The organism is Psychrobacillus sp. FSL H8-0510 (assembly GCF_038008345.1).
Lineage (GTDB): Bacteria > Bacillota > Bacilli > Bacillales_A > Planococcaceae > Psychrobacillus > Psychrobacillus psychrotolerans.
In genome coordinates, this window is sequence record NZ_JBBOYZ010000001.1 from 2710559 (window position 1) to 2768229 (window position 57671).

Consider the following 57671-nt stretch of genomic DNA (forward strand, 5'->3'; position numbering starts at 1 on the left):
CCACTGCCTCTTTTTGTAATTCTCCATAATACGGCATGGCCAATACTTGTGTAACTACTTTTTGTGCTACAGGGAGATTTTCTTTTCGTGCAGATTCCAAATGATCGTACCATTGAAAATCGCTACAAAGAGGATAGAAATATTTACGTGTAAACACATTGAATTCTTTTAATTTCTCGTGAAGCCAATCTCTTGATTTACCATATAACTCTTCGTCTATTTGAATGACAAAATACTGATAACTACTGCTTTCGCCTTCTAATTTCGTCAACACGTTAATACCGGGTACGTCTTTCAAGTACGATTCATATGTTCTTTTTATTTCATGCCTCTTATTGCGTTCAGTTTCCACAAGCTTTAATACTTCAAGTCCAATTACTGCCTGAATTTCGTTTAACTTTGCGTTTAGACCTGAAAGAACGACCTCCTCTGGATTTGCTATTCCAAAATTTTTTAGGAGGTTCAGTTTTTCAACTAAACTATTATCTTTAAAAGTCAATGCTCCACCTTCGACAGTATTAAAAAGTTTTGTTGCATGGAAACTGAACATCGTCATATCCCCATACTCGCTAATAGGATTATTATTATAATTTGTCCCAAAAGTATGGGCTCCATCATAAATTACTTTCAGTTTATATTTGTTTGCGATTAATTGAATTTGTTCTACATCACATGGATTTCCAAATGTGTGAACACCAAGGATAGCAGAAGTTTTTCCCGTAATGAGGGGTTCGATTTTTGCTGTGTCTAGGGTAAGTGTTGTGGGATCTATATCACAAAATACAGGGGTTAAATTATTCCAGTCGAGTGCTTGGACTGTTGCGGGAAAAGTAAATGGAGTAGTAATCACTTCTCCGGTTAGGTTTAAAGATTTTAAACCTAAGAGTAAGGCGGATGTGCCATTATTAAATAATGACAAATTTTCTGCATGCAAATAATCTTTTAATACTTTTTCCAAGTTAATCTGTTGAGGACCATTATTAGTTAGCCACTTACTTTCCCACACTTCATTCAATTTTTTATAAACGACTTGAAGATTTGGAAGAAGTGGTCTAGTGATATATATAGGTTCCTTAAACTTACTTTCTATAATGGGATAGCCTCCTCATATTTTTGCATACTACTAACAGGATCTTCACCAATAATTTGGATATCCTTATAGCCAATCACCCCAATTTTCGCTTTCAATATAGCTGGATCTACTTTTTCTTGTTTTAGCCATGATACAATTGCTTTTGGGAGATTTACACCTGCATAGTGACTAAATGGATATCCACCACCGATTCGTGCATTCATTTCCAAAATATAAGAAACTCCATCCACTACGAAAGCATCAACATCTAAGTTTCCGATATGATTGGTAAAAGTTGCTAGACTTTTACCGACAAGCTCTAAAGCTTCATCCTTAGACGTTTCAGCAATATCTGTTTCTCCGGATCTCATTGCATATTTTTTCTTAACGATCGTATTCATGTATTTTCCATTCAAATCATTAATTATATCTAATCCATATTCCTGTCCACTTAATTTTTCTTGAATAAGTACCGAAAGTTGATTTTCCTGATTTGATTCATATAACAGTAACGAATCTTGAATATCTTTTTTAACCTTTTCAAATAATACCTCTAGCTCATTAGAATTATCAGCATCAAAAATAGAAATGGAACCCATGCCCCATCTAGGTTTAATTATTAGTGGAAAATTTATATTGCCTTGTTCAATTGCATTTAGTGCATCTGAAACTTTCAAGAAAGTTTTAGGAGTTTGAAAGTCATTGGTAATAAGAAATTTATATGTTTCCCATTTATCATTGCATATATTAATTATCTCTTTATTAGAAACAATTACATTAACGCCAATATCTTTGAATACTTTTATATTGTTTGTAAGAATTGGAAGATCAATATCGAATAGGGGAATGATTGCTTCAATGTGATTTACCAGGCAATAGTTTTTTAAAAAAGGAATATAGTTTTCATCGTAAATAAGTGGTGTTATGACAGATTTGTCTCCATACATCATTGCAGTGGAATTTACACTATTCGCTACATGTACCTCGCCTCCATCTCCTAGAGCCTCTTTAAAATAGTTAACCAAATAACCTCTTCTGCCCGCAGATGTTAACAGCAAATTCATATATCTTCCCCAATCTATATTTTTGTCTTTTGTAATAGTGAAATTATTAATCCATATATAATCTCTGATTCTTTGATCTTCAAAAGTTTGGGTAGTCCAATTTGTACAATATCCCAATCATTATTGAATTAAAAATGGAGCTATTGCATAAACGTAAATCCCCATGAATAATGAAGATGCATAATATCTTTTAGCAGCTCTAAGCTCGAATAGGAAATCTTTCTTGCTAAGTAATACATATTAAGCAATGAAAGATAAGGGTTCATTACTACTGCGTAAATCCAATGGTTCCTAGCTTAAATTTGAAAGAAAGAACAAAATGTATGGTGAAAAGACTTTGATAAAATTTCTAGTCTTAAAGCATGTCAGATACCTTTGACTTGTAAAATATTTAAGTTGGTAGCGTGAGGTCAATATAGGGGTTTCTGCAAATGCAATTAATTAAGTATAATTATAAGTATCGGTAAAGTATTCTAACGTTAATATTTTCTCCTAATATCAGTCGTTGGTTTCATATCTCTTTCTACTTCACCCATAATACTGATAATAATAATGATCTTTTCCAATTTTATAATTGTTAAGAATAGTTCCTAATATGTTTGCTTTGGAAGCCTGGAGTACTTCTTTTGCTTTAATAGCATTACCTTTTTCTGTAGAACCTGAGCTAATAACTAGAATAGTACCATCACATTTGTCTGTGAGGACTTGTGCATCTGAAACGGACAATATTGGTGGAGCATCAAATATGATGATATCGTATTTCTCTTTTACTTCTGTGATTAACATATCCATGGAAGGCAGTCCTAAAAGCTCTGCTGGGTTGGAGGGTATTGGTCCACTTGTAATGAGATCTAATCCATTTACTCCCGATTCTTTTACTACTTGGTTTAGATTCCAATGACTTGTTAGTAAATTAGTTAGTCCTGGAGTAATTGTTTTAAGAAATGTATAATGCATAGTCGGCTTTCTCAAGTCTGCATCGATGAGGAGTACTTTTTTTCCTTCTTGCGCAAATACAATGGCAACATTCGCTGCTATTGTGGACTTTCCTTCTCCTATAGATGAAGAAGTAAATAGAATTGTTTTAATTTCTCTGTTTGGCATGGAAAATTTTATGTTTGTCCGTACCGTACGAAATTGTTCAGAAATAATTGTTTGTGGATTTGAGCTTGTCACAAGTTTTCGAGCTATCGGTTTAACTTTCTTCCTTCTCTTAAACAAGGTTTTTTGCCCTCTTTCTATGGAGTGACTTAGGTTCTTTTGTTTTCTTTAGGTATTTATTTGAAATAGGACTGATAAGACCTAATATTGGTAGACCTAGTAACTCTCCAATATCCTGCTCGTTTTTTATTGAAGTATCTAAATACTCCATTAGAAAGGTTATTCCAATTCCAATCATTAAGCCTATGACTGCGGCTATCCCTACATTAAGTATTAGATTTGGCTTTATAGGTAGCGTATCCTTAGTGAATACTGCAGGTGATAGAATACTAACGTTATCGACATTCATTAAAGCTATAATTTCTTCTTGAAAAACTTTAGCTGTCATATTTGCAATTTCGACGGCCTCTTGTAAATCAGGATCTTCTACTCTAACGTTTACAATCTGTGAGTTTTGTTCACTAGACACTATTATTTGTTGATTAAGTAACTCTGGCGTTGTTTTTAGATTCAAGTTATCAATAACTTTGGAAAGAATAACTGGGCTTTTAATAATGACATTATAAGTGTTGATTAATTGAAGATTTGTATTAATATCCTGACTACTAAATTGATTTTGATCGAATTCCTTCTGATTTATGAGAATTTGAGTCGATGCTTGAAATATTGGGGTGAGGTAATAGTAACTAAAAGTACCAGCAATCGTCATAGATAAAACTAATATTGTAATAATAAGTGCAAAACGTTTCTTTATAATTTTGAATACTTCTTGTAAGTTAATTGCTTCTTGCGCTATAATGATCCCTCCTTATACCTGTCCATTTAAATTACATCCAATTTGAAGTTATATATAATAATATTTTTTAAAACTAATAGGTAGTAAAGGCTGAATCTCCGTACCATATACGATATGATTTGCGTTTTCACAATAATAACTAGCATGACTTTCGGAGAACTCTCTTTTGACATATTCCAATGCCTCTTTTAATAAGAACGGTCTTTTTAAATAATGGTGAGCATCCGATGAAATAAAGTGCACTAAATTATGTTTGATAAGCTCTTTCGTATACTTTCTTAAACTTCTACCATTATGACCGAGTAAACTAGACGCTGTAATTTGAACAAGAGCTCCTTTACATATGTATTCGTAAAGTAACTGTTTGTTTTTTCGAAGAACTCTATTTCTTTCTGGGTGTACAATGATCGGGATGTATCCTCTTAGCTGTATTTTGTAGATAACATCTAGAGTATCAGCTGGTATATAAGCATTTGGAAATTCAATCAATAAATACCTACCACTATTTGCGAGCGTGAGAAGATCTTTTTCAAGTTCCATCAGTACATTTGTTGATAAATGAATCTCTTGCCCTGGTAGAATTTTCAATTTTATATTTCTTTGTATCAGCTCTCTATATAAACCTGCAACTGCCGCTTTAACTTCTAAGGTAGAATTACGATATTTTCTATCTAAATGATGAGGGGTTGCGATAACATGCGTAATGCCATTAGCAACAGCATTTTCTGCAAGTAATAGAGCTTCTTCGATAGTCCTAGGGCCATCATCCAAACCTGGTAAAATGTGATTATGAATATCAACTAGCACGCCCTACTCCTCCCTCCCTAGATTTATTCACCAAGCTCCTTTTCCCGTAACTACTATAAAAATTGTTTGTATTATGATCTTCAGGTCAAGCAACAGAGAGCAATGCTTGACATAAAATAAATCATGTTTTACCTTTTCTCCATGTGTGATTGCGGAACGACCATTCACCTGCGCATAACCTGTGATACCTGGTTTTACCAATAAGCGTTTCTTTTGGGTAGGAGAATAATGATTAGTAATTTCAATGATTTCTGGCCTAGGACCTATTAAACTCATATCACCTTTTAAGACATTCCAAAGCTGTGGAATTTCATCTAAACTATATTTCCTATAAAATTTCCCCGGCTTTGTAATTATTAAGGTTGGTGGTGTTGTAAAAGCAAAGTTTTGTGGCACTTCATCTTTCCATTCATATTGATGAGAGCTAGACTCAATATCCTCTGTATACATTGTTCGAAATTTCCAAATTATAAAGGATTGATTATGTAATCCTGCCCTAGTTTGCTTGTAAAAAACAGGACTACCTGTGAATATAAATAGAATAATAGTCAAACATATAATAGCTGGAAATAATAAAACGAGTAGCAATGAACTAGCTAACACATCAAATATCCGTTTACCAAATCGTCGATAAAAAACCGGCGTATCCTGTTCAGAAAATGTATGATCCAAACTTTCCAGGGGCTGTTCTCCTTTTAACAATATTTTACTAAGTACTTAGCAAAGTATATTCAATATACCTATTAAAAAAGAACTAACTTTCATATTCTTGGACAAGTTATTCTAACCGTATTTCCAATAAATGAGTTAGAACATATTGTTTATCGGACAATATAGACCAAGAATGTTTCAGAAATTTATTTCGGAAACTTTTATTTTATGAAAAAGTATCGACAGCGAAGGATTATTAGATTTAGTGGGAATTTAAACGGGGTAGTTGGAATTTCGCGCAGTTCAGTTTTAAAAAGATATTATTCCCATAAAAAAAAGCACGACAGGCTATTTCTCCTGTCGTGCATTTATATTCTTGCAAAATGATCGTATACATCTTGTAATGTATCGCAGCCTAGCATTTTAACTTTTTCCAGATAGAGGCTCCAAAGCTTGGCGGTCATTTTTGCATCTTCTAATGCATGGTGCCTTCCTATTACTGGAATGGCATTATGTTTACACAAATCTTCTAAAGAACTTAATTGAATATGGGGTTCTACAATTTTATAAAGAAAAGACGTATCCACTATTCTTTGCTTAAAGGGGGTGTGGAATACTCTATTACTGGTGTATTGCAGAAAATTTCTTTCGTGATTCGCATGATGTGCTACAAGTGTACAGTCTTTTGCAAACTTTAGGAATTCGATTAGTACATCCCCAACATGTCTGGCTTCCTTTAATTTTTCGTTTGTAAGCCCTGTTAAATTAACTACCTCCGTAGAGATTTCTTTACCAGTGTTTATAAGCGAGTAAAAAACAGCATCTTCTTGAATGAAAGAACCACACATTTTTATGGCACCAATGGAGATAATCTCATCGCCTTGTTCGGGTTTAAAGCCAGTCGTTTCAATGTCGAACACGACCACATCCAGCTCATCTAACGGAACTTTTAGAGTATCTTCTTTCTTCTTTTCTTTTTGCAGATTTCTTAGAAAGGCCATTTGTTGCGCGTTCTGAACATCCCCTATACCGACATTTGACCGTTTCCCTTGAATACCTCTTAGTATTTGCATGAATGGTTCAAATGCCATTATGGCCACCCTTTTTCGTCATCGCAATTACTTCTCGATGTAATTTAATACCACCTTTAATAATCCGTTTAATACCTTTCTGTTCGGTCTTGTTCAGTTCTTCAATGTGTAAATAGTGTGTATCAGAATAGCTGTCTACTTGGGATAAGGACAGACGATAGGTTAATAAATCCACAAAATTCCTATCACTATATTTTAGTAAGCTCCTATATTTTTGCATCTTAATTAGTTTATTCATGCGAGCTAAAGTGGAAGTTTCCATTACCCCTTCTTTTATTGATAAAAGTCGAATGGCATTTACATATGGTAAGAATCCCGAATATTTTAAGTTTACACATCCGTGATATAATCCATGCCTTTCCACTAATAGCTGGCCAACTGGACCAATTACATTTTTAACATGTTCTACGTTAGCAGAAAATCGACTTAGTAAAATAGGATGCTGTAGTTGGTATTCATAAATGAATGACTTTAATTGATGCATGAATTCCCCCTTGCCATGCAGTACCCTAGCATCATAAAAAATTTGAAGGTAACGAATCGTTTCCCAACTTTCATCTTTCACCCATTCCTGGAGTTGTGCACACCAATTATCAAATGACTTGCACCACATAGGATTGGAGCTCATCACTTTACCTTCACAATATGGATAACCTACTTCATAGAGACCTTTCGAAATTTCTGCTCCAAACACCTGAAAATACAGATCATTTACAGCATTAGACTTTTCATAAATAACCCCATGATCCTGATCACTGATTAACCCTTGTTCTAACCGTCCTCCACTACCAGTTATAAACCAAGAAAAATCACATGGAGCTGAACCAATTTCCATTTTCTTAGATGCTACTTCCAATACTTTAAGCATCACCCGATCATGAAAATCATTGAGAGAAACGATGTCATCTAGGAAGTTTGTAATATTTAGTTCCTTCCATTCTCGAATAGATTCATACGTTTCCACAAGTTCACGCCCTTTTATATAAAAAGCCCCTAAATAATAGAGGCTTTTTCAATTTAATTTAGTGATTTAGATTCTTCTAAAATCATTTGTTCTGGATAACCATAGTTGCCATGTTCGCTCATATCTAGGCCCATTAGTTCCTCTTCTTCTGTTACACGAATACCACCCATGACTTTTTTCATTATAAAGAGAATAGCATAGGAAACTACGAATGCAAATAACCCACAAGACACCACACCCATAAGCTGAACTCCTAACTGATCGAATCCACCGCCGTAAAATAATCCAGGTTTACCAACAGAGGCAAGCTCTGGTGTTGCAAAAAAACCAGTAGATAATGTGCCCCATACCCCAGCAGCCCCATGAACAGATAATGCGTAAATTGGATCATCCACTTTTCGCTTCTCAAAAAATCTAGCGCTATAGAATACTAATACTCCTGCGATTAAACCAATGACTACAGACGCCCAAACATCTACGAATGCACAAGAAGCTGTAATAGCGACCAATCCTGCTAAAGCACCGTTTAAAATGGTAGGAATATCTGATTTACCTAGTACTACCCATGATATTAATGTGGCAGCCACCGCGCCTGCTCCAGCAGCCAGTGTTGTATTTAATGCAACATATCCAAAGAATGCAGCATCTACAGAAATAGTACTTCCAGCATTAAATCCAAACCAACCAACCCAAAGTATTAGTACTCCCAGTGCTGTATAAACTTGGTTATGTCCTGCAAGATTGTTTGCCGAACCGTCTTTATTGAACTTCCCAATTCTCGGTTTTAGAATCATTGTTGCTGCAAGGGCAGCCATCGCACCAGTTAAATGAACTACAGTGGAGCCGGCAAAATCCTGTTTACCATGTTCAGCCAACCATCCTCCACCCCATACCCAGTGAGCAATTACAGGATAAACGATTATTCCAAAAAGAATGGTGAAAATTACATATGCGGATAATTTTGCACGTTCTGCAAATCCACCTAATGCAATCGTTACCGCGATACCAGCAAATGCTAACTGGAAAACAAAGAATACTGTTGTGGCAAGACCAGCTCCTTCTATAATTTCTCCACTATAGAAAAAGTCTGTCATACCTACGAAGAAGTTCGCATCGCCTCCAAAGATAAATCCGTAACCTACTGCCCAGAACACCATTGATGCTAAACCAAATGTAAATATTGTTTTACCAGCAACGTGGCCAGCATTTTTCATTCTCGTCGAACCAGCTTCCAATAATATGAATCCACCAATCATAAATATAACTAAAATTGCAGCAATCATGGTCCATACGCTGTTCATCAAATACATTACATCTTCCATTTTCATCTCTCCTTTTCTAATGTCAGCTTAACTATCTTATGATGTAAGAAAAGCTAACATAACTTATAATATTCATTTTATTCGTTTTTGATTAGATGTCAACACAATTTTCTGAATATATTTTACTTTCTATTTATCATCACTTTAAAACCTTTGAAATTCCTGCTTTTCTTCTCAAATATTTCTATTCAAATAAAAAAACTGTCATCACTGTTTTTAACAGTGATGACAGTTTACCTATCATATACCTATTTTTTGTTCCATTTATTCGCCGTCACTATCTTCTTCTTCTTTCCCTCGAGAAGGGAGTATACCTAGTTTCACCGCCAACTTTGGAAGATTCATTGCGATGAACATTAAAATAACTGTTATGATCGCTAAATCATATGCACCATAACCAATAGTTAATCCTACACAAGCAGTAATCCAAAGGTTAGCCGCAGTAGTTAGACCCCGCTTTACATTATCCTTATCTACCCATATGACACCTGCTCCAAGAAACCCAATACCACTAATTACTTGTGCGGCTAAACGCATCGGATCCATATATGCTCCTTGGTTTAGAGAAGACAACGCCATTGCTAGAGTGGATCCTAGGCAAACTAGAATATGCGTCCGGATTCCTGCTGGTTTATTTTTTATCGCTCTCTCTAAGCCTATAAAGAAGCCTATAAAAGTGGCTACACCCAAACGAATGTATAGGTCATAATGCGAATTGAACAAAGTAGTAATAAACTCCATAATGCAAATCCTCCTAATAATACTGTTCCGATAACATTCTATAAAACTTTCTAAAATCCTTTAAACGTAATATTATCACATATTGATTAAGTAATTGAAACAATTCATCCAGTTGATCAAATACTGAATATGAAAATGCAACACCTATTAAAAGATCAGCATCAAAAAAGAAGCGAACACTAAGTAGCTTAGCGCTCACCTCTCTATTTAGATTACAATGTAAATTCACCGTTCTGAATCGTTTCACCGAACCAGTGGTAACTATCTTTTTTGGTTCTTTCTAAAGTTTCATAATTCACATGCACAATGCCAAAGCGCATACTATACCCTAAAGCCCATTCAAAGTTATCCATTAGCGACCAATATAAGAATCCTTTTACATTTACACCAGAATCCATACTTCGCTTCAATGCCGTTAAGTGAGTCTTTAAGTAGTCAATTCGTTTATGATCGGCGACTTCCCCGTTTTCAGGCTCCTCATTATAACACGCGCCATTTTCGGTAATATATATTGGAACATTGCCGTAAAGGTCTTTAATTTTGACCAGAACTTTATAAAAACCTTCCGGATAGATAAACCAGTCTATATCTGTTTTGTCATATCCCATATCTATATTTTCTAAATCAAATAACCCTTCATTCTCTTTATAACGCCCTACATTCCCCGTGTAATAGTTTATCCCTAGAAAATCGATTGGTTGTGAAATAATTTCGAGATCGCCATCTAAAATGGTAGGAGTAGCTCCTTTTTCTTTAAACCATTCAACCATGAAGGAAGGATAGCTCCCTTTAAATACAGGATCAAAAAACCACTCTAAATTCCAAGCGTTACCTCGATTGCACGCTTCAATATCTTGTTGTTTCGTGCTATATGGTTCAAACCAAGTAACATTTGGAGCATAACCAATTTCGCCTTCTATATTGCTGTCTCTAAATTGTTTCACCGCACGGCCATGAGCAACCAATAAATGATGCGCTATATCCGTCGCTAATTGGAGGTTCTGATTCCCTGGTGCATGCTCTCCAATATAGTTCGACAGGAACGAGGAACACCAAGGTTCGTTAACCGTAATCCATTTTTTTATCTTGCCATCAAATTCCTTAAACATGAAATCGGCATATTGAACGAAAGCTTCGATTGTTTCGCGGTTATCCCAACCACCCTTGTCCTGTAAGGCTTGTGGTAGATCCCAATGATACAAAGTACACATTGGTTCAATGCCTTTTTCTAACAACGAGTCTACTAATTTATGATAATAGTCGACTCCTTTTTGGTTAACTTCTCCCGTACCATTAGGGAAAATCCTTGGCCAAGCAACAGAAAAGCGATACACATCTGCTCCCAAATCACGTATTAGCTCTACGTCCTCTTCATACCGGTGGTAGCTATCGCACGCTACGTCTCCGGTGTCTCCATTATGTACCTTCCCCGGAGTTTTAGAAAAGGTATCCCATATCGATACCCCTCTACCATCTTCGTTTGTTGCACCTTCAATTTGATAAGAAGCCGTTGCCGCTCCCCATTTAAAGTCTTTTGGAAACTGTATAATTGCCATTTGTTGCCCACCCTTCATTTATCGTTTTTTCGTTACCTCTTCTACGGTACCCGAAGAATTCCTGATTACTAGTTCTGGATCTACGAGTGACGGCCTTAAACCTGTTACTCCATTTATCAAATCGTTTAACTTTATCGCTGCCAATCTACCAATTTTCTGTTTATCCTGCTTAATAGTAGTAAGAGCAGGCTCCATATAACGACAAGCCTCTACATCATCACAACCTAGCACTTGAATATCCTGAGGAATTCGAAGTCCATAGTCTTTAATCGCTCTCATTGCACCTAGAGCCATCATATCGGATGCGGCAATAATTGCTTTTGGCAAAGATTCACCTTGAAGTATTATTTCCATTGCTTCGTATCCACTAGATTCAAAAAAGTTTCCGTGTTTAATCCATTGTGGTTGCGCTGTCATCCCAAATTGACTCATTGTCTGCAAAAATCCTTCTAATCGCTGATTCGATATATCAGAGCTGTCCTTCCCTGCAATATAACCAACATCTCTAATAGAGTTCAAATATAGGTATTCCACTGCAAGCTGTGATACTTTAAAGTTATCTGTCATGACGTAACTAGAATTTTCCCCAGTCAACTCAAGGTCTATCCCTAGACAAGGTATATCACTTTTATCTAACTCTGAAACGGCTTCCTCTACTTCTTCCCCCGCAATTATCAAACAGCCATCTAAACGATAATGCCGCGACCTTGCAAGATAATCTACACTGTCCTTATCGAACATTTCATTGGAAAAAATGATAATATCATAGCCCATCGCACCAAGTGTTTTTTGAAAAGATGAAATTACCTCATTGAAAAAAGGATGGTTAAACTCTACATTTATCTTCCCTGCATAGATCAGTCCGATTAGGCTGGATTTTTTGGTTGCAAGTGATCGTGCAGAAAAAGTAGGTTGATAGCCAGTTTTATCAATAACCTCTAATACTTTACGCTTTGTTAGTTCACTTACACCATCGTAGTTGTTAATCACTTTAGAGACGGTCCCCCTAGAGACGCCCGACATCTGAGCAATATCACGTATAGTTAAAGTCGTCATTTTACATCCCTCATATTCCATGTGCTGACCGCAATTATTTAACCGATCCCTCGGCAATACTAGATATAAATAGTTTATTGAATAACAAGAACACTATTAAAAGTGGTATTGTAGCCCAAAATACGCCAGATAACAACATACCGAAATCTACTTTAAATTGAGTGTTTAATGATGCTAAAGCAACTTGAATTGTATAGGATTCAGGGTCTCGAAGCACCGTAAACTGCCATAAGAACTCTCCCCAAACCGAGGTGAACACAATAATTCCTAGTGTTGCAAAAGCAGGTAAAATGATAGGTAATACAATACTACGGTATATTCTGAAAATCGAACAACCATCTAATCTTGCTGCTTCGATCAATTCATCTGGTACAGATTCGCTCACATATTGTCTCATTAGAAATATTCCTAATGGATTTAGGAAAAATAATACCATCGCTGCAAATAAATTATCCAATAATCCTGCTTTGGCCACTAACAAATACTGTGGTATTAATCCAAGTTGCGGCGGAATGATGATAGTGAACAATATAGCGAAGAATAGAATATTTTTCCCTGGAAATTTCAGCTTAGAAAATGCAAAACCAGCTAGTGAACTTATAAGTAACACGACAATCGTTACCGTAAGACAAACGATTAATGTATTGAACATCGACTGGAAAAATGGAATCATATCTAATACTTTTTGGAAATTTTCCTTTAACTGATCACCTGGAACCATTGCTGGAGGTATCGAATTATATGCAGAGCTATGTCTCGTTGACATAACAAACATCCAGTAAAAAGGGAATAACGAAAAGAGCGATATTACCGTTAAAAACAAGTACATTCCTATACGCCCAATGCCCCACTTTTTAGTACCAACATCACCTTTCATCTATGTTTCCCTCCTATCCCTTCCAAGCCTTTTTGTCAGTAACATATTAATTGCAGATGCAACTACGATGAATAACAACAGAACAATAGCAGCAGCAGATGCTGTCCCGAAGGAAGATAACTTAAAGGCATCTCGATATAAATACATAACAACTGTCATTGCTTCATCCCTTGAAAATGCGGTGTTACCTAAAAACACTGTTGGCTCCGTAAACAATTGCATCGCTCCAACTGTCGAAAAGAAGACAGTCAATATTATAAATGGTTTTAATAACGGAATCGTAATATATCGAAGTTGTTGGAAGATGCTAGCGCCGTCTATTTTAGATGCTTCATACAACTCATTTGGAATACTTTGCATCCCTGCTAAGTAAATAATGGTGTTGTATCCAAGCCAGCGCCAAAAAACCATCGTAGAGATCGCAATTTTCGCACCCCATTCAGAGGTCTTCCAGCTCACTGGATCAAAACCAAATAATCCAATAATATAATTCACTAACGCTGTTTCATTATTACTAAAAAACACACTAAATACTAAAGCAACCGCTACCATAGAAGTGATATATGGCATGAATATTGTGACCCGGAAAAAGGCTTTAAATCGTAAATAAGATAGGTTCAATAAAAATGCTAGTATCAATCCAATTACGAGCTGAGGAGCAGTACCCATCAGTCCAAGGATGACGGTATTATAAACAGATTTCCAAAATAGTGGGTCACTTAGTATTACTTGAAAGTTATTTAACCCGACAAACTCCATTTCCCCCATACCGTTCCATTTCTGAAAAGCGAGGATTAAACTAAAAATTGCCGGATAAAGACCAATTATCGCAAATATGATAAAGAATGGGGATATATATAAATACCCTGAAAGCATCTCTTTCATATCTTGGGATGAAAAACCTTTCCTTCGTTTTTTTTGCTGTTTTTCATCTAAAGAAACCATACACTCGTCCCCCTACCTACATACAGAGTATATCCGGCGGTTATACCCGCCGAATATGTTAAACCTTTTCTGAACTTAGCGATCTAGTTTAGTTTTAATACGTTCGATCGCTTCCGTCCATTCTTTCTCCGGATCAGCACCAGCCTGTGAGTTAACTAAAGCAGCAAGGATTTCATCGTGAACGCTTGTATAATCCTTACCTTTATATACTTTTCCAATCTTTTGTGCAGATTGAGCAAATACTGTTTGTGTGGACTGTCCACCAAAATACTCATCACTTGCTTCTTTAAATTCAGCCATATCATATACAGCAGGAGCAGAAGGGAAAAGACCATTGTTCTTGAATGATTTCAATTGATTTTCAGGTGAAACTAGCCATTTTACAAATTCATATGCTTCTTCTGCATGCTTTGTTTCTTTAGGAATTGAAATGTAAGAACCACCCCAGTTTCCACTGTATTCCGTCGGTAATGTAGCAATACTAAATTTTCCAGCAGCATCAGGCGCATTTGATTCCATCCACCCTTTGAACCAAGCAGCTCCTAATTCAACAGCAAAGTCGCCATTATTCACACCATTTGCCCATTCAGCGGACCACATTGCATAATTTCCGACTAAACCAAGCTCATTCATATCGATCGCTAAGTCATATGCTTCTTTAACGCCGTTGCCGCTTTCATCTATCATTAAATTTCCTTCTGCGTCAAAATAACTTTCCTCTAACGCATCTAGTTGCGCACGGTACATCATTTCCATACTAGCAACCATTGGTTTACCAGTTTTTTCTTTAATTTTTATAGCAGCATCCTTAAAATCTTTTGGAGTTGCGATTAAAGCAGAAACTTCTTCTGGATCTGTAGGTAATCCCGCTTCTTCAAATATATCTAATCTGTAGTAAAGGCCTTTTGGACCAATATCCGTTGGAAGACCCATTAAGAACTCTCCATTATCATTTTCAGCAATTTCCCATTTCCAGTCCAAATACTCTCCTTTAATATCCTTCGCACCCATATCGTATAAATTCACAAAACGATCTTGCGCATCACGGAAACGATCCAATTGGTCAAGCTCAAGTGCTGCTATATCTGGTGCCCCACTACCAGCAGATAGAGCTGTAAATAAGTTATTATGATGATCAGCAGTTTCTGATGTTTTTATTTTAATTTTGATATTTTCATTTTGTTTTTCATATTCTTTTACAAGTTCTTCATAACCAGTAGCACCGAACATCCAAAAGTTAAGTGTGACTTGTTCCTTGCCATCTGCTTTTTTACCTGAATCATCAGTTGATGAATCGGAACATGCTGCAACGAATAACACAAACAATATGGATAATGAAGCGATTAGTAGTTTTTTTAGTTTCATTATGATTTCCCCCTGAATTTTAATAGTTTACTAGTATTCATACAATAAAACCCCTTTACTCCAAACCGCCCTCCCATCTTATATTTAATCCCATCAAGCTCCGCATCTTCGGTGTCATTACAATCATCTTATTTATAGAAACCGGTTTCCATAAAGGTTAAAAAAATAGGAAATAAACCAAATTTCTATATATAAAAGCGCTTTCAATTTCCATTATAATCTAATTTAAAATAAAATCAATTAGTTTTTTGAAAATTCTTATAAACCGGTTTCCATATCATTTAATCTATGTATGGAAGTTTTCAAACATACCTTCTTTTTATCCTTTCTATAAAGTAACTTACTTAGGTTTTACTACACCTCAAGCCCTAGACTAATTTCTATCCAAAGTTCAATGCAGAATCCTACCCCCTTTTATACAATTAACTGGTAATCAAACCAGTCTTAGGAAGGAGCGCACCTGGTAAATCAGTATAAATTGTCTTAAAGCCTTAGATTTTAGCATTTTTCTATTTTGATTCACAGGCAATTAACCTAGGAGGAAACTTTACTATGTCATTATTTACAAAATGGGCTTTCGGGAACAAAGCGGCAGTGGCAGTACTAACTGTATTAATACTAGTTATAGGGGTTGTAAGTTATTTTAGACTGCCTATGGAATTTCTACCAACAGCGGATAATCCTCAAGTAACTATTATTTCCATGAGCCAAGGGATTGATTCTAAAACGATGGAGTCTGAGGTGACCCTCCCAATTGAGAGATCAGTTACAGGATTGAATGGCAAAACGTCAGTCTTTTCAACAACGGGCGATGGATTTTCAAAAGTAGATCTGTTTTTCGAGGCAGGATATGATATGAAGCAGGCAAAGTTAGATGTTCAAGATGCTTTAAATGGGATATCCTTGCCTCCCTATATATCTAAGCCGATTATTTCACAGCTTAACACTTCGATGATTCCAATTGTTAATATTGCCGTTACCTTTGAAGAGGGTTTAACTGAAGAAAATAAGGAGTTTGCACGAAACAAACTACAGTCCATGTATCAAGAGATAAAAGGGGTCTCTAACGTAGATGTATATGGAGTAACCAATTCCGTCATTTCTGTTGTCATTGATGATGAAAAACTGTCCGAAAATCAAATTCCACTTCAGTCCATTGTAGGGATTCTTCAAGGTCAAAATATTTCTGTCACAATCGGTGAAAAAATAATAGACGGAAAAACAAGCAATATTAAAGTAATCGGAGATCTTACAAGTCTAGATGAATTAAAAGCTCTTCCGATTACACCTGAAATAGCTTTGGGAGATATCTCTACTATTGAGGAAACGAATGATTCAAACTTCGTTAGTCGATTTAATGGGATGGATAGCTTAGATATTAGTATTACAAAAGATAGTCAATCCAACGCGGTTACGATTAGCAAGGAGATTGAAAAAGTAACAAAAGAAATAAATGAAAAGTTTGAGCAACAGGAATCAGTTATATATATTTCTTCCTCCGACTTGGTGGAGAATTCTGTTCACACGATGATAAAAGAGGTACTTCTTGGTGCACTTTTTGCAACGATTATAATCATGCTCTTTTTACGAAATATACGCTCTACATTTATTACAATCGTATCGATTCCATTGTCTCTTTGCTTTACATTATTCTTACTATCATGGTCCGGCGTAACATTAAACATCTTAACTCTAGGTGGCGTCGCTGTTGCAGTGGGTCGACTTGTAGATGATAGTATTGTAGTCATTGAAAATATTTTCCGCAAAATGCAATCAGAAAAATTCTCTATACAAATGATTATTGATGCAACTAAGCAAGTAGGAGTCGCAATAACTGCTTCCACATTAACAACAGTAGCGGTTTTCCTGCCAATGAGTTTGTTAAATGGTGGACTTCAAGAATTCCTTTTACCATTTGCTTTAACCGTAACCTATTCATTACTCGCCTCTTTAATCGTTGCATTGACAGTTGTCCCTCTGATGAGTGCGGGATTATTGAAGAACGCTAAGATTCCTGAGCATAAGCCCGCAGTTCGTTTCCCTAAATTGGTTACTTGGTCTTTAAACCATAAATGGATCGTGTTTTCGGTTTCTCTCCTTCTCTTCGTTGGTTCTATTGGAGCTTACTTCGTCATTCCTAAAGGAGCTGTGGATAGTTCTTCCGCTGACTATGTAATTGTCACACTGGCTTACCCAATTGATACACCGATGGAAATAGTGAAGGAAAAAACTTTTGAACTGGAATCCTCTATTCTTGCAAAGGAAGAGGTTCAACACATATTTACTCAAATTGGTTCTCCTCCTGAAGCAGCTCATTATGGTTGGGTCGGTTCTTCCACAGAAGCAACTTTCAGCATCTTTCTAGAGGATAAAAAGAACACCGACTTTCTAGTGAAAGAAATGGAAATTCAAAAAAAACAATATTCAGATGCAAAGTTTGAAGTAAGCACTGCTTCATTTATGATGGGTGGAGCTAGTCCAAATATAACAATTGATATTATCGGAGAAAGTATACTTGAATTAGAGAAGGTAGCAACCGAAATTATAGAGAAGGTAGATAGATTAGAGGGTGTAGAGGAAGTTACGACTAACCAAGATGAAAAGAAAACTGTTCACTCCCTAATAGTTGATCCTTCTAAAGGCAATACAGAACAAATTGCATCCCAGTTAGCAGTACTATTAAACAAAACACCGATAGGAACAGTTAGTATAAATGACAAGCAAAAATCTGTAATTCTGGAACCTCTTCTGGATACCGTAACACCCGATGAGCTAAAAGATATTCCTGTTATGACCCATGAAGGAATAGCCCCAGTCTCTTCCGTTGCGACTTTACAAAGTGAGGAACGCTCTACCAACCAGATTCATATAGACGGGGATGCATACCTTCGAGTAACAGCATCTGTTGATCCTTCCAAACTTTCCGAAATTGCAACAGCAGTTAATTTAGCAATATTCGGGGACCAGGACAATACAGGTATGGATATCCCTGAAAATGTTGAGGTATTAATAGGTGGTTCAAGTAGTCAACAAGCGGAAGATTTTACAGATTTATTCCTAATCATGCTTGTTTCCATTGGAATTGTGTTCCTAATAATGGTCATTACTTTTAAGTCTATCAAAGCTCCTATTGCCATTCTTTGCTCACTACCTTTAGCTGCAATAGGCGCTATTTTAGGAATTCTTATCAGTCGTATTTCCTTAGATATTACTGCCCTTCTTGGTGCATTAATGCTTATAGGTATCGTTGTAACCAATGCGATCGTACTGTTAGATCGCGTGAAACAAAACGAGCAGAAAATGATTATACGGGATGCGCTCGTAGAGGCAGCCGCTACGAGAATGAGACCAATCTTCATGACAGCTATTGCAACCATTTGTGCAATGCTTCCTCTATTGCTGAAAAAAGCTGAAACGGGAAGCTTAGTATCACAAAGTCTTGCTATTGTTGTTATTGGTGGGTTGGCTATGGCTACCCTGCTAACATTAATAGTAATACCATGTATATATGAATTATTATATTTTAGAAAGTCTAGAAAACAACGCGTTAAACAGATTTCCAATGAGGACACCTCTGTAGAATAAAGTTATTATAACGAAAATAAACAGACCATAGCAACCAGCTATGATCTGTTTATCTGTTATTATATAATCCTCATTACCTTATCGCGAAGGTCTAGCTTCTTGACAATTAGAGCATTTTTTTTGATTACTCGCTTTAAACTTTGTAAATGTTTTTTCAAAGTTCGTTCCACATGAACATTTGAATAGTAGTTTTTGTGAGTAACCTACGTATTCTTTTGAAAGTAATGTACTTTCTGAATTTTTACTAACATAATTTCTTATTTCATCTATCGTCCATTTTTTATTCATATTGACACCTCCGATTGCGATATTATTTAAGTATAAGAAGAAGCATCGTCAACCTTCTGTTCAACAAGATTCATGAATCCTAAATCTACCTCAATGAGTTATTATACCATCACTTATAGGCTCCTTGTACAACATTTCAATAAAATGTTGTTTTTAATATACTTATGTGCTATACTAATCTTCTAGTAAGAAATAAGTTTGACATCGATACTATCGATTATTATTTAGTCGACATTAATGGGTGCCAAACCCGCAGGAGTTCTTTAGGAACAAAGAATTCTTTAGAAAAAAAGCATTATCTCCTTGGAGGTAGTGCTTTTTTTATTGCCTAGATTAATGTAATTCTTTTGAAGGAATTATAAACTTTTTCCCTAAAGGGAATTAAACATTAAAATCATTTATTTCGAATGGAAAAACAATACTTCCCATTTACAATGACTAATACTAAACCCATTACAATAATAGAGAATAGTTGAGATTGATCTGTCGAAATGGAATAGAACGTAGAAAGCACAATACCAATAAGTAGACCAACATTCAGTAAATTATAGGATTTATAAAACCCAATTAACATGACATGTTTTTCACCTTCATCCGATATTTTTAACAGTTTTTCTGCATACTTGGAATCAGATAAATTGGGGATATTTCGTTCTGGGTATACTAATTGGATTAAGTTGGTCATGAATATTGTGAACAAATAACTTACAATCATAGTAGCGATGGCAATGATTGTTAAAACTATACTCTGTAATGTAATTACTGTTGTACACAAGATCAACACGGAAAGTACTATACTAGACTGAACTAGAAATGAGTAATCTGCAAATTTTTTATAGATCAATAAATCTACTTCATCTTCTTCATCCCCTTTAGCATCCGTGTTATACAGTTTTTTTACTTCCCAATATAATTTTAAGCTAACACCTAACAATATAATAATGATACCGATTAAAGTTATCGCTATAACTTCGGCATACTCCATAAGATCTATAGTGAAATTATTGAGCATAAGTGTAGCGACAACAAACCCTATTACTGCACAAAGCAGTACTTGTATCACTGTTTTCATTATAATTCATCCTCCTCGATTAGAAATATACTTTCCACCGGTTCATTGAACACACGTGCAATTCGAGCAGCAATTAATAAAGATGGTATTAGTTCTTCTCGTTCTATTAAACTAATTGTTTGTCTGGAAACTTTAGTAAGCTTTGCAAGTTGTGTTTGGTTCAACCCATCACGTGCCCTTAGTTCCCTCATTCGAGTTTTCATAAGGAATCCCCTTTCTTCATAATAGCGTAACAAAAACTCGTCAACTTGACAAGTATATTAGTCAATATGACTAATAATTAAAACAAAAACCTCCTAATCACAATTGATTAGGAGGTTTTTATCTCATTCTTTATAAGATTAATTTTTTGAAATCTTGTATGACCCTTTTTATTTATAAGATAAAACTTACAATAATCGCTGTTAATACACTTACTAATGTTGCTCCGTATAACAGTTTCAAGCCCATTCGTGCTACAACGTTACCTTGTTTTTCATGAAGACCTTTTACAGCACCAGAAATAATCCCAATGGAAGAGAAGTTTGCAAAAGAAACAAGGAACACAGAAATGATTCCGATTGATCGTTCACTTAGATTTGATGCTAAATCATTTAATGAAAGCATCGCTACAAATTCGTTTGTAACTAGTTTGGTAGCCATAATACCACCAGCTGTTACTGACTCTGAAACAGGAATACCCATTAAAATTGCAAATGGAGCAAAGATATATCCAATTATTTCTTGGAATGAAATTCCTAATACCATATCAAATAAGGTATTTACTCCTGCCATAAGTGCAACGAATCCGATTAACATCGCCGCTACTACGATTGCAACCTTAAATCCATCCATAATATATTCGCCCAACATTTCAAAGAAGCTCTGTTTTTCTTCTTGAACAACGAGGATATCTTCTTCTTCAGTGACCTTGTATGGATTAATAATAGAAGCAATGATGAATCCACCAAATAGATTAACCACGATAGCCGTCACGACATATCTCGGTTCCACCATTGTCATATAAGCCCCAACAATAGACATCGATACGGTAGACATCGCTGATGCACATAGTGTATACAGACGTTGAGACGATAATTGTCCAAGCTGCTTTTTCACCGTGATAAATACTTCCGATTGGCCAACAATAGCAGATGCTACCCCATTGTATGACTCTAATTTACCCATGCCGTTTACTTTACTTATTCCCCAGCCCAACCACTTCATAATGAAAGGAAGAACTTTAATATACTGTAGAATACCAATTAGCATTGATATGAAGACGATTGGAAGTAAAACATTTAAGAAGAAAGGAGCTTGTCCTTCATTCGCAATGCCACCAAATACAAAGCTGATTCCTTCATTCGCAAAATCTAGCAATTTTGTAAATACGGCTGCAATCCCCTCAATAACAATTAATCCAAACTTAGTATTCAGTAATATAAAAGACAAAACTAATTGCAAGATAAGCATCTGGATAATTGGTCTGATTTTAATTCCTTTACGATTGCTACTTGCAACCCAAGCAAGTCCCAGAACAACAATTAAGCCCACGATTGAGATTATATAATTCATTGTATGCCTCCACAAAGATGTATTCTTATAAGGTTGAACGTCTGACAACCTTCTCACTTACTTATTAAGTATACCTTCATTATTCCTGATGTCCAAATACAATGTTTGCAAGTAGAGAAAGTAAAAGTATATTTTATGTAAGCGTTCACTATTTTGTAACACTATATACGCTATCATTAGAATTCACCTCTCAAAAAATTATTTATATCGCCTCAAAAAAAGGCGTAGAATAACATTTTTAAGCTTTTTATTTTTACAAAAATACAACAAAAAAAGTTTAAGATACCATTTATAGGGTATTTTTTACTCATAAACTAAAAAAAGTTTAGGTGAATAGAAGGGTATTAAAACCAATTTAAGAGAAACTAAGAAAAAAGGAGATGTTAACTGCTGGGAAATTAAACATTATTATTTATATCATTTTCATTTTTCTAGAAAGGCTATTTAAAAAAATTTGTTCTGCTTTCTTTTTGGCATCATATTATGGTTAATAATGGTATTTAAAATTTTATACTAAAATTATACATACACGAGGAGTGTAACAATGAAAAAATTAACTGGATCTCTAATTACTATGGTTTTAGCTCTATTTTTAACGGCATGTGGAAGTGAGTCTACTAGAACATTTGAATTAGAACAAAATGGTGTTATTACCACCATGGTATACACAACTAAAGGCGATAAAGTTACTAAACAATCGACCGAAAACATTATCCAATATGATTTAGCGGGTATTCCTTCCAAAGAAGAAGCACAAGAGCTTTTTGCTCCACTTGTAGAACAATTTCAAGACATTGATGGAATAACACATAAACTAGAGTATGAGGATACGAAAGCTATTGAAACGTTAACTATAGATTACGAGGTTGCAGAATACGATGACATAAAGAGCTTACCGGGGATGGAGTTTACCGAAGATCCTAAAGATAATGGAGTGAGTATGAAAAAGTCTCTTGAAATATTAGAAAGTCAAGGATTTAAAGAAGTAAAATAAATGTATTAATATTTAAAAGCCACGATTACCGAATTATTCTCGGTAATCGTGGCTTTTTAGATTTAATTATATAGTTTTAAGAATTCACACTAACTACTTTAGTTTTACCTTCTCTACGCTCTTTCGCATGCTGAGCTGTAGCCGTGAACAATACATCAGATGAAGAATTCAAAGCAGTTTCGCAAGAATCTTGTATAACACCAATGATAAACCCAACCCCAACTACTTGCATAGCAATGTCATTTGGAATGCCAAATAAATTACATGCTAATGGGATAAGTAGCAATGATCCCCCTGCAACACCTGATGCACCTGCTGCAGAGACAGCTGCAACGACAATAAGCATAAGAGCAGTCACAAAATCTACTTCAACACCTAATGTATTTACAGTTGCTAGAGTTAGAACAGCAATAGTCACTGCTGCGCCAGCCATGTTAATAGTAGCACCTAGAGGAATTGATACTGCATAAGTATCCTCATCTAATCCAAGTTTTTCACATAGTTTCATATTTACTGGAATATTTGCTGCGGAACTACGTGTAAAGAACGCCGTAATACCACTTTCTCTTAAAACCATTAGAACAATTGGATAAGGATTTTTTCTCGTATAGATATACACAATTATTGGATTCACTACAAGTGCGATAAACACCATACACCCAACTAATATTAATAGTAATCTACCATAATCAGCTAAAGCCGAAAGACCACTTGTTACAATTGCATCAAATACAAGCCCCATAATACCAAGTGGTGCTAAATTGATCACCCATTGTACTATTTTAGTGATAGCATCCGAAAAATTACCTAACATATCTTTTGTATGTTGATTTGCATTTTTTAGTGCAAAGCCAAGAACAATCGCCCACATTAATATCCCTAAATAGTTAGCATTTACTACTGCATCAATTGGATTAGCAACTAGGTTAAATAGTAAGGTCTCAATAACTTCAGCAATACCTTCAGGGGGAGTTAGTTCTTCTACTCCTGTTGTAAGCGTTAGTGTAACTGGGAATAGAAAACTTGCTACTACAGCCACTGCTCCGGCAAGTAATGTACCAATAGCATAAAGGCCAAGAATTGATTTCATATTCGTCTTTTTACCACTCTTATGTACAGCAATTGCGTGCATTACTATAAATAATACTAATATCGGCGCAACTGCTTTTAATGCTCCGACAAACAAAGAGCCAAAAATAGAAATCCAACTTGCGCCAGTTGGAACGGCTAAAGCTAAGATAACACCGACAATAATACCGATAACAATCCTTTTTACTAAACTCATTTGATTCCATTTAGCTAATAAATTCTTCATCATACTATCCCCCATAGTTTTCTCCCTTTAGAAAGAAATACAAAATTCAATTTCCCCATTAAAATAATATGTACTTATTTTAACTTTAAGTAGACTGATATTTTATTTTAGCACAAATTTTTAGAATCTTGCATTGTTATTTTTTGTTACAACTTTTTGAGCTTCTTTTGTAAACCAGGTATTTTTAAACCAATAAAAAATGACGGGAGTGTTTAGGCTCCCATCAAAATTTTAGTTATATATTATTTCTTAAAATTATTTGCGTTTTGTTGTGCTTTACTGTTAGCTTGAGCATTTTGTTGTTTCACTTCTTGCACATTTGTTTGACGCTCTTTTGATACGCCAAATTCCGATCCAAATTCGCTAGACATGTTTTGAGATCCAGCTTGTCCTGCTTTTTGATTTGCTTGAGCATTTTGTTGTCTCACTTCTTGGGCATTTGTTTGACGTTCTTTTGATACGCCAAATTCTGATCCAAATTCGCTAGACATGTTTTGAGATCCAGCTTGTCCTGCTTTTTGATTTGCTTGAGCATTTTGTTGTCTCACTTCTTGGGCATTTGTTTGACGTTCTGAGGATACCCCAAATTCTGATCCAAATTCAAACTTGTTTTGTGAAGCACCTTGTCCATTTTGTTGCGCTTTTTGATTTGCTTGAGCATTTTGCTTTCTAACTTCTTCTGCATTTGTTTGAGCTGCATTCGGAACGTTATTGTTATTGTTGTTTGCCATTGTTCTTCACCTCCAAAAATTATGATTGCCATAACGGAGGTAATTATTATTAGCAAATATTGGATATGTTAATTTACATTAACAATACATTCTCTTTCATGTTCCGGTAATAATATGTAACAATGTATAAAAAATTTTCCTTCACGGGAGGATTGGTTAAGCTTCTATACCTAAAGAGGAATATCCATTTTCCATGATCTTCTGCACATTGCTTAGTTCATTTGCAAACAAAGTAAATGCCTCCTCATCATGTTGATCGAGTGATTCATTCACTTTAAAATTCAAATGCATCATTTTTAACTCTAAATCCATAAGGGAGCAAATTCTGCCTTCGTTACTAAGCTCTTCAATATCATCCACTTGAATAAGAAATTGAAACTCTCCATTAACAGTCACCAAAAAATGCCACCTAAGAGAATCATCGTACTTTTGCTCATCTATTATCGTCCATACATCACTTGGATGGAACTCAATTATATGTTTATGCTTTTGTCCTGGACAGCAACAGCTTACTTCATGCTGAAACATTTCTAGTATTATAAAATTTTCATTCATAAGATGTTCCTCCCTCGTTATTGGTTTGCACTGAAAGACCTTGTTCATACAATACGGTTCTTTGTATTATCTTAAAGCGGAAATTAAATGATAATGAGAATCACTTTCATTTACTATTGTATAGGATGATTATTGACCTCGTCAATTCATTTAATAGATAACCTTTAAAATTGATGAATCATTAAGAAAACAAAAAAGACCAGAAGTTAGTTCTTCTGGTCTTCTCACTTATATTTAAATTACATCATTTCGAAAATGAGGATGAACAAAACATCGTCATAAGGACTGTTCACTCGTAAATTTAACTTTTTACATGGTAGCGGCCTTTAGGTATAACTAAAGGTGTATCGGAAATTGGATCTTGGATCACAACACAATTCAAGTCAAAAATAGATTTTACTAAGTCACTTGTTATGATGTCCGAAGGTTTTCCTTCTGCGACAAGCTCACCTTTATGGAGCGCAAAGATATAATCTGCATAACGAGCAGATAGGTTGATATCATGCAGCACCATAACGATGGTAGTCCCATATTTTTCATTAAGGCTTGTTAGTAAATCTAAAATTTCTACTTGATAGGTGATATCTAGAAATGTTGTTGGTTCATCTAGTAGTAAAATATCCGTTTGCTGTGCAAGAGCCATGGCTATCCAAACTCGCTGCCTTTGACCACCGGATAGCTCGTCAATATCAAGATTAGCAAACTCCGTGATGTTCATAAAATCCATTGCTTCCTCAACTGCCTCATAGTCCTTCATAGACCATCCACTAAACAAGGATTGATGTGGAAACCTTCCTCTTCCAACTAAATCGGCAACTGTAATTCCTTCCGGTACAACAGGTGATTGCGGAAGAATACCTAATATCCGTGCTAATTGCTTAGGTGGGTATTTGTTTATCGCTTTTCCGTCAAGCGTTACATCACCTTCTGTTGGCTTTATGAGCTTTGCTATCGTTTTAAGAAGTGTAGATTTTCCACAACCATTTGCACCAATAATTACACTTATTTTATTTTTAGGTATTTCAAGGTCAATTCCTTGAATAATTGTTTTATTGTCATAGCCGGAAAACAATTTATCGGCTCGAAAACTGTGTGTGTTCCCCATTACAATTCTCCTTTTTGGTTCATACGGATTAGTAAATATATTAAGTATGGTGCCCCTAGTAATCCTGTGATAACACCTACAGGAAATCTATACTCAAATGCAAATTGTCCAATAAGATCGGCAATTAGAACAAGATTGACCCCTACTAACCCTGCTGGAAGAATATTAGATGAGCTAACACCAACTAGTCGATTTGCGATTGGCCCTGCTAAAAATGATACAAAAGCAATTGGTCCCGTTGTTGCTGTAGCAATTGCAATCATAAAGACAGAACTGACTATTAGAATAATCCGTAGTCTATCGGTTGAAACACCTAGGGAAGAAGCCATTTGCTCACCAAGCTCTAAAATGCCTAATTGCTTCCCAAATATAATAATTATTGGCGTGAAAAGTAATACAACGATTATTAATGGAGGCAACTCACTCATCTTGGAGCCATTCAAACTGCCTCCAAGCCATCTGATTGCTCCAGCTATATCTTGTTGAGCACTCTTCAGGAGTAAAAAAGAAATGACAGCATCTAACATAGCTTGAATCGCAATACCGATAATGATTATGCGACCGATGGAAAATGTTCCCCCGCGAGCTAATAAATACATAACAATTACCGTTGCTAAACCACCAATGACGGCTGCAATAGATATAGTCGAGTTGCTCGTATGCAATACAGTTATACAAAATACTGCTGCTACACTTGAGCCCGATGTAATCCCCAAAATATTTGGATTTGCTAATGGATTTCGCAGCATCGTTTGGAAGACATAGCCTCCAACACCAAAAGCAAATCCTGCAAATACCCCTGCGAGCATTCGTGGAAGTCGAATTGTATTCACCGCAAAATTGGCTCCAGAAATCTCTTCGCCCAATAGGGTCCGCACAACAATATGTACTGGATAAATTGTATTGCCGAGCAGCAACATAGCAGAACTAAGTACTACAGCTAAAATGACGAGGAGCGTCGTAACAAAAAGCCATCGCAGTCTTCTCTGACGCATCCCTTGCATAATAAAATTAACTTCAACAGATTGATTTTTCATAATGACCGCACTTTCGATTTCTTAGCTAATATGATAAGTATAGGTGCACCAATAAACGCAGTTAGAATACCAACTTCAAGCTCTCCTGGACTAGCAATCAGTCGGCCAACAACATCTGAAAACGTCAAAATGATGGCCCCTGCTAATGCCGACATCGGTATTAAAAAGCGTAAATCTGGTCCAATAACAAAACGCATAGCGTGTGTTGCCAACAGACCGATAAATCCAATTGGACCTGCTAAAGCAGTAGCAGCTCCACACAAAACAACTCCGGCAATGATGGCAAAAGCACGTAATATACCAGGGCGTACTCCTAAACTAGTCGCAACATCATCCCCTAAGGCTAATGCATTTAAAGCAGGTGCGGAAATAAACGCTATTAAAAGCCCAACGATAAGAAACGGGAGGAAAATCTTGATAGAATCCCAATTTCCTGATCCAACGCTTCCCACCTGCCAAAATCTAAACTGATCCTGAGCATAAGCGCTTGGAATAATAATTGCGGTGACAAGCGAAGAAAGAGCTGCACTAGTTGCAGCTCCTGCTAGGAGTAACTTAATAGGCGTAGCACCACCACGCCCCATGGAACCAATTCCAAACACGAAAACTGCTGTAATGCTCGCTCCGATTAAAGCTAACCAAATATATTCCCCTGCTGTTGTGATGTTAAAAAGTGTAATACCTATTACAACAAATAACGTGGCACCTGTGTTCACCCCTAAAATACTAGGGTCTGCTAATGGATTACGTGTTACGGCTTGCATCAACACACCTGCAATTCCTAAAGCAACACCACAGCACAAACTAAAGACCGTGCGGGAAATTCGTTTGCGCACTACGTTGGCTCCATAAGAATCTTGGTTTGTATAAAATAAGCCGTCCATCAGCTCTTGATAACTTACAACTCTTGCCCCTAACATAAGCGAGGAGACGATGCTAACAATCAACAAGATGATTGCAATCACCAAAATGAGCGTAAAATGCTTTGGCAAATGTAAATCTAATTGCTTCTTTTTGGAATCAGTGGTGCTATTCATTGATCTTGTCTATAGCTCCTCCGATGAGTTCTAAATACTCGTCAATCGTATACGCGATTGAAAGTGGGTTTGGAGTTCCTGCAGCTACTAATGGTGTATCACTTGTGATAAATGCTACAGAACCTCTTTCAACAGCCGGAATTTTACCAAGTAAAGGATCTGCTTTAATGGTATTGTATAATTCCTCATCACCATATCCTACGATAATATCTGCATCAAACAACGCTTCTACATTTTCCGCACTCAAGTTTAACGAATAACTTTTTGGATCTGTGATTAATGATGAAATACTTTCAGGAGCCGTTAGCCCTAATTCTTCTAAAAATGCTACACGTGAATCCACTGGTGTATAAATGTGTAATTGCGATAAATCCTGCGCAGAGAAATTCACCCAAACAACTTTTTTACCTTCGATTTGTGGATAAGCGCTTAATTTTTCAGCGATTAAATTTTCCGTATCTTTAATCAGTTGTTCGCCTTCTTCTTTCATCCCCATACCTGCCGCATTCAATTCAACCTGCTCGCGCCATGTAGTAGTCCATGCTGATGTTGGATATGCTACAACTGGTGCAATTTGTGTTAATGTTTCATATTCTTCTTCTGTAATACCTGAGTATGCAGCAAGGATTACGTCTGGATTTGCATCTGAAATTGCTTCAAAATCTAACCCATCTGTATCTTGAAACACGTTTGGATCTGTAGCCCCAAGTTCATCTAATTTTTCTTTTGTCCATGGTAGTAAACCACTATCATCTTGAACGCCAAAGTTTGCTGCTGAAAAACCAACTGGCACAACACCAAGCGCTAAAGAGATATCATGGTTTGCCCATTGTATAGTTACAATACGCTCGGGTTTGCTTTCAAGTACTGCCTCTCCTAAAGCGTGTTTAATTGTCATTGGGTATTCTGTTTCTGCTGCTGTTTCAGTTGAAGTATCTGAATCCTTTTTATCTACTTCTTCAGTTGTTGAATCATCTGAACATCCTACTAATACTAAAACTGCAAAAAAAGCCATTGCAAGCATTAGTAATAAAGATTTCTTGTTTTGCATATGTAACCCTTCCTCTTCTATAAAATTATCAACTCTTATTAAAAAGTATAATTTCTATTAATACGTAAATATAATTATATGCAATGAAATAAGACTGATTATCATTCTCATTTAAATTTAATGTTATTTTAAACTCCTGTCAATATATATTTTTAGATAATTTTTAATAATAAATATCTCCAGTTGCTTTTTAAGCTTTAACAATATTATCTTTATGAAATGTATTTCCCCTTAAATAACGTTCCATCAAAAAAACCTCCAAATATAATAATTTGAAGGTTTGAAACGCGGGGTCTTAGATGCTATTTTTAACTGGAATAACGCACACCTTTTTTTAATTCTCCTTGTTCTTCACAAAAAAGTAAGCAGTAATCCATGTAGGACAAAGAAAAAAAGCATCCTTATAGATGGATGCCTGTAGCTAGTTGTCGCTACGTGAATGTTCCTTACTTATGTGAGCGTTACTACAAATAACCACATTCCTGTTATTTCGTATTTGCTTTTCTAAATCCTTGTACGATATCTAGAATGCTTAAAAATAACCAAAATACAATTAAAATGATGATAAATAAGTTTTTAAGCTCAAATGATAACTGCCACAAATCCTCTAAATACATATAGAATTCTTCATTTATAAGTTGATCATTACTAATAACGATGATAAATACTATGGTAGAAACTATATTTCTTACCGTATTCATAATTGCCAATTTAGATGTCCATTGACGAAGGATGAGTTTATAAAATACAAAAGCAATTTCTATTATTAACGCAACTATTACAATTAGCCAATACGAATGTAATACTTCCTGATTAAATGTAGGGGTGATTAATTCTATTTTGCCTTGTACTTTTTCATAAACACCTAGTAAATGACCAGCATTAAAGTAAACTGAAATAAAAATAGCAATCCACAACAGGTGACCAAATATATCTCCAGTGGAAATTTTCTTCTCTTTCGAAATAAGCGATATGCTTTTTAAATCATCAGGTGTCCATTCTGTCCAACCCGGTGTGAGTGGTGATTTGCTTTTTGAAGTATCCTTGCGTTCCAAAATGGCAAAAACGAGCGTAATCCAAAAGAATGTCTCCATTGCTGCACTGAACATACCCCAAATACCATGACCTAGGATCAAAATGATTACATTAATAATTCCGTTAACAATGTCTTCTTCCCCACTATAAGAAATGACATTTTCCACAACAATAACTAAAAATGCGAGTATCGCCACGATTGGTATCACGATTTTCAAAAGAGTCATGTACGTATCAAAGTATCTAGGACCTATTAAATACATCGGTCGATCTGAGTATTCACTAGCAAGTGATGCTGGGTTTCCTAGATTTCCTAGAACCTCTTTTACTTCTTTCTCTGCGTATTTTTCTGGGAGCATATCTTCAATAGTTGACCTTAATTCAAGTGCAATATCATCACGACTTTTTTCAGGAAGTCTGCGTGTCACTTCCTGTATATATATATCAATCAGGTTCATTTTCAACATCTCCTTTTAATAAGTTTTGAAGTTCCTTCGTAGATTTTTCCCATTCGGCTTTTAACTGCTCCAAAATTTCAATTCCATATTCGCTTAATACATAATACTTTCTCGGTCTACTTTCCGTTGTATCCCAGCTGCTCTCGACTAATTCCTGTTTTTCTAAGCGCCGTAGCAAAGGGTATAAAGTGCTTTGCTCAATAGAAACACTCGACTTTTCTAGTAATTGCACCAAAGAGTATCCATATTGAGGTGTTCTTAGCTGGCTCAATACAGCAAGTGTCAATGTTCCTCTACGTAACTCAGTTATTAATGAACTTAACAATTTTTCCATGTTTCACCTCACTACCGTATACTATGTGTCGTACACTATCTTATACTAGGTATCATACACTATTATTTAATTTACAGCAATATACTAACTCAACTAACGAAAAAATGCCCGTGAAGTTTATAAACTTCACGGGCATTTTCATCATCATTTGGCAATACATCTTCATGTGTTTAACTTAACCTAGGGTGTGCGCTGTCCCTGGTTAATCATTAATAAGTAATTCATTTGCTATTAGTCTATAGGAGTTTCTTCTGGCTTCAGCAGAATATGTAATGGTACTAAGCATAATTTCATCTGCTTTATAGGAAGCTTGCAAGTCGATTAATTTCTCTTTTACTTCCTGTGGATTACCGCTGATTATATTCTCTTTCATATTATCAAGTGTAACTTTTTCTCGGTCATCCCATTTATATTGCTTTGCCTCTTCAATAGATGGAATACCTTTGTGCCCTTCCCCTTTTGCTTTCTGCAATTCCCATATAAGCGAACTTAACAATAACTCATTCGCTTTATCCGTTGTTTCTGCACAAATAACAGAAACAGTTATCATCACTTGCGCTGTTTGTCCTTGTTTCCGAGGAGTGAAAGCATCTAGATATTCCTGAATAATGGACGGTCCATCATTGTCACTCATAAATTGCCCAAATGTATAGGCCATCCCATTTTCTGCAGCGAGCAAAGCACTTTTTTTACTAGTCCCTAGAAGCCATGGAACTGGTGCTACTAACGGAATGGGAGACGCGGAAATTTTCGAGTACTCGTGTTCAGCAGGAAAATCATCATCTAGGAAATGCAGTAAATCCTTCACTAAACTAGGCATCTTATAAACATTTTGCAAATAATTATCCGATAAAGCATTGGTTGCTTCAGCTGATCCTCCCGGTGCACGTCCTATACCTACATCGATACGATTAGGAAATAATGTAGCAAGTGTATTATAAATTTCTGCCACTTTGAACGGTTTATAATGAGGCAATAACACAGCTCCCGAGCCGATTCGAATTGTACTAGTATTTGCTCCAATATAACTTAAAATCACTTCTGGAACCGAACTTGCTAAGCCAGGTAAATCATGATGTTCCGTAACCCAATAGCGAGTATACCCTAACGCCTCTCCAACTTGTGCTAACTTCAACGAATCCTTTAAAGCCTCTTGAGCTGTTTGATTGGATGAAATCGGCGATTGATCCAGAATACTTAACTTCATCTTTAAGCCCCCTTCTTATATCTCCGTCTCCAGCAAAGTCAATTTATATTCGCCCACTTGCCCTTGCTCATATAAGTTAGTAATGGAAGTTGAGTAATTCCTAATAGTTCCCCGGAAAAATAATAATTCGTCTGGAACAGTAACTTCAAAAGTACACTTATACAATAAAGTCGCAATATCATGATAATCTTCACTTGTTACGTCAAACACTATTGAAATTTGGTGTAAACCATTTACTTTTTCTTGTTCATAATGATTTACTTTTATTAACCTATTATCTAAAATTATTTCCTTTACCATTCTATCTTCAGATCTTTCGCTCATGTCCGTTACCTCCGAATGTAAGTATTGGATTTAGTGTACCATCTTCGAAGGGATTTTGAATGGTCAACGATTCGTATGGTCAATGCTTATTATAGGTTGATTTTCACTTAGTACATCAATAAAATAATCGGAGGCTATGTACAAGTGATGTTCCAGCTGGGAATCTTCCGATGTTGGTAAAGAAAGGTCAATATTCTTATACCAAGATTTGAAACTCGAATTTTCTATTTTGTAAAAGGTGGGATCGTATGGGAACTTTTGCAATCCCGCGGAATCCCTTTCTTCTCGTAATTTACCAATAAGGAATTCAATATCACCTCGAGTCCATTCCTTAAGAATACGGAAATGACGAATGGCATAAAAACTAAAATCATATTGCTTGTAGATGAATTTGAATTTCTCTTCACTATTGAACGCTGTAAAGATTAACACAAAGTCTTCCCCGTCATATTGCAAAGACACTAAGTTCATTTGTACTTTAAAACGATCAAATGGATTTTCCTTCAGTGGTTCCCAAATGATTAATTTACCAGTCTCCAAATTATATTTCCCCCTCACATATAATTTATCTTACGTTCAGGCAGACCTAATGGGTGTTCACTATTACTGTTAGAATATGATAATAGGATAGAGAATCGGTAGTTAGACTGTAATACAATTTAAGCACCATTTCCCTGCAGATAGATCAGGAAAGAGGTGCTTTTTATTCGAAAAATTCTTTATGTAAATTACAGTGAATCGGTATCAGCCTTCACTGCAATTATCTTTAATTCATTGCCATACTCTAGAGATACAGTTTTTCTAGCTTGAATAGAAGTTCTTGCTGTCACCGGTATCGATTGCATTTTGCCATTTACTTCGGCCTCCACTATAAAACACTTTGCACCGCATTTCATGTGTATCCCCCCTTATATACTCTACTTTTGTTAATTTATTTAGCATTGGTTTTCTAACTACTACACATCGCCTAGGGACTACAACTGTCCAGTAAATCAGTATCCAAACGCATCATAAGAAACCTGAATATTATTATTAAATTATATCATTCATACCTATTAGATTTATTCAGTAAAGCCTTATCTTCCATCCACTTCGCCTGATTTTCACGTTTCCCTCAATATTTAAAAAATCACTCGTTAGATTATTCTCATATTTGCGATATATAAAAATAGTATGATAAAATATATTGAAATTAATTCCAGAAAGGAGCATAAGTAAATTCCTTTTAATTCAAATATTTAAAGGAAAAGTTAACCGTTAGCATTATATTCTCACATAATAACTTACTAGCTTTGAAAATTTAATAGTCTAAGAGGAGATTTGCACTTGATAACGGACAACAAAGAGCAAACTATATTCGATCACGTTGGCAACAAAATAATGACAGATAGAGAGATTGACATAGTCACTCGTTTAGAGGAACCACTAATAGTGCTATTGGGTAATGTGTTAAGTAATGAAGAGTGCGAGGAACTAATCAGGTTGTCTAAGGACAAATTGAACCGTTCCAAAATTGGAGCGTCACGAGAAGTAAATGAACTGAGAACAAGTAGTAGTATGTTTTTCGAAGAAAGTGAAAATGAAATTGTTGCGAGAGTTGAAAAAAGAGTCTCCTCTATCATGAACATACCTATAGAACACGGAGAAGGCCTTCAAATACTCCAATATACACCCGGTCAAGAGTATAGAGCTCATAATGATTTCTTTTCATCCACTAGTAAAGCAGCAAACAATAATAGAATCAGTACACTTGTTATGTACTTAAATGATGTAGAAGAAGGTGGAGAAACTTACTTCCCTAAACTAAATTTTTCAGTAACACCCAAAAAAGGGATGGCCGTTTACTTCGAGTATTTTTATAATGATCAAAATATAAACGATTTAACTTTACATGGTGGAGCACCAGTTATAACAGGTGAGAAGTGGGTCGCAACCCAATGGATGAGAAAACAAAAAGTAAGATGAAATAGTGTTTCTTTAAATGAACAGCAGTTAAGGATTATTATTCCGACTATTTAAGCAAACTATTAAACAGTCTGAATAGTTATTCTTGTTGGAAATACCGTTCTAAATTAATAATAACCTAGATATAATATATGATTTGATAGAAAAGCCTTCTAATTCATCCTTATCCTTTGAATTAGAAGGTTTTTAGCTGCCATAAAAATGCTAGACAAAGTTTGATAAAATTTACGTTAAAGAAAAAGGGATTATTGCTCCTTACTCGAATGGTTACATAGGTGTTAAAAAGGAGGAAGTTTGAAATGATGAAAATAATTAAAGGTAAGTTTGATACTGCAAAAGTATTTACAGAAAATATTGATGACGTGACAATGGAACAGATTAAATCATTTTTAGATCAACAATTTGTAACAGGTGCCAATGTTCGCATTATGCCAGACTGCCATGCAGGAAAAGGGGCAGTTATTGGTACTACCATGATAATAAAAAACAAAATTGCTCCTAATCCTTTTAGCAAAGATATATGTAAATCACAAGATTCACTTTTGTTTGAATTAACATGAATGTTTCTACACAAGGACATGGTTTTAAAAAGTTACAGTTTCTCCAAGAAGACCAACTACTCACGCTAAAATAACGCAAAAAAGAGGTCCTCTAACATCTCATAGAGTAATCCTCTTCCAACATCTATTATTTACTTTCATAAAATCCTTCTGGAATTCCTTGAATTAATGGTGATGCTTCACCAGAATAGAAAATACGTAAATCGTGGAGAGACCTCGTGCAGCCTACATATAATAATTTGGCATCATACTTTGAATCTTTATAGTGAGTTGCATCCACATCGATAAGTAGCACTGCATCAAATTCCAACCCTTTAGCTAAATACACCGGTACGACTGAAATACCACCTGCGTATTTACTTTGATTTGCTTCAATGACGTTCGCATTAATCCCTGCAGTTAGTAACTTTTCATGTATCGAACGGCATTCAGCATCTGTTCTACCTATAATCGCAATCGTCTTGAGATTTCCTTTTCCTAAATCTTGTAATACCTTCACGATTTCGGTATTTTGATCATCCGTAGCAATCACTTTCACTTTTTCACCACTACGAAAAACTGGTGTTGCAAGACCTACTGGAACTTCAGCATGCTTAATGACCTCATTTGCAAATTCAATAATTTCCTTTGTCGAACGATAGCTTCTCGTCAGTTCATAATAACCCGTTTCTTGAAACAATTCTTTAAAGTCATTCCAGTCCTCAATACCTTGATAATTATAAATTGCCTGAGACAAATCGCCCAAAATGGTAAAAGAATTTCCCAGTGTAATCTCTTTTAAAAGATAAATTTGAAATGGCGAAAAGTCTTGTGCTTCATCGATGACAACATGATGAAATTTTTGTTTGCCCTCAATTCCTATTAATTGGTGATGAATATAGAGGAGTGGTGCTAAATCTTCTACATTTACTTCTTTCTTTTGGCAATTCTTTTCTGTTTCTCGTACAAGCCCTTCTGGCAGTAGTTCTACTATTTCTTTTCGTTTCATCAAGGATGTATAAAACGATAAAGCGCTTATTTTCGGCCAAAACTTCATATATGCATTTAATCTTATATTAGCCTCTTTTTTCAGTAGCTTTTTCTCATTGGTTCCTTCGACCTTTTTAAGCTCTATCTCTATCCAACGCTTGATTCGTGCAACTAATCGTTCCCTGCGCTTTGTTAATGGATAATGCTTATATTCAACCAATAACCACTTCTTAATTTCATCTACTGTTATCTCAGCTTGATCCCAAAGTTCGAGATTCGTTGTTGGTACTAGATTTTCTTCAAATTGAATGAGACTTCTTTCAATAAATGACTTAAACTTGATTGACCCCTTCAATTTATCAAGCATCACTTTATTATTGTCACGATTAATTGAAAAAGCTTCTTTTAACTTTTCTTCTGGTTGTTTTAATTTCACCGCATTATCTAAGAGACGTAACGCCCACTCTGGAAAAGTAGTTTGTTTAATATTACCTACTCCCAGTTCAGGAAGTACACCCGAAATATAGTCTAAAAACAAACTGTTTGGTGCGAATATGATCATTCTATCTGCTTGTAGCTGTTCACGATATTCATAGATTAAAAAAGCAAGGCGATGTAAAGCGACAGTTGTTTTCCCACTCCCTGCAACACCTTGGATCAATAACGGTATATTTTTCTCAGCTCGGATAATTTCATTTTGCTCAGATTGTATCGTTGAAACGATATCTTTTAATTTATTATCTTTATTTTCACCTAATCGGTATAAGAGAAATTCGTCTGTCAGGGATACATCTTCACTACCTTTTATATACGTATCTACCACACGCTCTAGTTCTCTTTTACGAATGGCTATGTTTCTTTTTAAATAGACTTCTCCTTCTACCAATCCATCAGGAGATTGATAAAAAGCCAGTTCTTCTCCACCATTGAAGGAATAAAACATACTCGCAACTGGTGCACGCCAATCAATCACTATTGGTTTCTTGGCTGCCTCATCCGAAACACCGACTTTCCCAATATATAATGGATTTGGCTCTAAATGGCTATCCTCCCTAAAATCTAACCGACCAAAGTATGGCTCCTGTACACCAATTCGTAAGTTTTGCCGATTTAACTCCCTCATACTCTCAAGAACTTGCTCGGTATAGTTATCCCCGTGATAAACTGGAATACTTTCTAGCTTGTGTATTCGGTCATCCAGTTTAGATAAAACTTCTTGCAAACTCTTTAATTCCTCTTCATATATAGTGTCCATTATGATACTCCCCCCTAAACTTTCTAAAATTTCAGTCGAGTTATAATTGTATAAAATATGTATATAAAAAGTCAATTGTTCCCTATGTTAGAAACAAACGTGGAATTTACAAAGTTTACGTTTGATTGATACTCAGTGAAACTAGGTAAAAGCCACTACACTGAAGAAAAACCCCTAGAGTCCCGAATGACTTCTCCACAGGATATTTCTCTTCATTATTAGTTAATTTTTGATGTAAAGTATTTATCCGCTAACTCTTCCTTCATCTTCTCTAAGTTCTTTTCAACAGCCTCTTCACTCGTTTTCCACTGGCATCCTTCTCTTGTTTATTTCATATAATATGGAAAAGGAGGTTTTTTAATGTTACCAGCTATACTATTACAGCTTGCTTACCTATTTATTTTCATATGGTCAGTAGCAATGCTAGTGCAAGACTTTCAAGGAACACATAAGAATTGGTTAACCGTATTGTTACACATCTCTGTTGCAATCGTTTCACTAAACTACTTACTGGTTTCTCTTGGCATAAGTATCTAACCATTAAATAAGCCATGCTTACCTACGTGTAAGCATGGCTCATTTTTTTGAGGTGATGGGTCATGGAATACTCTTACTAAAATTCTGTATATTTTTTATTACTCCCGAATGACTTCTCCACAGGATATTTCTCATCATTTTTAGTTAATTTTTTATGTACTGCGCTCACAACATCAATATTAGTTTCATTAGCAAACAAAAGTGCATAAGTTATTATATCTGCTAACTCTTCCTTCATTTTCTCTAAGTTCTTTTCAACAGCCTCTTCACTCGTTTTCCACTGAAAAAGTTCCAATAGCTCACTAGCCTCAAGTGATAATGATAATGCTAAATCTTTAGGGTTATGGAATTGATGCCAGTTGCGTTCGTCTCTGAATTGCAGAATTTTTTCGCTTAGTTGCTCAAGTTCACTCATGTGTTTCACCTGCTTTTTGATATTCTAATAATTTGTTTCGTAATGCATCATCACTTGTATAAATGTATAGTCCTTTGATTCCACGCTTCATTAGAATATTGATGGAGTTAAGAACGATTTTTTCTTTTGCTTCATTTACATTGGCAATGCCTTCTGTACCTGTATAAGCACCTTTATCCATATACTTACTTGTATCAATGACAATTTCATCTTTAGCTGTATCATACTTAACAGATGGCCCGAGCACCACACCAACGTAATTTAAATCGAAACCTTGAATTGTATAAATAGAGCCAGCCTCGTGTACCGTTTCTGGTTTTTCAGCCCAGGTATATTTCGTACTTGTAGTATTCCAAGGCATCTTGTACTCACCATTTGACTCGTTCACATAATAGGTACCACCATCTTTTTTATGTAAGTAATCAAATGTTGAAACCACTCGACTTAGCCCAAATTCATTGTTTTGGACCTTTATTTTTTCATGCATATCTTCCATTGTCTCAAACACTTTGAATTCATAGTTCATGTCCTTAGGTATTGGCAATAATTGCTTATGTTTGAAAGCATTAATCCAGTTAATAACATCATCATTGGCTTGCATACGGAACTGGTTGGTTAACTGATACTCTTCATGATAAGTACTTTTCCTTTTTAATTGCTCTAGGGCTGCTGCCCCCCATAAGCTTTTCAATTTCAGAACCTGACTTTGGTCGTAAATAATGACAACTACTTTTGCTAATTTTAATAGCTCCTCCAAATGATTGTTTCCATGGAAGTTATTATACGTATCTGGCTTTGTAAGCAATAAATGAGCTTCGTCTACAAAAATGATGTCGGACTTTTTATTCTGTTTTTGCAGAGAATTAATTAAAGGTGTCGGCTTAGCAAAATTCTTCCCTTTTAAATGCTTCACCTGTTTCGCAATGCCTTTATACGTCTTAAACATCTCTTCATGATTTACAGCTAAATAATTTTCTGTTTGATAAAGTGGTGAAGAAGCTTCTTCTGTCCGCTCTTGAATCGTATTAAAAATAGAGCTTAAAACAACGCTTTTTCCTACTCCAGCTTCCCCTTCAATCACTAATAAACTGCCATATTCTTCTGTATTTACTTTTACTTGTTTCTCACAAAACTCAAGTACTTTTTCTTTTAATTCGATTTGTTCTAAGGATAATTCCTTGAATGGCGACAATTTAAAAATATCTTTATTTTCGATTGTATGTAGCTCATGATTAACTAGTTTTTGGTCATATAATTTTTGCCAAAGTTCTATAAATAATTGTTGATCATAGTATGACTTGTTGTAGTAATTGTGGGTAAAATCGCTAGCCGTTTTACTTTTGTTCTGTAACGTATACTTTTCATCACCAAGGAAGTAATTAATAAGCTTCGTTTCCAAATGAAACGTTGCCGAACGATTAAACTTTTCGTGCTTAATCAGATTAATTTGATCGATGTTTTTCCGTGCTTTTAAATGTGCTTTCATACGGTTTTTGAAATACACTGTCTCGCCGATATAAGCTTCCTTATTCCCATTTAGCACATAAATAACGGGGTAATTTAAGTATTGTTCTGTGTTGTTTATTTGACTAATGCTTTCTTGTTTGAATGGCCATGATATTACTTCTATTGCTGACAACGTCCCCCCTACTTTCTACGTGTTTATTCAGATAATAGAATAAAAAATTCAATAAGTCTTCTTTGTATTATTATATCAAGTCATTAGAACTACTCAACATTTTAGGTACTCAAGCTTTTTGAACATATAGTGTTTTTAGCTGTATTCCAATAAAATTCAATGCAAAAAAATCTGTTTCTAATGGATTTTGACTTAATCGATTTCCTACGAAACCGCAAGTATGGAGATATTGAGATTTGAATACGATCCAGAAAAAAATATATTCGAATTTAGTAAACAATTATCATATAATCCCATAAAGCGATTGCATTATTTCGAGATGACTTTCTGACACGGAAGGGGATATGAATATGATGGATATTATTATTGATATGCTTGAAGAGGAAAATAAGAAATGTAGTGAATCACTCGAGAGGCACATCGAAAGTAAGGATAAAGTTGATTTTAATCAGTACCTCAAACATCATCATAGAGCAGGAGTTCTCATCGAACTAGCGGAACGGTGTTTGGAATCTTTAGAGAATCAATAGATAAAGTGTGTCTAATAAGATGCTGACTGAAGTTCCTATCTTCATAAATTGAACTAATAGTATTTCTTATTTCCTCGTTAGATAACTTTTGTAATCTAACTTGCCAACTTTGCTTACCTATTTATTTTCATATGGGCAGTAGCTATGCTAGTGCAAGACTTTCAAGGGACACATAAGAATTGGTTAACCGTATTATAGCTTTTGTAAAGTACGTGGTCTATTACAAACAAGCTACATTTGGCATTTGTTTAAAAACTACTTCCATTCCATAACTTATCGGTGTCCAATTTTATTACTGGCAATACTTTTTCTACTTTCTAACTATGTTTCTTCATTCTTTAGATGGTAACCAATTCGCAAAGGCTAATCGCCATTCAGGAGTGTTAAAGAATTGATTAAATGTTTGAGTTTCGGAATGCTAAACTATAAAAGGTTAAGCGGGACAACTCCTCATGCCCAAACTCCGTTACTTTGGTTGAATAGATTCATGATAAGGTCAATGTACCTTTAGAATAACCCAATCACTGAAACGGTTGGACCAGTTTTCCTTTGTCTATTTTTTAAAAAGCTTTATAATGATAAAAGATGTATTTTAGTTAGTATTCTCTCTTAAGGATTTTGTATTAGTAGGTTTAAGGGAAAGCTTAAGGTATAGAAGGCGGGCGGAAATTAAATGAAAAAAGTTGGATTTGATTCGGAGAAATATTTGCAAGAACAATCTGCCTACATCTTAGAACGGGTGCAGCAGTATGATAAACTTTACTTGGAATTTGGCGGAAAATTGATAGGTGACAAACATGCCAAGCGTGTCTTGCCTGGATTTGATGAAGATGCGAAGATCAAATTATTGAATACACTGAAAGAAAATGCGGAAATCATCATCTGTGTGTACGCTGGAGACATCGAGCGGAACAAAGTCCGTGAAGATTACGGTATCACTTATGACCAAGATGTCTTGCGCTTAATCGATGAATATCGGGCATATGGCATTTCTGTCAACAGTGTGTTGCTCACTCGTTATCAAGGACAGCCAACTGCCAAAGTATTTATGAGTAAGCTTGAGAGAAGCGGAATTAGCGTCTACACCCACAGTGAAATCAAAGGTTATCCCACAAATGTGGACGCGGTCATTGGCGAGGAGGGATTTGCGATGAATCCCTATATTAAAACGACAAAGCCAATCGTGGTAGTAACGGCACCTGGACCGGCCAGCGGTAAGCTTGCAACCTGCCTTAACCAAATGTATCACGAGAATAAACTGGGAAATAAAGTCGGCTATGCCAAGTTTGAAACTTTTCCCGTTTGGAACTTGCCGTTAAAGCACCCGGTAAACATCGCTTATGAAGCGGCTACCGTCGATTTGAAAGACGTGAATATGATTGACAATTATCACTATGAAGCATACGGGACAGTAGCGATTAATTACAATCGTGATATGGAGACGTTTCCTGTCATCAAACGGATTATTGAAAGGATTACTGGAAAAGAGTCTGTTTACCTCTCACCAACCGATATGGGTGTTAATCGTCTGAAATCGGGTATCACCGACGATATGGTCGTGCAGGAAGCTGCCAGGCAGGAAATCATTCGGCGAAGTTTCAGCGTAGAGAACGACTATAAAAAAGGGCTTGCCGATGAAGATAGTGTACGCCATATGCAAGTGATTTTGGAAGGGACTGACTTAAAGAAAGAGGATCGGGTACCTGTATTGCCGGCCCGTAATTATGCGAAAGCAATCCAAGAGAAAATTGACAGCACGAATCTGCAAGCCGTAATTGCGATAGAACTACCAAATGGCGCGATGATTACCGGTCGAACGACAACTTTGATGGATGCTTCGGCAGCCGCGATTCTGAATGGGTTGAAGAAATTGGCCAATATTGCCGATGAAATTGATTTGTTGTCACCGATGATTTTGCAGACGATTCAACGGTTAAAAACCGATGATTTGAACAGTCGAGTCCCGACACTAAGCGCCAATGAAGTGCTGATTGCACTGGCAATCAGTGCGGTCACCAACCCTACTTCTGAGCTGGCTTATAAGCAGCTGCCAAATTTAAAAGACACACAAGCTCATTCTACGGTTATAATGAATAGAGAAAATGAACAGACCTTTAAAAAGCTTGGAATCGACATTACCAACGATCCGGTATATCCGACTGAAAACCTGTATTACAATTAGGTTTTGGTAAATGCCTGCCTTTTTCTTGTTATATGGAAGGCTAGGCAAATGTTTTTTTGTTTATAGAGTTAACTAAAAAGGTGTAGTCTTCTCCATATGAGAAGACTACACCTTTTTGGATTAATGGATTAAAAATGTCAAAACCCTATCATATCAAGGGTTTTGACATCTATTGTAATCCAATGATTTCTAAAAATGGAGACGGCGGGTGTTACTGATCTAATAACTTAAAAGCTTATTAGATCAACGTTCACAAGGCTTTTTTGGCCTTCGAAAATTGCTCTTACAAAGGAATTAATAAGGTGTATTAAAATTGCTTACGGAGACAAGAAATTATATTGTAATGGGCTTGTACAACTAAATTGTTTCTTTTTAATAAGAAAGGAAATTATTCTTGTATATGATATAGTTAATTACATTTACATTCATTCACTAACTATGCAAGTAAATATTATTTTACAAAATGAACTTTGAAAGACGTTCTTTTATTGCTTTTGTTATTCTAATAAATCTATTAGAAATCTTATCGTTATCAGATTTTGTAAATCGACATATTATTAGGAAAGGTTGGGGTTCATACATAAGAATAATAAAATAAATAATATAACTCTCAAAAATATACACACCTTTTCCTTTTGAATAAGTTACCTAACTTATGTATAACCCCACATCGTAATCACATTGTTTAATATAATACTGGATCTCCCTGATAAAGCAGTCACCATTCAATAATAGTGGCTTGTATAATTATTTCATCAGAATATAGGACAAACTCGTCAATCACTCTACAAGTAAATAATCACAAAGATATTGAACATAATTAGATTCTAAAACACTTTGAAAATCTACATGAGAAAAAATTTTTTCTGCCCTGTTAGTATTAATATCAAACCCTAGTCTTCTTAGGATCCTTGAATCAACTATTTTTATTTTGTTCTCTTCAAACCCTAATATGACTTGTATTTTTTTATAACCTTTCTTAACTATCTCTTCATATGTACCAAACTCAAATGAATTAGTTAAAGTACATTTTGCAATACATGCAAGTTTAGTATTTCCCTTCCCATCAGTTATAAAAGAAGTACCATATATATCATCATAGTTTTTTGAACCTATTACTGATATTAGCATATAACTTAAACTTCTAGCTGGGGTGTCAGTAAGAATAATTTCACAATTTTCCAATGATTGAATTTGGCTACGATATTTCTCGAGTTGATCTCCATTACAAATACCTCTTGTTTCTATAATCAAATCCATAGGTTCTAAAAAAAAATCTGGAACAATATGTTCTCCACGGCGTTCACTTAACAAAACAGAAAAAGGTTGTACATAGATATCTTCACTATCAATATTGTAGTTTCCCTGTGTAATAGCATCATAGAAATAGACTTCACTTGGATACCCATAATTATTAGGGGTGTACAAATCAAATCCTATAGTTAGATTTTTACCCCCAAATGTATAATCATAATTACAATCATAATATGAATAATCATTTGGACATGAATGCCCACTGCCACTCCAACCAAAAGTAATTTCCTGTGAGCAAGTTTTACATATAGTCTTATAATTATAATCAATTTCCTTGTATTCTCGTACTTGCAATTAAACAAACCCCTTACTTTTGAATAATTTTGATTGTATTAGAAATAGTACCTAAACTAATAATAACCTACCCAGTTAGGCTGATATTTTTTAGTTGCTTTTTCTACAGCATTAATCCAATCTCCTATTTCTTGGATTTGTCCCTCCAACTCCTTTATTGACATATTCGTTGAATCTGCTTTTTTCCACAATATTTCTAAGGCATACTTTACACCGTCGTATGGATAATGGATTGAATCATGTGCTAATATACTATGAAAACCATCCTTTTTGGAACCATCTAATGATCCATCTGCAGAACAATTAACATCATATGATAAATGCTTAAAATTCCATCCAGTCATTGTTCTTTTTACAGAGTATATATCATCATGACCCCATCGCGAAGAATAAATTCTCATTTTCATTGGAGAATTCAAATTATAATCTCCCTCTATACTATCCCATGCTATTTCTCCATTCTCAAAAATAACTCTATACAAATCTTCAATAGGATGAAAGTGATTATAATATCCTTCTGTATTTTCTTCAGGAATAATGTCTAAATTCATAATTGTTTGTTCTGGATACAAAGGTATATGTATCCAATGTAACATTGCAGCTGTTACTTTTGTTTTTTTAATTATTTCATGAGCTTTTTCAGTAGGTTTAAAGTTCATATATATATCTTTTATTTCTAGATAATTATTCTTCAATTCTTCCTCTAATTCTTGTTGTCTGGATGAATAATGATCATAGTTAGTAGAATATAAATTAAACTCAGATACAATCTCTCGTTTTATTGAGTATTTCCCATCTTTAAAGTCAAATATATCATTTATATTTTCTTCAATATCTGATTTTTTAAAAAATAGTTTTTTATTTATGCTTTCCTTATTAAAATGCTGTTCTAATATATTACTACCTTTAGATAATGAAACTTTATATAATTTTAATTTTAAATTTCTTAATCTGGCTTCTTTATATTCCACACTAAATCCTCCATTTTTAATTAGAATACTTTTCTCTAATATATTTTGTCATTCCTTCTATATCCGGATATACAGTACTACTATTTATTCCAACTTTATCAAGCTCATTGATAATAACTCTCTTATATATAGAAGGAATAATTATTTTTATATGTTGATCTTGCTTCTGTATATCGTTCATAACATGATCAAAAGGCTTGATATTTCTAAATCTATTTAAAGCCTCTTTTAAGCCATCCAAATCTATTTGATGCTCTGTTTCTATTGAGTTATAACCTTCAACTTTTTGACATATATGTTCAATATCAGATTCATCGAGAGGAATAGTGATTATATCCACAAATTTGTCTATATTTTGCACAGGAACGTTGCTATTATTTCTTTTAAGATAATCCTTTAACATATACTTAAAAAAAATGTTAGCCTCATGATCACTAGCTTCAAAACAAATAGAGAAATACCCGTTTTGTCGTTTTATTCGCTCATTGGTAAATCTAGTTTTAAAAAATTTATATTTTTTGTCAGACTCATATATTTTGGATAAAATAGGGAATAACCCTTCAATTATATCTGATTTATTACCATACCTAAATTCCAAAAAAGATTTAATATCTTCATATGATTCGGTATCAACATCTAATATCTCTGGACAATTAACGACAAACACTATTCCATCCTTACTTAGCTCTGTACTACCACTTACACAAGCAAAATAAATTGCATTAAAAATATTACCAGTCCAATCAACTAATCTAGTGGGAATTCCATAATGCTGCATATCACAACCTAATTGAATAAAATTCTCAGAATTAAACTGATTATGATTTAAATGCCTAATCTCTGAATATAATAATGCTTCTTTATTTCGATCATATCCATTTCTAAACAGACTACTTTCAATACCCCATTCTTTATTAGCCTGTCCTCTAAAGAGAATATCATTTTTATGGGATACTATAATATTTGATACCTCTAGAGCTTCTTTTAAGCTTCTAATATTAAGTTCGATATTTTTGAAATCACCTTCACTAATTTCTCTTAATTCATTATCAATTTCTAAAATATAATTCTCATAATTATATAGCACATCTGATATCTCATAAATTATTGAAACTACTCTACATGATTTATATTCTCCAAATCCTTCCAAATATCCTAAGAAGCATTTATTGTTATTATTGGTAACTAATACGTAAAATGGAGGTTCCTCAACTAAATCAACATCCACTATGATGTTATTAAATAAAGCTATATCACCATCGCTAAAGTCATTTTTCATTATGTATTTAATCAATGTTTTTTATTCCTTCCATATTTATACAGTTATATTTTAATATCATTCAAAATGTACACTAAGCTATCATTTGCTTTTACATTTAAATCTCTTAAATTATTTTTCGAAAACATCAAATGCTAGAACGTCTGTTAGTTGGATACATTCTACATTTTCCCCTTCACCTTTATCATCACTTTCTTCTGAAGGGAGGTTAAGGAGTAGACAAACTCATTTCAGTATTTAAGAATCTCAAATACCTCATTTAAACTCCTTAAAATTTTGTTCCCTGTGTCAGAAACAAACATGAAAATCATAACATTCACGTTTGTTTGAATTAACGTGAATGTTTCTAACACAGGGTAGCTGTTTAATTAGCTGTTTTATTCATAAGCTATAACAAAACGCAATCTATAATATACTAGCAAATCTGAAGCAACTCATATTGCAACCATCTATTATACAAATTGCATTAAAAGATGGCTATCTAATGTTTTATCGAGAATGCTCTCAACTCTAATGTCAACATTAGTAAATTCTTTTTTTAGCGCCTTTAAATTTATTTTCCGTCAAATCTTCAAAAGCCTTTCTCCACAAATCGAATACTCTATGATTTGTTCCTTTACCATTCTTTGATAATTTTACAATATGAAAACCGTATTCATTTTCACATCTAACCATAAAACGTTTGTGTCTTATTGAATATATGCGACCACTTTCCGTAATTTCATATAATCCTTCATAGCCTTCGATAGTCTTACTAAGTTCACCCTCCAATTAAAATACCTCCAATTAACTTACCGTAAAATTGAAGAAAAAAATACATATCTCTACTCTGCTCCGTAATTCGAAACCTACGGAACTCATACAATTCTTATTAATATAATCGCAATTAGAAGAATTGCAGTAGTTAAAATGGAAATTTTCTCTATACGTTTAGCTGACTGTTTCTGATTTTCAGCTGATTGTTTAACTGTTTCTTTCAGTTCCACATTTTTCTGTTCTAGTTGATTGATTTGTCGCTGTAACTCAATTATTGAATTGTTTACAGTTGATACCGTAGAAGACATCGATACTACTTGTTGTTCAAGCAAATTAGTTTTTGATTGAAGATTCCGAACGTCTTTTCCAACTATAGATGTCTCTTGCTTAATCACACTAATATTTTCTTTTAAGTAATGCTCTGTCTCAGAAAAAGAACTTACCACCGTAGAATTTAGTTCTTTAAATCGATTTTCATTTTTCTTTAATTGCGATTCAAACTCCTTCGTTTTATCAGCAAAATGCAATTGAATGGCTTCAAGTGTTTCAGTTGTCTGCTTAACACTTTCTAACTGCTTCTCCACCAATAAATGTTGAGCCTCAATTTCCTGTAAATATGTTGATGCTTTTTTGACATGTTTAATTTCGTTGCCTAGCTCACCAATATACGTTTCTAATGATTCAATTTTCTCTAATTGTCCCACGGATATTCACCACCAATTCTAACTTCTTTAATACTGGAACTTAAATGTTTTACAAGTTGACCATAAGAAAAATCATCTTCTAATGATTGATAAACAAACTTTTTATCTTCTACCGAATTGAATCCGTTGTTTATTAAAACTTCACTCAAAATAACTTTTTCTTCCTGTATTAAAAATTCATTTGCTACATCTACAATGGATAACAATATTTCTTTTCGAAGGCCTTCTTCTAATGTTGTGATATGTTTAATAGATTGAATTAAACGCTGTTTAGATTCTCGATTTAAAGAACCTCTACTAACTAAAGTAGTAATACCTTCTATTAAATTTAAAGCTGGATCATTTTTATAACTCTCTAGAAATCGACTTAATGTAATCGATAAATCTTTTATCTCACTTTCATTTTTGGGTACTGTCTTGTCGTTTGTTTCCACATAATATATTTTCCACCAATTATTTAAATTATGAGGGTTGGCAACTGTTTTTTCTAATAAATACACATCGTCATTGCGTTTAAAATAAGTTTCTAATTTATGTTGAAAGTCATCTGAACTCTCAAACTCAAATACGTAATTAAACATATTTTTAAGTGATTGTTTACGAGAGTATAAAACATTATCGTTATACCATTTAAGTAAAATATAAGCATATTTATATAGGGGTGAAACAGAGTGGCTTTCATAAACCTTTAAATAATCTACCAACTCTGCATTATTATATATAGCTGTTTCAGTAAAGGTAGAATCATATTTTTGAATATGTTTAAAAACACTAGCCTTAATATTCTCTTCATCATAATCAATTAGAGTCACAATAATTGCATTCGTCTTCCATTCGATTACCCAATCGTCTACAAGTCCAAGTAGTGCCAGTCTGTATATTATTTTTTCATTATCTCCCTGTTTTGGGATATTCACTACTCCGTTTTCTCTGAGATACTCAAAATAGAAATCACAGACTATCAATGTTTCTTCTTCAACATCCTTCAATCCTTGTTTCATTAAATACATGATACTATTTAAATCGCCCTTTAAAACCCTTGTTGTTTTTTCTATTTCATCTAACTTCGTAGTTAAACCAAATAAAATATTTCTTTGATACTCCGTTAACTGATCTTTTGTAAATAAAATATAACAATCAGAATCAGAACGATCCCTACCCGCTCTACCTGCCTCTTGATAATATGATTCTAGAGAAGAAGGAATACCGTAATGAATTACCGTACGTACATCGGGCTTATCGATTCCCATACCGAATGCCTTTGTAGCAACTAATACATCTAATTCATTATTCATAAATGCACTTTGAACATTTTCTTTATATTTTGCAAAGTTTTGCGTGTCAAAGTCCTTTGGCTTACTTCCGCTATAAAAAGCCGTTTTTAAGCCCAATTGATTTCTCAGCTGGTTACTTAGCTTAAAACATCCGTTAGGTCCACCTGCTGTTTGAGTAAATACAAGTAGAGGATAAGGTTTTTTATTTTCTTGTACTATCTTAGCTAACTTATCTTGTTTCTCAAACTTGGTAGCCTCAACAACATGAAAATTTAATTCTTTTCGTGTAAAGTCTGAGATAGTTTTTACATTTTGGCTAGAAATATCTAACTCATTACGAATATCTTGTAATACTTTTGATGAAGCTGTAGCGGTTAATGCTAAAAAGGTTGCGGTAGGCGCATATCTTCGTATAGTTCGAGCTAACGCTAAATAAGATGTCCGAAAATCATGTCCCCACTCGGATAGGCAATGGGCTTCATCAATCACAGCATATGCAAATTGCTTGTTTGCTTGAATCATCTGGATTCGATTGCGAAATTCTTGTTGTTGAAACCTTTCAGGCGAAATAACTAAAAACAAAAATTTTCCCTCTGTAAAACCGTTTAAATTATTTGATGCAATTTGAGGTGGCAAATCTCCGTTAATATAATCGATACAATCGACAAAGTGTTTATTCTTTAAATTTTCGACTTGATCAACCATTAACGATTTTATTGGTGCAACGACAAAGCTAATCGCTGGCTGTAAAAAAGTGCAGATTTGATACGTTAAGGATTTACCTCCCCCAGTTGGTAATAATCCTACTGTGTCATTTCGATTTAATGTATTAATAATAATATCAGTTTGTCCTGCATTAAATGTGCTAAATCCATAAAGCACATCTAATATATATTGAAGCGACGGCAAATGTTGCTCTTCTTTTATTGCATAATTCACGATGTAACCTGTATTCATTACACGGAAATTATTTTCTTCAAAATAATCATCCCTTATATAAATGATAGAAGGATCATTTAATGTGTCATCCCAATACTTCCCAACTAAATTATCAATACAAATGTATTCTTTTCTCATCGAAGAATGCACATGTATTTTAGGGATTGAAATAGACTCATTAAACAGTTCCCCAATAACTTCAAACCATTTATTTAAATCCTCCAAAGCTAGTTGAAGTGATTGAGCCTGCTGCTGAGTACTTACTGCAAAATCCCACTGTTTATCGCTAAATAGCAGATGCTCACCTTTAACTAATTCTATGACCAACATTTGAAAGCGGTAAATTTCCGTTAATTGATAGTGCAATTGATATAAAGATGGATTTTCTAAATACTTTTCGTACAATTTAATTTTCGATTCGTGTTTATAATAGTTTTCTCGAAGCTTTAAGATAAGATTTCTATAATCTTTATTTTTAATTTGCGTAGTTGAAACCCGAATCACATTGATTCCATATTTACTTAAAAACTTGTCCCTTTCCTGATCTAGCTTTTGTTGTTGTCTATCTTCATGATGTATACCATCCACTTCTATAACGAGTTTTAGTAAAGGACTATAGAAATCTACTTCCTGCTTTTCAAAGTTACTATCAGGAATAATATGATTGATTGGACATTCTGCAATAAATAAATCTGCTAAAAAGCTTTTTTGTTTATATATTTGACGTAAATCTTCATAAAGCGTTAAAGCAGGATACGACTGATTCGTATCATCTCCCCGAATGGAACGACTCCAATCTGTTGGCAAAGATTGAATAAACCGAACATCATCCATTTCATGTAAATAAGATCGTTTTAAATGAAGTTTCTTACGTAAAAATGGTGTAGCAATCGTTGGATTTCCTCGTACAATAAAGTTTTGAATTATAGAAAGAATAGGATTATCCGAAGTCTTAGAAGTCTTATATGATACATTTTTAATAACAAAATGGTTATTCACCTTCGCGTAACCGGAATTATAATGAAACATCAGAAACATCCTTTAAAATATTTGTTGTAAAATAATGAAAATGAATTGTGTACACTTGTTACTTACTCACTACTTCACTTAATTTCTCTCAAAAACGAAAAAACTAAATTATTGTGAACATTAGCATATAAGTAAATTATACCATGATAAATATACTAAAAAGAATATTTTCCCAATAATATAATAGCTTCCTAAACTTTTAAGCTAGGAAGCTCACAATAAATATCATCGTCAAAATAGATATAGAAATTAATGTAATTTCTTATCATGGCTAAAGGAATGCTCGTACTTTTTCAAGCGTACGTGAATAAGATCCATTGTACAATTTACCTGTGTTAAAAACCGATATGATCATATTTCTCGTAATAAAGGAATTCTGTTAGTATCTGTAGCCAAAGTGAATTAATGGCCATTTCTAAATGATTGCCCCCTGCGACACCTCCATTGTCAAAGTAGCTACCCTAATATCAAAATCTATTTATAGTTAAAAATCTTTAAAATACAGTGGAATATCAATTACACTTGTTTTTTTAGACATTAAAAACCTCCTAATCATATAATTAGAAGGTAGTTTCGATTCAAATTTAGTAGAGTCATTAAAATTTATTAATTAGCTTTTTAGTATACCAAACAAAAAATTCCCTAAAATCATCTCATCATATTAAAAATTCCATTTAATATCTATTTTGCATTTTCCATTACTAACTACACTGATTATAAATATTTTAACTAATTAAATATTCTAGAATTATTCTTCTTCGTAGTAAATCTTAGCCCATGAAATAAATTGAAATGCTTGCTTTTCAATTGCTAGTGATTTAATCATTTCAAATTCTGCAGATGTAATTTTCTCACCATGAGCAATTTTATTACGAATTGGATGAATAGATTTTAGTTGGCTTGCAAAATCTTCGATATTTTCAGATAGATAAGGCAAAGAATTTTCTCTTAAATAAGTACAAATATCTGCCCACATCATTTTCTTAGGTTTATCCCACTTTTCATTTAATCCAATTAATATTCTTAACTCCTGCTCAAATATTCCTGTATAATGGATTGCTTGTCCGATATATGAAATTTTATCACTAGTCTTTTGAGTAAAAGTTGATTCACGTAATAAAGCTGTTGCTAATGATTTTTTTGATTCTTCTTCAAGACCGTGTAATGAGTGTGCATATTTCTCATACTCATGATAAAGTTCATCAAGAGGGTTAAAGTCAACAAAAATATGTTGAATAGGTTTATCTACCAATTCTATATCCCAATTGATCAACTTATCCCCTGTATCTGTATATAGATCCACTTTCTTAACGTAACACCCATCTGGAATACCTTCTTTAATTATCTCATAACCAAACTTATTTATTGCTCGCATTGCACCATAATCTGCTGTTTCCATATCATTTAAAAGCATATATTCACCAAGGTTTGACTCCGCTATCATTTCAATCACTTTACGTTCTGCAGCAGATAGACTTGGTTTTTTTTGAGATATTCTACGATAATTACGCAATTCCATAAAAATTTGCTCTTTAGATGTACCTTTTACTTCAAACGATTCTCGAACCACTTTAATAAAGTGTTCTTCCATGTTATCTGTAGTAGCTAATTTCAGCAAATCCTTTGAGATAAATTCAATATGCGAATCATATTTATTGGTTCTATTTAGGTAGATATTTAATTGTTCAAGTTGTCCCAAAGCCAACTCTCTAATTCCTCCTATTAAATCATGAGAATTGCGGGCTACTCTAGATTCATCAAACTTCACACCCTCAATTTCACTACTATCTTTTTTCATGCAACATTTCTTATATTTCTTTCCCGATTCACAATAACATGGCTCATTTCGACCTATCATTCCCATGTACTCTTTTCCCTCTTTCTTCACGAACTTAATCTTATTACCTTTTTTGTCTTACAAGCATCATTTTTTGCTTTGCTAATACAGCTCTTGTTCTTTCTAGACCATCTACATAGCTCTGCAAATCAATTGTCACTTCTGGACATAGTTCATGTAGCTTCATTTTTTTAAGTTTGAAAACTAGTAATTCTTTATCAATTTCTTTAATCGAGCGAATGAGTTCGTTGACTTCTTCGCGCACACCATTCACTTTAGAAAATCGTAATTCAGACTGTTTACCCGCGATTACTTTTTTCGCCTGATGAATTTCATTTTGTTCAATTAAAGCAAGAACAATATGAACAATTTCAAACTTATTCATTTTCAGCAATTGTCTCTTTAATTATTCTTTCAAACGTCTCCGCAGCAATTTTTTTAGACTCTACATCTACGTCTTTAGCCATTAAAATCGTTGCCAACTTTCCTAATAGATCACTTACAATCTCACCTTTTGAAACAATTGTCTTACGGTTTTCTTTTAAAGTGGCCACTTCACGTTTTGTTTCTGCTTTAAAACGGCGAATTTCCGCATCCATTTCGCTTACTTTCGCTTTACTAATTTCACGGACAGAAATAATATCAACGATTTTGCTACCGACCTTCACTAAATCCGTAACCGTCTCGACTTTCTTCATATTTAATTCATGGTTATTATTAATTTGCAGTTTTTCTAATTCATTATCTTGTTTTGGTGACGTTGCTACATTACCACCAATTATTTCACCTGTATAAACAACTTCTTCTAATTCTAAGCCTCTACGACGATTGCTCATGCTATTAACCCCTTGTCATTTCATTTAATAGGTTTTGAAGATCATCAATTTCTTTTTGCCAAGCATCCATTTCTTTGATTTCGAGTGTATTATCTAATTGATTAAATGTTGAAATCAACTCATCAAAACACTCATTCACCATTTCAATATTTGTTTGACGTAATTCTACCATATCTAATTGGACATCTTTTAAAGTATCTTGTTGCCAAGTATTAAGCGCTTTTTGTACATCTTTTATTAAGCGACTTTGCCAACGATTTGCCTCAATTACATAGAAAATGCCTTCTAGTGCAATAGTCACCGCAATCGTTAAATTACGAGTAGAGGTAGCACCAATTTTCTTTAAAAATTTCGCTAATTGGTTATATTGATCACGTGTAAATTTTTTACCAACTAAACCACCAGCTTTTTTCATGACCTTTTTTCCTAAGTTTGCAACACCAGCTCCCGCACCACCTCGGCCACCAAATTTCGATAAGAAGGATTTTAAGATTGTATCCGTCGTTCTTGTCGCAATTTTTTTCGAAAAACCTTGAAGGATTGGCTCAAACTCATTTGATATTATTTCAATATTTTTTGTAAAATCAATAAACGCTTGGTTAATTAATTCATTTAATTTGTCATTTAAAATGGTTATTTCCTGATCTATATAATCCGTAATTTTTCTACGTTCTAGCTTTTCGTAACGTGGCATTAAATGAGCGCTTGTATAACCAATACATTCCTCAGCAGAAGTCCACTTATTCGCATTTTTTATTTCACTAGAAATGGATTGGTGCATATGATTATTGGCAGTTTCAAAAAGACGTGGTAATTTTACTTCAATTGTATTAAATGTTTTTTGAATTAACTCATACGCTTCCTTTTGTTTATCCTTTAATTCCTCAATTTCTTGTTGCACTTGCTGAATCGATTCATCGGATAATCGAACCCCTACAACTTTCTTTTGCCATTCTAACTGAATATCTTGGAGTAACTGAATTTGATAGTTTAACAGTACGTCATTTATAAGTTGTTGACGCTCTGGTGATTGAATTTCTTTCCGAACCGCATCCCATAAACCTGGCGCATGTGGTAGCTTTACTTCATTTCCTGAGATTGATTGTACAAGGAAATGTTGGATATCCTCATGCAACAAATCTTTCGCATAGGTAACGATTTCCTTTATGCGGGCGTTATCACTTGTAATTCCCTCTGGTACACGATTAATGACTAAAAAGAACGTCAAATCATCTTGCAAATAATTAGAAATATATTGCAGGAATTCGGCATCCGCCTCTCCAATCCCTACCCGATAATTCACGACATAAATAATGACATCACTGTTCGGAACAAATTGTGTCAATACTTCCTCATGTTTATCATGTATGGAGCCATACCCAGGAGTATCGAATAATCGCATACCTTGAAGTTGACGTGGCATCATTGGTACATGTAAGCGAAGACGCAGTACATCCTCGCTTGGCGTTAAACATTGTTCATGAAATTGAGCATCTGTTAATTTGCGTAATTTCGCATTGTTTACTAGAGCATAAGGGGTAATTTTTTCATCAATGTCATATTCATATAATTCAACAATCGTTCCCGTTGTCGGTCTGGCAGAAGTATAAATCACTTCTTGTCCTAATAAACCATTAATTAGTGATGATTTTCCCGAACTTGTTTCTCCTAGCATTGTGACAAAGCTTTCAGGATAATCTACACGTTCTTGTAAGAGCTTAAACATTGTTGAAAAGGATTCATTTTGAAGCTTATCCACAAATGGCTGAATCCTGCTCATATTTTCTAGTAAATTCATGTCATCCCTCCAACGAGTGTACAAATGCTAAATCATCTTCTAACGCTTTCTTTTTCGCTTTGTACTCATCAATTTCAATAAAGCGCATTTCACGCACTTCTTCATATACTTTTTCAAGCATCTCTGCTTGCTGCTCTGTAATTAGCTCAATCGTTTCTTCAATATGTAAAACGAAGTCACGTAAATTATCTTTTAAAGAATTTTCTAGTTTTCTAGCAAAATCTTGAATTTTTGGTTCTAATTCACTCATCGTTGAACGTTGGCGATTTTCTTGCACAAATTTCTTCGATTTACTACCAATGATACTCCCTATAATACCAATGGCTGCACCAGCTATCCAGCCTACTGGATTAGAAGCCAGTAATATCGTTCCAATCCCTATACCAAGTGAAATAGCTGTAGGAATTGTTTTTTCTATTTTAAGTTTTTGGTTTTTATTAAACTCTTCATAATTAACAAACCGTCCATCTGGCTGTTGAATTAGAATAGAATCGTAATAGCTTTGAACTTCCAACTTTAAATTCGTCATTTTCTCAAGATATTGCTCCATACAATCATCAGAAATATCTTTTTGACTATCTTGAAAGGCCATTGCTAATCGATCGCCATCTACAACATTCGATTTAACAACACGATGCATCGTTGCACGTAAATCTTCTTTATGTTTTTGTATTTCTGATTCTATCCAAGACACTAATTGACGTTCTTCTTTACGGAACATTCGTTTTAATTCACGTAACACTTTATCATTCTCTTCCAACTTTTCCTGCATAACGCTTTCCTGCTCACGTAAAAATTCATAATGCTCTTCTGGACCTTTTTCATACAGTTTGATTTGCTGTTGAATTGCTTCTTTTACATCCATTATAGCCTGTCGTTCTAAATTGTTTTTTTCATCATTAATCATCGAGCGCCAATTACTTGTCACTTCCGAAATAAACCTTTGAAACGCAGGAATACCTGAAGCATCGATTTGCTGTTGATTTTTAGTAAACTTACCCGTTAAAGCGCCGTAAACATTAATAATACGAATATCCAAAGAATCATTCATTTTATAGGATTTTTGAATTTCATTTAATATATAGTCATTATGCTCTTTCCCGTCTTCTACTTCAGTATCCGCCTCGTCATTCCACTGATTTTGAACAAACCAAGCTTTTGATAACTTTGGCCAAACCATTTTTAAAAAGTTAGCTTCATTTTTTAAGATTGGTGGAACACTACGAATCATAAAAATCGCAGCTGATAATTTTTCTATGTATTCCATTGTCGTCTTCACATTGCTTGGTGTTAAGCTCCCAACACCAGGTAAGTCTACAAAGACAATCCCATTTTGAAGCAGCTCATGCTTTTTGTAAACTTGAATGATTTTTACATGCTTTTCATTACCTGGATTGTAGCTATTATGTACGTATTGCTCAATCTCTTTATAATTTCC

At 34.5% G+C, this 57671-nt stretch carries 53 protein-coding genes (2 of these 53 running past the window's edge); 7 read left to right on the top strand and 46 right to left on the bottom strand.

Translation table 11 applies throughout. The features are described 5' to 3' along the window. The 15 genes from MHI40_RS13775 to MHI40_RS13845 all read right to left on the bottom strand — a co-directional run. Window positions 1-1015, bottom strand: the 5' portion of a protein-coding gene (locus MHI40_RS13775) for a DegT/DnrJ/EryC1/StrS family aminotransferase (RefSeq protein ID WP_340763101.1). It extends 35 nt beyond the left edge of the window; only the first 1015 of its 1050 coding nucleotides appear in the window; it begins with the start codon at window positions 1013-1015; its stop codon lies beyond the left edge, outside the window. Between the two features lie 71 nt (window positions 1016-1086). Then, entirely contained in the window at window positions 1087-2136 is a 1050-nt protein-coding gene (locus tag MHI40_RS13780; protein WP_340763102.1) for an ATP-grasp domain-containing protein, read from the bottom strand. A gap of 528 nt (window positions 2137-2664) precedes the next feature. Beyond that, the gene (locus MHI40_RS13785; protein WP_340763103.1) at window positions 2665-3357 is read right to left on the bottom strand and encodes a CpsD/CapB family tyrosine-protein kinase; all 693 of its coding nucleotides are present in this window, start codon (window positions 3355-3357) and stop codon (window positions 2665-2667) included. Then, a complete protein-coding gene (locus tag MHI40_RS13790; protein ID WP_340764524.1) occupies window positions 3350-4093 on the bottom strand; it encodes a YveK family protein in 744 nt (247 codons plus the stop codon). Before MHI40_RS13790 ends, MHI40_RS13785 begins: the two co-directional genes overlap by 8 nt. A gap of 48 nt (window positions 4094-4141) precedes the next feature. Next, window positions 4142-4900 carry a tyrosine-protein phosphatase gene (locus tag MHI40_RS13795; RefSeq protein ID WP_340763105.1) on the bottom strand — a complete coding sequence of 253 codons (759 nt, stop codon included), beginning with the start codon at window positions 4898-4900 and terminating at the stop codon, window positions 4142-4144. A 27-nt stretch (window positions 4901-4927) separates the two neighbouring features. Further along, entirely contained in the window at window positions 4928-5602 is a 675-nt protein-coding gene (locus MHI40_RS13800; protein ID WP_340763106.1) for a sugar transferase, read from the bottom strand. Between the two features lie 317 nt (window positions 5603-5919). Further along, complete coding sequence (locus MHI40_RS13805; protein ID WP_340763107.1) at window positions 5920-6642, bottom strand: exonuclease domain-containing protein; 723 nt, start codon at window positions 6640-6642, stop codon at window positions 5920-5922. Continuing rightward, window positions 6632-7606, bottom strand: a complete 975-nt coding sequence (locus MHI40_RS13810; RefSeq protein ID WP_340763108.1) for a DUF294 nucleotidyltransferase-like domain-containing protein — start codon at window positions 7604-7606, stop codon at window positions 6632-6634. The genes MHI40_RS13805 and MHI40_RS13810 overlap by 11 nt, the downstream gene beginning before the upstream one ends. Before the next feature lie 53 nt (window positions 7607-7659). Then, entirely contained in the window at window positions 7660-8928 is a 1269-nt protein-coding gene (locus MHI40_RS13815) for an ammonium transporter (protein ID WP_093537724.1), read from the bottom strand. A 264-nt stretch (window positions 8929-9192) separates the two neighbouring features. Beyond that, window positions 9193-9669, bottom strand: a complete 477-nt coding sequence (locus MHI40_RS13820) for an MgtC/SapB family protein (RefSeq protein ID WP_093537723.1) — start codon at window positions 9667-9669, stop codon at window positions 9193-9195. Between the two features lie 212 nt (window positions 9670-9881). Next, entirely contained in the window at window positions 9882-11225 is a 1344-nt protein-coding gene (locus tag MHI40_RS13825) for a GH1 family beta-glucosidase (protein WP_340763109.1), read from the bottom strand. 18 nt (window positions 11226-11243) lie between these two features. Further along, the gene (locus MHI40_RS13830; RefSeq protein ID WP_340763110.1) at window positions 11244-12281 is read right to left on the bottom strand and encodes a LacI family DNA-binding transcriptional regulator; all 1038 of its coding nucleotides are present in this window, start codon (window positions 12279-12281) and stop codon (window positions 11244-11246) included. 34 nt (window positions 12282-12315) lie between these two features. After that, window positions 12316-13158: a carbohydrate ABC transporter permease gene (locus MHI40_RS13835; RefSeq protein WP_093537720.1), complete on the bottom strand. Its 843-nt coding sequence runs from the start codon at window positions 13156-13158 to the stop codon at window positions 12316-12318. Beyond that, window positions 13159-14103: a carbohydrate ABC transporter permease gene (locus MHI40_RS13840; RefSeq protein ID WP_093537719.1), complete on the bottom strand. Its 945-nt coding sequence runs from the start codon at window positions 14101-14103 to the stop codon at window positions 13159-13161. A gap of 75 nt (window positions 14104-14178) precedes the next feature. Next, window positions 14179-15468: an ABC transporter substrate-binding protein gene (locus MHI40_RS13845; protein ID WP_340763111.1), complete on the bottom strand. Its 1290-nt coding sequence runs from the start codon at window positions 15466-15468 to the stop codon at window positions 14179-14181. A 552-nt stretch (window positions 15469-16020) separates the two neighbouring features. On the opposite strand from MHI40_RS13845, the gene MHI40_RS13850 reads away from it, so the two are divergent. Then, on the top strand, window positions 16021-19053 hold the full coding sequence (locus tag MHI40_RS13850; RefSeq protein ID WP_340763112.1) for an efflux RND transporter permease subunit: 3033 nt from the start codon (window positions 16021-16023) through the stop codon (window positions 19051-19053). A 78-nt stretch (window positions 19054-19131) separates the two neighbouring features. Here the strand turns inward: MHI40_RS13850 and MHI40_RS13855 are convergent, their stop codons facing one another. From MHI40_RS13855 to MHI40_RS13870, 4 genes are all read right to left on the bottom strand, one after another. Beyond that, on the bottom strand, window positions 19132-19341 hold the full coding sequence (locus tag MHI40_RS13855; protein ID WP_093537716.1) for a hypothetical protein: 210 nt from the start codon (window positions 19339-19341) through the stop codon (window positions 19132-19134). A 394-nt stretch (window positions 19342-19735) separates the two neighbouring features. Next, window positions 19736-20413, bottom strand: coding sequence for a DUF3169 family protein (locus MHI40_RS13860; protein ID WP_340763114.1), 678 nt, complete (start codon window positions 20411-20413; stop codon window positions 19736-19738). Beyond that, window positions 20413-20616: a helix-turn-helix transcriptional regulator gene (locus MHI40_RS13865; protein WP_093537714.1), complete on the bottom strand. Its 204-nt coding sequence runs from the start codon at window positions 20614-20616 to the stop codon at window positions 20413-20415. The genes MHI40_RS13860 and MHI40_RS13865 overlap by 1 nt, the downstream gene beginning before the upstream one ends. Before the next feature lie 172 nt (window positions 20617-20788). After that, window positions 20789-21967: a NupC/NupG family nucleoside CNT transporter gene (locus tag MHI40_RS13870; RefSeq protein WP_340763116.1), complete on the bottom strand. Its 1179-nt coding sequence runs from the start codon at window positions 21965-21967 to the stop codon at window positions 20789-20791. Window positions 21968-22511: 544 nt separating this feature from the next. On the opposite strand from MHI40_RS13870, the gene MHI40_RS13875 reads away from it, so the two are divergent. Then, complete coding sequence (locus MHI40_RS13875; RefSeq protein WP_340763117.1) at window positions 22512-22961, top strand: YehR family lipoprotein; 450 nt, start codon at window positions 22512-22514, stop codon at window positions 22959-22961. 76 nt (window positions 22962-23037) lie between these two features. Here MHI40_RS13875 and sstT read toward each other — a convergent pair whose 3' ends face one another. The 13 genes from sstT to MHI40_RS13940 all read right to left on the bottom strand — a co-directional run bounded on the left by sstT (window position 23038) and on the right by MHI40_RS13940 (window position 34046). Beyond that, window positions 23038-24276: a serine/threonine transporter SstT gene (sstT, locus tag MHI40_RS13880; RefSeq protein ID WP_340764525.1), complete on the bottom strand. Its 1239-nt coding sequence runs from the start codon at window positions 24274-24276 to the stop codon at window positions 23038-23040. A 242-nt stretch (window positions 24277-24518) separates the two neighbouring features. Beyond that, window positions 24519-25007: a gamma-type small acid-soluble spore protein gene (locus MHI40_RS13885; RefSeq protein WP_340763118.1), complete on the bottom strand. Its 489-nt coding sequence runs from the start codon at window positions 25005-25007 to the stop codon at window positions 24519-24521. A 156-nt stretch (window positions 25008-25163) separates the two neighbouring features. Beyond that, window positions 25164-25562 (bottom strand): hypothetical protein, encoded by a 399-nt coding sequence (locus MHI40_RS13890; protein WP_340763119.1) that lies wholly within the window; start codon window positions 25560-25562, stop codon window positions 25164-25166. Between the two features lie 301 nt (window positions 25563-25863). After that, window positions 25864-26667 carry an ABC transporter ATP-binding protein gene (locus tag MHI40_RS13895; RefSeq protein ID WP_340763120.1) on the bottom strand — a complete coding sequence of 268 codons (804 nt, stop codon included), beginning with the start codon at window positions 26665-26667 and terminating at the stop codon, window positions 25864-25866. Next, window positions 26667-27704: a FecCD family ABC transporter permease gene (locus MHI40_RS13900; RefSeq protein WP_340763122.1), complete on the bottom strand. Its 1038-nt coding sequence runs from the start codon at window positions 27702-27704 to the stop codon at window positions 26667-26669. Before MHI40_RS13900 ends, MHI40_RS13895 begins: the two co-directional genes overlap by 1 nt. Continuing rightward, on the bottom strand, window positions 27701-28741 hold the full coding sequence (locus tag MHI40_RS13905) for a FecCD family ABC transporter permease (protein ID WP_093537707.1): 1041 nt from the start codon (window positions 28739-28741) through the stop codon (window positions 27701-27703). The genes MHI40_RS13900 and MHI40_RS13905 overlap by 4 nt, the downstream gene beginning before the upstream one ends. After that, a complete protein-coding gene (locus MHI40_RS13910; protein WP_340763123.1) occupies window positions 28734-29792 on the bottom strand; it encodes an iron-siderophore ABC transporter substrate-binding protein in 1059 nt (352 codons plus the stop codon). Before MHI40_RS13910 ends, MHI40_RS13905 begins: the two co-directional genes overlap by 8 nt. 485 nt (window positions 29793-30277) lie before the next feature. Next, a complete protein-coding gene (locus MHI40_RS13915) occupies window positions 30278-31285 on the bottom strand; it encodes an HAAS signaling domain-containing protein (RefSeq protein WP_340763124.1) in 1008 nt (335 codons plus the stop codon). Beyond that, window positions 31272-31619 (bottom strand): PadR family transcriptional regulator, encoded by a 348-nt coding sequence (locus tag MHI40_RS13920; RefSeq protein WP_093537704.1) that lies wholly within the window; start codon window positions 31617-31619, stop codon window positions 31272-31274. The genes MHI40_RS13915 and MHI40_RS13920 overlap by 14 nt, the downstream gene beginning before the upstream one ends. 202 nt (window positions 31620-31821) lie before the next feature. After that, window positions 31822-32826 carry an LLM class flavin-dependent oxidoreductase gene (locus MHI40_RS13925; protein ID WP_340763125.1) on the bottom strand — a complete coding sequence of 335 codons (1005 nt, stop codon included), beginning with the start codon at window positions 32824-32826 and terminating at the stop codon, window positions 31822-31824. A 15-nt stretch (window positions 32827-32841) separates the two neighbouring features. Next, window positions 32842-33126 carry a DUF3219 family protein gene (locus tag MHI40_RS13930; RefSeq protein ID WP_340764527.1) on the bottom strand — a complete coding sequence of 95 codons (285 nt, stop codon included), beginning with the start codon at window positions 33124-33126 and terminating at the stop codon, window positions 32842-32844. An 87-nt stretch (window positions 33127-33213) separates the two neighbouring features. Further along, window positions 33214-33690, bottom strand: a complete 477-nt coding sequence (locus MHI40_RS13935; protein ID WP_340763126.1) for a hypothetical protein — start codon at window positions 33688-33690, stop codon at window positions 33214-33216. 188 nt (window positions 33691-33878) lie between these two features. Further along, on the bottom strand, window positions 33879-34046 hold the full coding sequence (locus MHI40_RS13940) for a hypothetical protein (RefSeq protein WP_340763128.1): 168 nt from the start codon (window positions 34044-34046) through the stop codon (window positions 33879-33881). Between the two features lie 484 nt (window positions 34047-34530). Here MHI40_RS13940 and MHI40_RS13945 point away from each other — a divergent pair, with 484 nt between their 5' ends. Both MHI40_RS13945 and MHI40_RS13950 read left to right on the top strand, forming a co-directional pair. Continuing rightward, window positions 34531-35115 (top strand): 2OG-Fe(II) oxygenase, encoded by a 585-nt coding sequence (locus MHI40_RS13945; RefSeq protein WP_093537820.1) that lies wholly within the window; start codon window positions 34531-34533, stop codon window positions 35113-35115. Between the two features lie 299 nt (window positions 35116-35414). Continuing rightward, on the top strand, window positions 35415-35675 hold the full coding sequence (locus MHI40_RS13950; RefSeq protein ID WP_340763129.1) for a hypothetical protein: 261 nt from the start codon (window positions 35415-35417) through the stop codon (window positions 35673-35675). A 127-nt stretch (window positions 35676-35802) separates the two neighbouring features. Here the strand turns inward: MHI40_RS13950 and MHI40_RS13955 are convergent, their stop codons facing one another. Then, complete coding sequence (locus MHI40_RS13955; protein WP_340763130.1) at window positions 35803-37899, bottom strand: HelD family protein; 2097 nt, start codon at window positions 37897-37899, stop codon at window positions 35803-35805. A 360-nt stretch (window positions 37900-38259) separates the two neighbouring features. Here MHI40_RS13955 and MHI40_RS13965 point away from each other — a divergent pair, with 360 nt between their 5' ends. After that, window positions 38260-38436 (top strand): hypothetical protein, encoded by a 177-nt coding sequence (locus tag MHI40_RS13965; protein WP_175496292.1) that lies wholly within the window; start codon window positions 38260-38262, stop codon window positions 38434-38436. Window positions 38437-38512: 76 nt separating this feature from the next. Here MHI40_RS13965 and MHI40_RS13970 read toward each other — a convergent pair whose 3' ends face one another. Next, complete coding sequence (locus MHI40_RS13970) at window positions 38513-38851, bottom strand: nucleotide pyrophosphohydrolase (protein WP_340763131.1); 339 nt, start codon at window positions 38849-38851, stop codon at window positions 38513-38515. Next, complete coding sequence (locus tag MHI40_RS13975) at window positions 38844-40490, bottom strand: DUF2075 domain-containing protein (protein ID WP_340763132.1); 1647 nt, start codon at window positions 40488-40490, stop codon at window positions 38844-38846. Before MHI40_RS13975 ends, MHI40_RS13970 begins: the two co-directional genes overlap by 8 nt. 350 nt (window positions 40491-40840) lie before the next feature. On the opposite strand from MHI40_RS13975, the gene MHI40_RS13980 reads away from it, so the two are divergent. After that, window positions 40841-41020, top strand: a complete 180-nt coding sequence (locus MHI40_RS13980; protein WP_340763134.1) for a hypothetical protein — start codon at window positions 40841-40843, stop codon at window positions 41018-41020. 673 nt (window positions 41021-41693) lie between these two features. Further along, window positions 41694-43202, top strand: coding sequence for a DUF1846 domain-containing protein (locus MHI40_RS13985; RefSeq protein ID WP_340763135.1), 1509 nt, complete (start codon window positions 41694-41696; stop codon window positions 43200-43202). A gap of 780 nt (window positions 43203-43982) precedes the next feature. Here MHI40_RS13985 and MHI40_RS13990 read toward each other — a convergent pair. From MHI40_RS13990 to MHI40_RS14045, 11 genes are all read right to left on the bottom strand, one after another. Beyond that, the gene (locus MHI40_RS13990) at window positions 43983-44810 is read right to left on the bottom strand and encodes a hypothetical protein (RefSeq protein WP_340763136.1); all 828 of its coding nucleotides are present in this window, start codon (window positions 44808-44810) and stop codon (window positions 43983-43985) included. A 56-nt stretch (window positions 44811-44866) separates the two neighbouring features. After that, complete coding sequence (locus MHI40_RS13995) at window positions 44867-45781, bottom strand: hypothetical protein (protein ID WP_340763137.1); 915 nt, start codon at window positions 45779-45781, stop codon at window positions 44867-44869. Between the two features lie 16 nt (window positions 45782-45797). Next, entirely contained in the window at window positions 45798-47060 is a 1263-nt protein-coding gene (locus MHI40_RS14000; protein WP_340763139.1) for an FRG domain-containing protein, read from the bottom strand. A 522-nt stretch (window positions 47061-47582) separates the two neighbouring features. After that, window positions 47583-47831 carry an NUMOD4 domain-containing protein gene (locus tag MHI40_RS14005; RefSeq protein ID WP_340763140.1) on the bottom strand — a complete coding sequence of 83 codons (249 nt, stop codon included), beginning with the start codon at window positions 47829-47831 and terminating at the stop codon, window positions 47583-47585. An 86-nt stretch (window positions 47832-47917) separates the two neighbouring features. Further along, a complete protein-coding gene (locus MHI40_RS14010) occupies window positions 47918-48520 on the bottom strand; it encodes a hypothetical protein (protein ID WP_340763142.1) in 603 nt (200 codons plus the stop codon). Continuing rightward, window positions 48508-51762 (bottom strand): RecQ family ATP-dependent DNA helicase, encoded by a 3255-nt coding sequence (locus tag MHI40_RS14015; RefSeq protein ID WP_340763143.1) that lies wholly within the window; start codon window positions 51760-51762, stop codon window positions 48508-48510. Before MHI40_RS14015 ends, MHI40_RS14010 begins: the two co-directional genes overlap by 13 nt. Window positions 51763-52510: 748 nt before the next feature. Then, a complete protein-coding gene (locus MHI40_RS14025) occupies window positions 52511-53626 on the bottom strand; it encodes an SEC-C metal-binding domain-containing protein (RefSeq protein WP_445678341.1) in 1116 nt (371 codons plus the stop codon). Window positions 53627-53663: 37 nt separating this feature from the next. After that, window positions 53664-53984 (bottom strand): hypothetical protein, encoded by a 321-nt coding sequence (locus MHI40_RS14030; RefSeq protein WP_340763145.1) that lies wholly within the window; start codon window positions 53982-53984, stop codon window positions 53664-53666. Continuing rightward, on the bottom strand, window positions 53977-54435 hold the full coding sequence (locus MHI40_RS14035; RefSeq protein ID WP_340763146.1) for a hypothetical protein: 459 nt from the start codon (window positions 54433-54435) through the stop codon (window positions 53977-53979). The genes MHI40_RS14030 and MHI40_RS14035 overlap by 8 nt, the downstream gene beginning before the upstream one ends. Before the next feature lie 4 nt (window positions 54436-54439). Further along, complete coding sequence (locus tag MHI40_RS14040; protein WP_340763147.1) at window positions 54440-56233, bottom strand: dynamin family protein; 1794 nt, start codon at window positions 56231-56233, stop codon at window positions 54440-54442. Between the two features lies 1 nt (window position 56234). Beyond that, window positions 56235-57671, bottom strand: the 3' portion of a protein-coding gene (locus MHI40_RS14045; RefSeq protein WP_340763148.1) for a dynamin family protein. It continues 315 nt past the right edge of the window; 1437 of the gene's 1752 nt are visible here — the last part of the coding sequence; the start codon falls outside the window, past its right edge — the gene reads right to left on this strand; its stop codon occupies window positions 56235-56237.

Excerpts from the sequence above, each read along its gene's own strand:
- MHI40_RS13780 (WP_340763102.1), bottom strand. The coding sequence starts at position 2,136 with ATGAATTTGCTGTTAACATCTGCGGGCAGAAGAGGTTATTTGGTTAAC.
- MHI40_RS13805 (WP_340763107.1), bottom strand. The coding sequence starts at position 6,642 with ATGGCATTTGAACCATTCATGCAAATACTAAGAGGTATTCAAGGGAAA.
- MHI40_RS13815 (WP_093537724.1), bottom strand. The coding sequence starts at position 8,928 with ATGGAAGATGTAATGTATTTGATGAACAGCGTATGGACCATGATTGCT.
- MHI40_RS13820 (WP_093537723.1), bottom strand. The coding sequence starts at position 9,669 with ATGGAGTTTATTACTACTTTGTTCAATTCGCATTATGACCTATACATT.
- MHI40_RS13825 (WP_340763109.1), bottom strand. The coding sequence starts at position 11,225 with ATGGCAATTATACAGTTTCCAAAAGACTTTAAATGGGGAGCGGCAACG.
- MHI40_RS13830 (WP_340763110.1), bottom strand. The coding sequence starts at position 12,281 with ATGACGACTTTAACTATACGTGATATTGCTCAGATGTCGGGCGTCTCT.
- MHI40_RS13835 (WP_093537720.1), bottom strand. The coding sequence starts at position 13,158 with ATGAAAGGTGATGTTGGTACTAAAAAGTGGGGCATTGGGCGTATAGGA.
- MHI40_RS13840 (WP_093537719.1), bottom strand. The coding sequence starts at position 14,103 with ATGGTTTCTTTAGATGAAAAACAGCAAAAAAAACGAAGGAAAGGTTTT.
- MHI40_RS13845 (WP_340763111.1), bottom strand. The coding sequence starts at position 15,468 with ATGAAACTAAAAAAACTACTAATCGCTTCATTATCCATATTGTTTGTG.
- MHI40_RS13850 (WP_340763112.1), top strand. The coding sequence starts at position 16,021 with ATGTCATTATTTACAAAATGGGCTTTCGGGAACAAAGCGGCAGTGGCA.
- MHI40_RS13855 (WP_093537716.1), bottom strand. The coding sequence starts at position 19,341 with ATGAATAAAAAATGGACGATAGATGAAATAAGAAATTATGTTAGTAAA.
- MHI40_RS13860 (WP_340763114.1), bottom strand. The coding sequence starts at position 20,413 with ATGAAAACAGTGATACAAGTACTGCTTTGTGCAGTAATAGGGTTTGTT.
- MHI40_RS13865 (WP_093537714.1), bottom strand. The coding sequence starts at position 20,616 with ATGAAAACTCGAATGAGGGAACTAAGGGCACGTGATGGGTTGAACCAA.
- MHI40_RS13870 (WP_340763116.1), bottom strand. The coding sequence starts at position 21,967 with ATGAATTATATAATCTCAATCGTGGGCTTAATTGTTGTTCTGGGACTT.
- MHI40_RS13875 (WP_340763117.1), top strand. The coding sequence starts at position 22,512 with ATGAAAAAATTAACTGGATCTCTAATTACTATGGTTTTAGCTCTATTT.
- sstT (WP_340764525.1), bottom strand. The coding sequence starts at position 24,276 with ATGAAGAATTTATTAGCTAAATGGAATCAAATGAGTTTAGTAAAAAGG.
- MHI40_RS13885 (WP_340763118.1), bottom strand. The coding sequence starts at position 25,007 with ATGGCAAACAACAATAACAATAACGTTCCGAATGCAGCTCAAACAAAT.
- MHI40_RS13890 (WP_340763119.1), bottom strand. The coding sequence starts at position 25,562 with ATGAATGAAAATTTTATAATACTAGAAATGTTTCAGCATGAAGTAAGC.
- MHI40_RS13895 (WP_340763120.1), bottom strand. The coding sequence starts at position 26,667 with ATGGGGAACACACACAGTTTTCGAGCCGATAAATTGTTTTCCGGCTAT.
- MHI40_RS13900 (WP_340763122.1), bottom strand. The coding sequence starts at position 27,704 with ATGAAAAATCAATCTGTTGAAGTTAATTTTATTATGCAAGGGATGCGT.
- MHI40_RS13905 (WP_093537707.1), bottom strand. The coding sequence starts at position 28,741 with ATGAATAGCACCACTGATTCCAAAAAGAAGCAATTAGATTTACATTTG.
- MHI40_RS13910 (WP_340763123.1), bottom strand. The coding sequence starts at position 29,792 with ATGCAAAACAAGAAATCTTTATTACTAATGCTTGCAATGGCTTTTTTT.
- MHI40_RS13915 (WP_340763124.1), bottom strand. The coding sequence starts at position 31,285 with ATGAACCTGATTGATATATATATACAGGAAGTGACACGCAGACTTCCT.
- MHI40_RS13920 (WP_093537704.1), bottom strand. The coding sequence starts at position 31,619 with ATGGAAAAATTGTTAAGTTCATTAATAACTGAGTTACGTAGAGGAACA.
- MHI40_RS13925 (WP_340763125.1), bottom strand. The coding sequence starts at position 32,826 with ATGAAGTTAAGTATTCTGGATCAATCGCCGATTTCATCCAATCAAACA.
- MHI40_RS13930 (WP_340764527.1), bottom strand. The coding sequence starts at position 33,126 with ATGGTAAAGGAAATAATTTTAGATAATAGGTTAATAAAAGTAAATCAT.
- MHI40_RS13940 (WP_340763128.1), bottom strand. The coding sequence starts at position 34,046 with ATGAAATGCGGTGCAAAGTGTTTTATAGTGGAGGCCGAAGTAAATGGC.
- MHI40_RS13945 (WP_093537820.1), top strand. The coding sequence starts at position 34,531 with ATGACAGATAGAGAGATTGACATAGTCACTCGTTTAGAGGAACCACTA.
- MHI40_RS13950 (WP_340763129.1), top strand. The coding sequence starts at position 35,415 with ATGATGAAAATAATTAAAGGTAAGTTTGATACTGCAAAAGTATTTACA.
- MHI40_RS13955 (WP_340763130.1), bottom strand. The coding sequence starts at position 37,899 with ATGGACACTATATATGAAGAGGAATTAAAGAGTTTGCAAGAAGTTTTA.
- MHI40_RS13965 (WP_175496292.1), top strand. The coding sequence starts at position 38,260 with ATGTTACCAGCTATACTATTACAGCTTGCTTACCTATTTATTTTCATA.
- MHI40_RS13970 (WP_340763131.1), bottom strand. The coding sequence starts at position 38,851 with ATGAGTGAACTTGAGCAACTAAGCGAAAAAATTCTGCAATTCAGAGAC.
- MHI40_RS13980 (WP_340763134.1), top strand. The coding sequence starts at position 40,841 with ATGATGGATATTATTATTGATATGCTTGAAGAGGAAAATAAGAAATGT.
- MHI40_RS13985 (WP_340763135.1), top strand. The coding sequence starts at position 41,694 with ATGAAAAAAGTTGGATTTGATTCGGAGAAATATTTGCAAGAACAATCT.
- MHI40_RS14000 (WP_340763139.1), bottom strand. The coding sequence starts at position 47,060 with ATGAAAAATGACTTTAGCGATGGTGATATAGCTTTATTTAATAACATC.
- MHI40_RS14015 (WP_340763143.1), bottom strand. The coding sequence starts at position 51,762 with ATGTTTCATTATAATTCCGGTTACGCGAAGGTGAATAACCATTTTGTT.
- MHI40_RS14025 (WP_445678341.1), bottom strand. The coding sequence starts at position 53,626 with ATGGGAATGATAGGTCGAAATGAGCCATGTTATTGTGAATCGGGAAAG.
- MHI40_RS14030 (WP_340763145.1), bottom strand. The coding sequence starts at position 53,984 with ATGAATAAGTTTGAAATTGTTCATATTGTTCTTGCTTTAATTGAACAA.
- MHI40_RS14035 (WP_340763146.1), bottom strand. The coding sequence starts at position 54,435 with ATGAGCAATCGTCGTAGAGGCTTAGAATTAGAAGAAGTTGTTTATACA.
- MHI40_RS14040 (WP_340763147.1), bottom strand. The coding sequence starts at position 56,233 with ATGAATTTACTAGAAAATATGAGCAGGATTCAGCCATTTGTGGATAAG.